The 57,671-nt window shown below is 70.4% G+C and carries 41 protein-coding genes and 1 pseudogene (1 of these 42 running past the window's edge); 21 read left to right on the top strand and 21 right to left on the bottom strand.

Going from position 1 to position 57,671, the window contains the following annotated elements; genetic code table 11:
• The 6 genes from ACWEIJ_RS41830 to ACWEIJ_RS41805 all read right to left on the bottom strand — a co-directional run.
• Window positions 1-4,784, bottom strand: partial view of an RHS repeat-associated core domain-containing protein gene (locus tag ACWEIJ_RS41830; protein ID WP_449842850.1) — the 5' portion only. Its footprint begins 1,891 nt before the window's first position; 4,784 of the gene's 6,675 nt are visible here — the first part of the coding sequence; it begins with the start codon at window positions 4,782-4,784; the stop codon falls past the left edge of the window.
• Between the two features lie 33 nt (window positions 4,785-4,817).
• Complete coding sequence (locus ACWEIJ_RS41825; protein WP_449842849.1) at window positions 4,818-9,731, bottom strand: LamG-like jellyroll fold domain-containing protein; 4,914 nt, start codon at window positions 9,729-9,731, stop codon at window positions 4,818-4,820.
• Between the two features lie 211 nt (window positions 9,732-9,942).
• Entirely contained in the window at window positions 9,943-10,680 is a 738-nt protein-coding gene (locus ACWEIJ_RS41820; protein ID WP_449842848.1) for a zinc ribbon domain-containing protein, read from the bottom strand.
• Complete coding sequence (locus tag ACWEIJ_RS41815; protein WP_449842847.1) at window positions 10,677-11,504, bottom strand: Nif3-like dinuclear metal center hexameric protein; 828 nt, start codon at window positions 11,502-11,504, stop codon at window positions 10,677-10,679. The genes ACWEIJ_RS41820 and ACWEIJ_RS41815 overlap by 4 nt, the downstream gene beginning before the upstream one ends.
• Window positions 11,501-12,496 (bottom strand): Rv2231c family pyridoxal phosphate-dependent protein CobC, encoded by a 996-nt coding sequence (gene cobC, locus ACWEIJ_RS41810; protein ID WP_449842846.1) that lies wholly within the window; start codon window positions 12,494-12,496, stop codon window positions 11,501-11,503. Before cobC ends, ACWEIJ_RS41815 begins: the two co-directional genes overlap by 4 nt.
• 37 nt (window positions 12,497-12,533) lie before the next feature.
• Complete coding sequence (locus ACWEIJ_RS41805) at window positions 12,534-12,740, bottom strand: hypothetical protein (RefSeq protein ID WP_030472678.1); 207 nt, start codon at window positions 12,738-12,740, stop codon at window positions 12,534-12,536.
• Between the two features lie 64 nt (window positions 12,741-12,804).
• Here ACWEIJ_RS41805 and ACWEIJ_RS41800 point away from each other — a divergent pair, with 64 nt between their 5' ends.
• The 4 genes from ACWEIJ_RS41800 to ACWEIJ_RS41785 are packed head-to-tail and all read left to right on the top strand — an operon-like array spanning window position 12,805 to window position 15,344.
• Window positions 12,805-13,257 (top strand): low molecular weight protein-tyrosine-phosphatase, encoded by a 453-nt coding sequence (locus ACWEIJ_RS41800; protein WP_355445665.1) that lies wholly within the window; start codon window positions 12,805-12,807, stop codon window positions 13,255-13,257.
• Window positions 13,236-13,967 carry a fructosamine kinase family protein gene (locus tag ACWEIJ_RS41795; RefSeq protein ID WP_449842845.1) on the top strand — a complete coding sequence of 244 codons (732 nt, stop codon included), beginning with the start codon at window positions 13,236-13,238 and terminating at the stop codon, window positions 13,965-13,967. The genes ACWEIJ_RS41800 and ACWEIJ_RS41795 overlap by 22 nt, the downstream gene beginning before the upstream one ends.
• Before the next feature lie 5 nt (window positions 13,968-13,972).
• A complete protein-coding gene (locus ACWEIJ_RS41790; protein ID WP_449842844.1) occupies window positions 13,973-14,521 on the top strand; it encodes a DUF1349 domain-containing protein in 549 nt (182 codons plus the stop codon).
• Window positions 14,522-14,525: 4 nt separating this feature from the next.
• Complete coding sequence (locus ACWEIJ_RS41785; protein ID WP_449842843.1) at window positions 14,526-15,344, top strand: SURF1 family cytochrome oxidase biogenesis protein; 819 nt, start codon at window positions 14,526-14,528, stop codon at window positions 15,342-15,344.
• Here the strand turns inward: ACWEIJ_RS41785 and ACWEIJ_RS41780 are convergent.
• A complete protein-coding gene (locus ACWEIJ_RS41780; RefSeq protein WP_449842842.1) occupies window positions 15,252-16,184 on the bottom strand; it encodes a cobalamin biosynthesis protein in 933 nt (310 codons plus the stop codon). The genes ACWEIJ_RS41785 and ACWEIJ_RS41780 overlap by 93 nt on opposite strands.
• Before the next feature lie 72 nt (window positions 16,185-16,256).
• Between ACWEIJ_RS41780 and ACWEIJ_RS41775 the strand changes: the two genes are divergently transcribed.
• The 3 genes from ACWEIJ_RS41775 to ACWEIJ_RS41765 are packed head-to-tail and all read left to right on the top strand — an operon-like array spanning window position 16,257 to window position 22,950.
• Window positions 16,257-17,729, top strand: coding sequence for a DUF2397 domain-containing protein (locus ACWEIJ_RS41775; RefSeq protein WP_449842841.1), 1,473 nt, complete (start codon window positions 16,257-16,259; stop codon window positions 17,727-17,729).
• Window positions 17,726-18,916, top strand: coding sequence for a TIGR02678 family protein (locus ACWEIJ_RS41770; RefSeq protein ID WP_449842840.1), 1,191 nt, complete (start codon window positions 17,726-17,728; stop codon window positions 18,914-18,916). The genes ACWEIJ_RS41775 and ACWEIJ_RS41770 overlap by 4 nt, the downstream gene beginning before the upstream one ends.
• On the top strand, window positions 18,913-22,950 hold the full coding sequence (locus tag ACWEIJ_RS41765; RefSeq protein ID WP_449842839.1) for a TIGR02680 family protein: 4,038 nt from the start codon (window positions 18,913-18,915) through the stop codon (window positions 22,948-22,950). The genes ACWEIJ_RS41770 and ACWEIJ_RS41765 overlap by 4 nt, the downstream gene beginning before the upstream one ends.
• A 42-nt stretch (window positions 22,951-22,992) precedes the next feature.
• Here ACWEIJ_RS41765 and ACWEIJ_RS41760 read toward each other — a convergent pair whose 3' ends face one another.
• On the bottom strand, window positions 22,993-23,886 hold the full coding sequence (locus ACWEIJ_RS41760; protein ID WP_449842838.1) for a hypothetical protein: 894 nt from the start codon (window positions 23,884-23,886) through the stop codon (window positions 22,993-22,995).
• A 76-nt stretch (window positions 23,887-23,962) separates the two neighbouring features.
• Between ACWEIJ_RS41760 and ACWEIJ_RS41755 the strand changes: the two genes are divergently transcribed.
• Window positions 23,963-24,982 carry a DUF2399 domain-containing protein gene (locus ACWEIJ_RS41755; RefSeq protein WP_449842837.1) on the top strand — a complete coding sequence of 340 codons (1,020 nt, stop codon included), beginning with the start codon at window positions 23,963-23,965 and terminating at the stop codon, window positions 24,980-24,982.
• Here ACWEIJ_RS41755 and ACWEIJ_RS41750 read toward each other — a convergent pair.
• Window positions 24,971-25,438 carry a MarR family winged helix-turn-helix transcriptional regulator gene (locus tag ACWEIJ_RS41750; protein ID WP_449842836.1) on the bottom strand — a complete coding sequence of 156 codons (468 nt, stop codon included), beginning with the start codon at window positions 25,436-25,438 and terminating at the stop codon, window positions 24,971-24,973. The two genes, ACWEIJ_RS41755 and ACWEIJ_RS41750, sit on opposite strands and share 12 nt — an antisense overlap.
• 56 nt (window positions 25,439-25,494) lie before the next feature.
• On the opposite strand from ACWEIJ_RS41750, the gene ACWEIJ_RS41745 reads away from it, so the two are divergent.
• Both ACWEIJ_RS41745 and ACWEIJ_RS41740 read left to right on the top strand, forming a co-directional pair.
• Entirely contained in the window at window positions 25,495-26,700 is a 1,206-nt protein-coding gene (locus tag ACWEIJ_RS41745; RefSeq protein ID WP_449842835.1) for an FAD-dependent monooxygenase, read from the top strand.
• Complete coding sequence (locus tag ACWEIJ_RS41740; protein ID WP_449842834.1) at window positions 26,697-27,440, top strand: NmrA family NAD(P)-binding protein; 744 nt, start codon at window positions 26,697-26,699, stop codon at window positions 27,438-27,440. Before ACWEIJ_RS41745 ends, ACWEIJ_RS41740 begins: the two co-directional genes overlap by 4 nt.
• Here the strand turns inward: ACWEIJ_RS41740 and nudC are convergent.
• From nudC to ACWEIJ_RS41720, 4 genes are read right to left on the bottom strand one after another with little or no spacing between them, the layout of a single operon-like run.
• Window positions 27,427-28,380, bottom strand: coding sequence for an NAD(+) diphosphatase (gene nudC / locus ACWEIJ_RS41735; RefSeq protein ID WP_449842833.1), 954 nt, complete (start codon window positions 28,378-28,380; stop codon window positions 27,427-27,429). The genes ACWEIJ_RS41740 and nudC overlap by 14 nt on opposite strands.
• Window positions 28,377-29,780, bottom strand: a complete 1,404-nt coding sequence (locus ACWEIJ_RS41730) for a M16 family metallopeptidase (RefSeq protein WP_449842832.1) — start codon at window positions 29,778-29,780, stop codon at window positions 28,377-28,379. The genes nudC and ACWEIJ_RS41730 overlap by 4 nt, the downstream gene beginning before the upstream one ends.
• A complete protein-coding gene (locus ACWEIJ_RS41725) occupies window positions 29,777-31,060 on the bottom strand; it encodes a M16 family metallopeptidase (RefSeq protein WP_449842831.1) in 1,284 nt (427 codons plus the stop codon). Before ACWEIJ_RS41725 ends, ACWEIJ_RS41730 begins: the two co-directional genes overlap by 4 nt.
• A 19-nt stretch (window positions 31,061-31,079) precedes the next feature.
• The gene (locus ACWEIJ_RS41720; RefSeq protein WP_449842830.1) at window positions 31,080-32,705 is read right to left on the bottom strand and encodes a DUF2207 domain-containing protein; all 1,626 of its coding nucleotides are present in this window, start codon (window positions 32,703-32,705) and stop codon (window positions 31,080-31,082) included.
• A 498-nt stretch (window positions 32,706-33,203) separates the two neighbouring features.
• Between ACWEIJ_RS41720 and ACWEIJ_RS41715 the strand changes: the two genes are divergently transcribed.
• The 3 genes from ACWEIJ_RS41715 (at window position 33,204) to ACWEIJ_RS41705 (ending at window position 36,515) form a co-directional block, all read left to right on the top strand.
• Window positions 33,204-34,238, top strand: a complete 1,035-nt coding sequence (locus ACWEIJ_RS41715) for a neutral zinc metallopeptidase (RefSeq protein ID WP_449842829.1) — start codon at window positions 33,204-33,206, stop codon at window positions 34,236-34,238.
• Between the two features lie 127 nt (window positions 34,239-34,365).
• The gene (locus ACWEIJ_RS41710; protein WP_449842828.1) at window positions 34,366-35,604 is read left to right on the top strand and encodes a neutral zinc metallopeptidase; all 1,239 of its coding nucleotides are present in this window, start codon (window positions 34,366-34,368) and stop codon (window positions 35,602-35,604) included.
• Between the two features lie 17 nt (window positions 35,605-35,621).
• Window positions 35,622-36,515, top strand: coding sequence for a neutral zinc metallopeptidase (locus tag ACWEIJ_RS41705; RefSeq protein ID WP_449842827.1), 894 nt, complete (start codon window positions 35,622-35,624; stop codon window positions 36,513-36,515).
• 7 nt (window positions 36,516-36,522) lie between these two features.
• On the opposite strand, the gene ACWEIJ_RS41700 is transcribed toward ACWEIJ_RS41705, so the two are convergent.
• Window positions 36,523-37,791, bottom strand: a complete 1,269-nt coding sequence (locus ACWEIJ_RS41700) for a sensor histidine kinase (protein ID WP_449842826.1) — start codon at window positions 37,789-37,791, stop codon at window positions 36,523-36,525.
• Window positions 37,788-38,456, bottom strand: coding sequence for a response regulator transcription factor (locus tag ACWEIJ_RS41695; protein WP_449842825.1), 669 nt, complete (start codon window positions 38,454-38,456; stop codon window positions 37,788-37,790). Before ACWEIJ_RS41695 ends, ACWEIJ_RS41700 begins: the two co-directional genes overlap by 4 nt.
• A gap of 80 nt (window positions 38,457-38,536) precedes the next feature.
• Between ACWEIJ_RS41695 and ACWEIJ_RS41690 the strand changes: the two genes are divergently transcribed.
• The 3 genes from ACWEIJ_RS41690 (at window position 38,537) to ACWEIJ_RS41680 (ending at window position 40,304) form a co-directional block, all read left to right on the top strand.
• A complete protein-coding gene (locus ACWEIJ_RS41690) occupies window positions 38,537-39,097 on the top strand; it encodes a hypothetical protein (RefSeq protein WP_449842824.1) in 561 nt (186 codons plus the stop codon).
• A 43-nt stretch (window positions 39,098-39,140) separates the two neighbouring features.
• A complete protein-coding gene (locus ACWEIJ_RS41685; RefSeq protein ID WP_449842823.1) occupies window positions 39,141-39,587 on the top strand; it encodes a hypothetical protein in 447 nt (148 codons plus the stop codon).
• Window positions 39,588-39,800: 213 nt separating this feature from the next.
• A complete protein-coding gene (locus ACWEIJ_RS41680) occupies window positions 39,801-40,304 on the top strand; it encodes an RICIN domain-containing protein (protein WP_449842822.1) in 504 nt (167 codons plus the stop codon).
• 50 nt (window positions 40,305-40,354) lie between these two features.
• On the opposite strand, the gene ACWEIJ_RS41675 is transcribed toward ACWEIJ_RS41680, so the two are convergent.
• Entirely contained in the window at window positions 40,355-41,395 is a 1,041-nt protein-coding gene (locus ACWEIJ_RS41675; RefSeq protein ID WP_449842821.1) for a potassium channel family protein, read from the bottom strand.
• On the bottom strand, window positions 41,392-42,801 hold the full coding sequence (locus tag ACWEIJ_RS41670) for a M20/M25/M40 family metallo-hydrolase (RefSeq protein WP_449842820.1): 1,410 nt from the start codon (window positions 42,799-42,801) through the stop codon (window positions 41,392-41,394). Before ACWEIJ_RS41670 ends, ACWEIJ_RS41675 begins: the two co-directional genes overlap by 4 nt.
• Before the next feature lie 62 nt (window positions 42,802-42,863).
• On the opposite strand from ACWEIJ_RS41670, the pseudogene ACWEIJ_RS41665 reads away from it, so the two are divergent.
• Together ACWEIJ_RS41665 and ACWEIJ_RS41660 are read left to right on the top strand one after the other, a co-directional pair.
• Window positions 42,864-43,243: pseudogene (locus ACWEIJ_RS41665) on the top strand (DoxX family protein).
• 75 nt (window positions 43,244-43,318) lie between these two features.
• On the top strand, window positions 43,319-43,858 hold the full coding sequence (locus ACWEIJ_RS41660) for a hypothetical protein (RefSeq protein ID WP_449842819.1): 540 nt from the start codon (window positions 43,319-43,321) through the stop codon (window positions 43,856-43,858).
• On the opposite strand, the gene ACWEIJ_RS41655 is transcribed toward ACWEIJ_RS41660, so the two are convergent.
• Window positions 43,842-47,204, bottom strand: coding sequence for an ATP-dependent helicase (locus ACWEIJ_RS41655; RefSeq protein WP_449842818.1), 3,363 nt, complete (start codon window positions 47,202-47,204; stop codon window positions 43,842-43,844). The genes ACWEIJ_RS41660 and ACWEIJ_RS41655 overlap by 17 nt on opposite strands.
• Window positions 47,205-47,643: 439 nt before the next feature.
• A complete protein-coding gene (locus tag ACWEIJ_RS41650) occupies window positions 47,644-50,781 on the bottom strand; it encodes an ATP-dependent helicase (protein ID WP_449842817.1) in 3,138 nt (1,045 codons plus the stop codon).
• 175 nt (window positions 50,782-50,956) lie between these two features.
• Here ACWEIJ_RS41650 and ACWEIJ_RS41645 point away from each other — a divergent pair, with 175 nt between their 5' ends.
• Window positions 50,957-51,904, top strand: a complete 948-nt coding sequence (locus tag ACWEIJ_RS41645) for a chitinase (RefSeq protein ID WP_449842816.1) — start codon at window positions 50,957-50,959, stop codon at window positions 51,902-51,904.
• A 42-nt stretch (window positions 51,905-51,946) separates the two neighbouring features.
• Here the strand turns inward: ACWEIJ_RS41645 and ACWEIJ_RS41640 are convergent, their stop codons facing one another.
• Both ACWEIJ_RS41640 and ACWEIJ_RS41635 read right to left on the bottom strand, forming a co-directional pair.
• The gene (locus tag ACWEIJ_RS41640) at window positions 51,947-53,944 is read right to left on the bottom strand and encodes a putative bifunctional diguanylate cyclase/phosphodiesterase (protein ID WP_449842815.1); all 1,998 of its coding nucleotides are present in this window, start codon (window positions 53,942-53,944) and stop codon (window positions 51,947-51,949) included.
• 221 nt (window positions 53,945-54,165) lie between these two features.
• Entirely contained in the window at window positions 54,166-54,978 is an 813-nt protein-coding gene (locus tag ACWEIJ_RS41635; RefSeq protein ID WP_449842814.1) for an SAM-dependent methyltransferase, read from the bottom strand.
• A gap of 162 nt (window positions 54,979-55,140) precedes the next feature.
• Between ACWEIJ_RS41635 and ACWEIJ_RS41630 the strand changes: the two genes are divergently transcribed.
• Together ACWEIJ_RS41630 and ACWEIJ_RS41625 are read left to right on the top strand one after the other, a co-directional pair.
• Window positions 55,141-56,451, top strand: coding sequence for a cytochrome P450 (locus ACWEIJ_RS41630; protein WP_449842813.1), 1,311 nt, complete (start codon window positions 55,141-55,143; stop codon window positions 56,449-56,451).
• Between the two features lie 17 nt (window positions 56,452-56,468).
• The gene (locus ACWEIJ_RS41625) at window positions 56,469-57,464 is read left to right on the top strand and encodes an alpha/beta hydrolase (protein WP_449842812.1); all 996 of its coding nucleotides are present in this window, start codon (window positions 56,469-56,471) and stop codon (window positions 57,462-57,464) included.
• The last annotated feature ends 207 nt before the right edge of the window (window positions 57,465-57,671 follow it).

The following is a 57,671-nucleotide window of genomic DNA, read 5'->3' as shown; positions in this document are numbered from 1 at the left end:
CGGGTCAGCATGTTGCCCGACTCGTCGTAGGTGTACGAGGTGCTCCGGACGCCCGCGGTGTCGGTGGTCGACGTGCCCGCCAGGCTGTGCTTGCCGGGCGTCGGGGTGTAGTCCGTCGTGCGGTCGCCCGCGCTGGTGCCGTGCTCGACGAGCTTCGTGCGGTCGCCGGCGGTGTTGTAGGTGAACGACTGCCAGTACTTCGACGGTCCGCCCAGACCCGCGACGGTCGGTGCGGGGGCGCAGTCACCGGACGCCGGCGTCCACGCCTCGGTCAACCGGCGCAGGTGGTCGACCTGGAAGCACTGCGTGTCCGCGCTGACGGAGTCCGCGACGCGGGTGACGTTGCCGAACGGGTCGTAGCTGTACGACACGTTCGCGACGTCGGTCGGCGCCGTCTGCCTCGTCGTCCAGATCTGGTTGAGACGACGCGTGAACTGGTCGTAGTTGCGCGTGACGTCCACGGTGCTGCCACCGCTGTTGCGCAGCCGGTAGGAAGCCAGCTCACCGAACGACGTGTACGCGGTGGCGGTGACCAGGTCGGTCTGCGCCTTGGTGCCGTAACCACTGCGCTGCGTGGTCTGCTGCCCCAACGCGTCGTACCCGTTCTCGATGGTTTCGCGCTGCAGGTCGCCCACCGCGGGAACGCGCGTCGTGAACAGGGAACCGTCGGAGTTGTAGGTGTAGACGTAGGAGTAAGTGCCGGCCAGGCCGGTTTCCCCCTCGGGCACCGTGAAGTCGGTCCCCGTCGGCTGGTAGTCACCGGTGAAGCCGATGTTCTCCTTGACGTACTGACCGAGCTCGCCGTACCGCACGGACTTCACCAGCTGGCCGTTGACCCTGGTGCCGTCGGCGAGCACGTCGTAGAACCACTCGGCACGCAACGGGCCGGTCGCGCTCCCGTCCCGCATGCTCGTCTTGCGGCTCAACGCGTCGTAGGTGTAGGCGAGCGTCTTGCCGCGACCGTCCGTTGTGGACAGAAGCTGCCCGGCGTCGTCGTAGGTGGACGTGCTGACGCCCTTGTCCGGGTCCACGGCGCGGACCTGCCTGCCCATCAGGTCGTAGCCGTACTCCCACACCTTGCCGGTCGGGTCGACGACCTTGGTCAGGGCGCCGTCGCGGTCGTAGGTGTACTTCGTCGCGTCGAAGCCGTTCGGGCTTCCCGCGGCGAAACCGGAGCGGTACTGACGCACCTCGGAGGTGCGGCCGAGGACGTCCACCAGGGTCGAGGACACGATGCCACCGGCGGGCGGGGTCACGTCGGTCCGGTCACCCGCGTGGTAGGTGGTGGTCCGGGAGATCTCCTCGCCGCCGGGGCTGGCCACCGGCATGTTCTTCTTGAGGATCTCCGCGATCTGCCGCCCCGCCCCGTCGTAGGTGGTGACGGTCGCCGACGGGATGGTGTCCGTCGGCGTGAACAGCTCGGTGCTCAGGCCGGTGGTTGCGAGGTAGGCGTTGTTCGACCGCACGGCTCGGCCGGCCGAGTCGTAGTACGCGTCGGTCACGACCGCGTTCGTCGTGGTGCCGGACGAGTCGAGCTTCTGCGTCTGGCGCGGCCGCAGCAGACCGTCGAACAGCTGGTGCGAGGTGTTGTACTGGCCGTCCTTGTTGATCGACTTCGTGGTGACGACGACCGGCCCGTTCGTCCGCTCCAGGTAGGAGAACGTCTTGTCGGCCGGCTGCACGCTCTTGTCGTGGCCCGGCAACCAGACCGCCGTGGTCCGGCCCAGGCCGTCGTAGGTGATGTCGGTGCGCCGCCCGTTCGAGTCCACAACGGACAGAGGCAGGTCCCACGCGGGTTGCTTGGTGGTCGTGGTGACCCAGCCCAGCGAGTTCGTGGCGGCGACCTGGGTGACGGGACCGCCCGCGGACGGGGTGTACGCGGTGGTCGTCGTGCCCTTCAGGTCGGTCAGCTTCGTGACGCGACCGTAGGCGTCGAACTCGGCCGTCTTCTCGGTCAGGTAGTCGGGAGTCCCGTTGACGTACGACCTGAGGCCCTCGGTCTTCGTGATGTCGCCCTTGGTCGGTGCGACACCGAGTGCCTGGTTGTCGTAGTAGGTCTTCCCGTCCGCGTCGACGTCGGCGTCCCGCAGACCGCTACCCGCCTGCGCCTTGGCGCAGTCCACCTGGAACACCCGCTCCCGCGACACCGTGGTGACCAGCCAGGTGGACGTGTTGCGCGCGTAGTCGAGCAGGGTGCACTTCTCGTCGCCGGTGACCGCGTCGTCGCCTCGGTCCTCGGACTTCAACGGCTGACCGTAGGTCTGGTCGAACTCGGTCGTCGAACTGGTGGTGCGGTAGCCGCGGCCACCGTCCAGCGCGATGCGGGTGTGCTTGCCGGCCACGTCCACATAACGGGCGTACGTGGTGATGCCGTTGATCGTGCGGGTCGCGGTCGGTTCGGAACGCCACGGTTCGTTGACGGTGGCCGACACCTCGGCGCCACCCGGACCGTTGTAGGTGATCTCCTCGCGAGGCATGCCGGCGTAGACGTCCTCGTCGAACGTGGCGGGGACGTTGCCCACGGCGATGGCGGGAACAGGGACGTTGCGGGTTCCCGACGGGAGCTTGTCGCCGTGCATGCCGCGGAAGTAACGGGTCTCGGTCAGCGTCTGCTCACCGGGATCGCCCTTCATCGCCCTGACCGCGGCGTACCCGCGCCACACCGACCAGGTCTTGTCCTCGGCCTTGATGAAGCCGTCGTCGTCGGAGTAGTGCCAGGCGGGGTCGCCGACGTACTCGTACTGGGTGAGCACCCGCACCGACCCACCGGTGAGGTCGGTCTCCGTGACGCTCTTGACGACGTACTTGTGGAAGTAGTCCCAGATCGGCGTCGTGTTGCCCTCCGGTGTCCAGTGCACCGGGTAGCAACGCAGGTTGTTGTCCTGCAACGCGTTCGGGTTCGGCATCCGGGAGCCGGCCACGCAGTCCGGGTCCGAGTACGTGACGTCGACTCGGCCACCGGTCTCGGTGTGGATGGTCTTGAGCCGCCACCACTTCATCGCGGCGTACTGGTCGGAATGGGTGTCGACGCGGTTGCTCAGCTGGATGCCGGTGAACCTGATGTCCGGGATGGTCGTGGTCTGACCGACCAGGCCCTGGTGGGCGACCTTGTCCAGCCAGAGGCCGGCACGCGTGCCGTCACCGGGGTCGGGGAACGAGTGGCTCAGCGTCCACTTCTCCACCGCGTTGCCACCGACCTTGGTGGTCACCGACGCGAGACGCTTGGTCGTCCAGAACGTCGGGGAGCCGGTGCGGCACGGACTCTTGTCGCACGCCTGGTCCCACGGCACGTCCGGCCACTTCACGGCGTCCTTCGTGCCGCAGTCGGCGAGACAGCGGTCGGCCGACTCGAAGACCACCTGCATCGGAGCGGTCTCGGTGCGGTCGTTGCGGGTGCCGTAGTCGATCTGCTTGAGGACCGACGCGCGGTCGTAGTCGGCGAGGTCCGTCTCGGTGTTGTTGCGGGCGTACTTGTTGGTTTCCTTGTCGTAGCTGTACGTCATGGTGTTGCCGTGCAGGTCCACGACGTATTCGAGGTTCCAGCGGTACGGCTGTGAGCAGAAGGAGTCCTTGAACGCGTTGGCAGCACACGGTTCGCCCGCGTGGTTGCCCGCGACCGGCACGTTCAGCGTCGACTGCCTGCTGCGGCCGAACCAGTGCTGAGTGCCGTCGGTGGTCGTGACCACCCAGTGCTCACCGTTGCGGGCGCCGTTGTCGATGCCGGTGCGGAACTCGACGCGGGTGCCGTCGTCGTTGCGCAGCCGCCAGCGGTTGTCCGCTTCCTTGATCAGCTCGCCGGCGTGCCCCTCCATCGACAGCGCGGCGTTCTCGTTGCGCCAGCACAGGTCTCCGGTCTTGGTGGTGTTCCGCGCACCGTTGGCCATGTCGTCAGCACAGGAGATGTAGCGGCGCTCGATGAAGTTCGCACCGAGCTCGAAACCCTCACCGATCCACGACGGCTGGTTGTTCGACGCGGCCATCCGGCCGTCCACGCTGCCCGACGAGTAGGCCAGCGCCAGCTTGGGCGCCGGGCCACCGAGCGACGGCGGCATCCGAAGCGAGTAGTTCCAGGTGAACTCACCGGTGTTGCTACCGGATGACCAGGTGGCCGACGGCGAGAGGCTCGTGGCCGAGTACGTGCCCGAGCCGCTGGACGTACCCGCGGACAACGCCATCAGGGCGCCGCTGGACGGCGTCGCCTCGGTCGCGGTCACCTTGCCCGTGGCCGTGTTGTTGGTCGACGGCACCGGCTTGCTGTGGCACTCCGGCTTCTCCGGGGTCTTCAACGCGCACTCGGGCAGCTCGACGAGCCGCAGCCGCGAGGCCCAGTCACCGCCGTAGGCCCAGCGGAACGACGAGTAGTCGACGTCGAGCTTGGCCGCGCCACCGGTCACCCGGAACAACACGCCTTCCACTCCGGCGGCCCTGGTCCGGTCGCGGTCGAACGTCTCGACCCTGACCTTGGGTCTGGCCTTCGCGGTCTCGGTGTCCGCCGCCGCGACCGCCAACGGGGTACCGGCGACCTTCGCGGGTGTGCCGGCGATGGCGTCGACCTCGGCGACGCCGGCCTTGGGCCACACCGGAGCGCTGCCCTTGAAGGGGCTTCCGGTGCGGACGTCCTCGTTCTTGCTCAGCTCGGTCAGCGAACCCGCGACGACGCGTTCCTTCTGCGGGGCCGGTGGCTTGTACGGGGCCGCCAGAGCAGGGGTGGCGGCCAGGACGGTGGACATGAGCGACGCGGCCAGGACGACGGCCAGTCCGCGTCTGGGCAGGGCTGTGGGCATGGCACAACTCCAGAAGTGTGTGAAGAGGACTGGTCAGCCGAAGAAGACGCGGGCGGGCTCGTACCAGCCGGCGCCGACCTGCTTGTTCTCCGCGTACGGGAACGCGTCCAGGCCCCGGTAGTTCGTCCAGGACCAGACCGAGCCGTCCGGGCGCACCATCACGATCTCGGCCTTGCCGTCACCGGTGATGTCGGCGAACCAGGTGCGGTCGGAGGTCCAGCCGGAACCGATCTCCTGCGGGGTGTCGTAGGTGCCGTAGCCGAGGCCGCTGAGGTTGCGGTAGGCGAAGACGGTCTGGCGTTCGTCGGCGTTCACCGTGATGAACTCCGCCTTGCCGTCGCCGTTGATGTCCGCGAACCGGATGGCCTCCGGCGCCGCCGTCGTGACCTTGACGATCACCGGGGTGGTCGAGAACGCCGTGGACTGGCCGCGGTCGTTCATTCCGAAGAGGTTGCGGTAGACGCGGACCCTGCCGTCGGTGTCGAGGGAGATGCGGTCCGCGCGGCCGTCGCCGTCGACGTCGGCGAACTTGATCCGCTTGGTCTCGCCAGGGGCCGAGCCGATCACGATCGGGTCGATGAACGGGAAGCCGTTCATGCCGTTGACGTTCCGGAACGCCTTGATCGTGCCGTCCGTCGTCACGCCGATGATCTCGGACTTGCCGTCGCCGTCGATGTCCGCGAACCACGTGCGGTCCGGCGTCCAGCCCGAGCCGATGCTCTGCGCGTTGTACGGGTAGCCGCCGGCGTCGTTGCGGAACGCGCGGACGGTGCCGTCGGCGTCCACCGAGATGATCTCGGCCAGGGCGTCACCGGAGACCGACGAACCGGTGCGGGGCGTCGCCGGGAGGGCGGCCGGAGCCAGGGCTCCCTGGAACGTCTTCAGCTCGTCCACGTAGCCGTTGAAGAACTCGCCCGCGCTGCTGCGGCCCACCGACAACACGCCCGTGGAGTTCCAGCCCACCACACCGGTGACGGTGCTCTTCAGCGTGTCCGGGCTGTTCTGATAGCCGACGGTCAGCTTCAACGTGCGCGCACTGGCGTCGTACACCGCCACCAGGTGCGTCCACGTGTTCACGACCGCGTCCGCCTTGGCCCGCCACCACGTCGACGGGTTCGACGACGCGTTCGGCATCTCCGCCGACCACTGCGCACCGTCGTACTTCAACGCGAACGGGTCCACAGTGGACGGACCACGCTGCACCACGACGGTCCTGGCCGTGCCGGTGTCGTTGAGCTTCGCCCACACGTCGACCGAGAACGACTGCGCGGTGTTCAGCACGGACTCGTTCGTGCTCGCCGAGCCGCTGGTGCCGTTGAGCGCCAGACCACCAGCGCCCGCCACGCCCTGGCCCCACGACGCGCCACCGGCCAGGTTCAGCTTGAAGTCACGGGCGTACGGCGAGGAGTCGAACGCGACGGAACCGCTGTTCTCGTTGAACTTCCACTCACCGACACCGCTGGCCTGCGCCGCGTCGGCCATGGACAGGGACTCCTGCGGAGTGATCGTGCGGTTCCACGCACGGACCTCCGCCAGCTGACCCTGCCAGGCCTGACCGATCCGCAGCTGCCCAGTGGCGCTGAAACCGTTGTCCACCACAGCGATCGTGCGCTGCAACGCACCGTCCACGTACAACCGGACCTCACGGTCAAGGCTGTCGTACGTGCCGGTCAGATGCGTCCACACGTCCTTGGCCGCGGCCGCGTCGGACACCGCGGTCTTCTGCACGGTGTTCGCGGCATCGCTCTCCGCCAGCGAGAAGTTCCACTTGTGCGACGCGGAGTCGTAGCCGAGCTTGAACGCCGAAGCCACCGAACCCTGCTGGCTCACGACCGTGCGGCTCGCGGTGTCATCGGTGAGACGAACCCACGCCGACACCGAGAAACCCTTGCTCGTGTCGACGACCTTGGCCGTCGTCGCGGTGTTCGAGCCGGTGAAACCCACCGACGTCTGCCCACCGACTGTGCGGCCCGCGGCAGCCGGGTCGACACCGCTCACCGCGAGGTCGTGACCGTTGCCCGTGGCGTCCACCGCGGGATCGTCACCGTTGAACCAGGACGCCTCGTTGACCTTGGCGCCCGCGACCGTGAACTGGAACGACTTGCGGGTGAAGTTGCCCGCCTTGTCGTAGGCCTCCACGAACAACGTCTTCGGGCCCGACGACGGCGGCGTCCAGCGGACCGGAGTGCCGGCCGCCACCTCCGCCGAGGGTGAATCCGTGAAGCCCCACTTGAACTTCACGACGTCGGTCGACGTGCTGGCGAACGTGAAGGTGTCCGCGATGCCGACCGAACCGCAGCCTTCCGCCGGGCAACCCGAGGTCTTGTAAACGGAAGAGCCGAACGTCGGCGCGTCGGGCGCGGTCCTGTCGATGGTGAACTCGCACCAACTGGAAGCCGATCCCCACACGCGGCCGTCGGAGGCAGTCATGCGGTACTCGTAGCTGCCGGTGGTCATGCCGCGGCCCGCGATGGTCGTCTTCTCCGGACCGGGCTGCGTGCCGACCACGCCGGGGTAGAAGAACCAGTCGGTGGAGAACGGCACCTGCGCGACCATGTCCACGGAACCGTCGCCGTTCAGGTCGGCCACGGTGCGCGGGGTCGAGCCCTGCCAGCCCGTGCCGATCACGTAACGACCGGGGTCACCGGTGTAGGGCGCACGAGTACCGCTGCCGGGGTACAGGTACATCGTCCCGTCGGCTTCCCAGTACGCGAAGATGTCCGGCTTGCCGTCACCGGTGCGGTCGGCGACGCCCGCGTAGGTGAACCCGTTCCAGCCCCAGCCCAGCGACACCCGGTCCGCCTGCGGCGCCTGGCGCTTGCCGTCACCGGGGTACAGCCACAGCACGCCGTCGGGGTCCCTGGCGATCGTGTCCTTGTTGCCGTCGCGGTCGTAGTCGGCGATGCCGGCGAAGGCGTAACCCTGCCAGCCCCAGCCGATCAGCACCCGGCTCTGGGCCGAGGGGGCGCGCTTGCCCTCTCCGGGGTAGAGGTACAGGTCACCCGTGGCGTCCCACCGGGCGATGATGTCGAGGTTGCCGTCGTTGTCCCAGTCCGCGACACCGGCGATGGTGAAGCCGTTCCAGCCCAGGCCGATGTCCACGCGGTCACCGGACCTCCTGCCCTCCGGAGTGTCCACAGTGGGCAGCAGGTACAGGTAGCCGTCGAGGTCGCGGATCAGCAGGTCGGTCTTGCCGTCGTTGTCCCAGTCACCGGTGCCGACGAGGTTGTCGGACCACTCCACGACACCGTTGGGCAGGGTGTCCGGCTTGAGCACCGTGTACTGGGCGGTGGTGCCGTTTCCCCACGGCGAGTTGTCGACGTGGGCGATGGTCGCGCGGGAACCGTCGGGACGGATGCGCCGCCACTCGAAGCGGGCGGTCATCGTGTCGCCGCCGTCGGGGTCGCTGACCCGGCCGCGGATCGTCGGCGTCGCGGTGGGCACCAGCGGGCGGGCGGCGCCGGTCGCGCAACCCTTGCCGTCGACGGTGATCTGGTCCGGCGTGTTCGGGATCGAGTTGTAGTCGATGGCGAGGACCGCGCTGCCCGCGTTGAAGCGCTTCCAGTTGTTGACGCTGCCCTCACCGACGTGCATGACGACCGTGACGTTGTTCCAGCCGTTGTTCGCGGCGTGGTTGACCACTCCGGTGAAGTTGAACTCGACGTCACCCGGCCCGGCGCAGTTGTGCGTCGCGCCGACCTTGCGGTTGGCCGCGCTCGACCACGCCCAGTTGTCGTCCCACCAGCCCGGCTGGTTGTTCCACGTCGTGGAGCCGCTGAACTCGTTGGCGACCCGCACGGTGGCGTTCGAACCACCGTTGTTGCAGGTGAAGGCCCACCGCTGCTCGATGCGGAACGACGCGCCGGTGACCTGCTTGCCCTTGACCCCCGAGATGTCCATCCGGAAGTACGAGCGGACGGTGTAGGTCGAGCTCAGGCAGGCGCCGGTGGACGAGACGCTGTCGCAGATGAGACCGGTTCCGGCACCGCCCTTGTCACCCGCGTCGGACAGGTAGTCCTGGCCCTGGTTGTTGCGGCCCTGCCAGAACACCGAGCCGGGGTCCTTGCTGGACACCAGCGTCCACGCGTTGTCCAGCAACCTGCCGGACCAGGACGGGTCGATCATGACCGGGTACTGGGCCTCGTTGAGCAGCGCGGCGTCCGGGGTGACGGTCAGCTCGCCGTTGGCGGCGGTCACCGGCATGGTCGCCGTGCGCTTCTTCTTGGCCTCCACCGCCGACTTCGAGAGCACGCCGACGTGCGCGACCGCCTCCTGGCCGGAGTCCCACATGGTCGGTGCCGGCGAGCTGAAGACGACCTTGCCGGCCGTGTCCTTGGCCTCCAGGCCACCGGCGGCCGCGTGCGCCGTGACGCCCTTCGTCGCGAACCCGAACGTGACCTTGGCGAGCTTGGGGTTCTTCGCGGCCTCGCGGTTCTTCACGACCAGGACCTCGGAGAAGCCCTGCGGCGACGCGGTCAGCCTCAGGTCGACGCCCGGCAGCACCTCGGGGTACGTGGCGTCCGCGCCGGACAGCACCGGCTTGGGCAACGGCCCGAACGGCCAGGTGATCGCGAGCTCGCGGTCACCGTCGCGCAGCTTCGCGGCCGGACCGGTGCCGCCCGAGGAGAACTCGACCGGCAGCACGGCCGCGGCCGGCGTGACCGTCTGGCCGGTGGCGCGCAGGGTCGTGTCGACGCGGGCCCACGAGCCGTCGGCCCTGCGGGCGAAGCGCGGCTCGACCGACTCCTCGGTCGTGTAGCCGCCCTGCGGCTTGGCGAAGGTCTGCGCGGTCTCCGACCGCAGCGACATGATCTCCACGCGCTGTCCACAGCGCTTGGCCAGCTCGGTGGCGGCCTGCGGAGTCTGTTGCGACTCAACGCATTCAGGTGCCGCCGCGGCGATTGGAACGTGCACGCCCGGCAGCAGCACGGCCGCCGAGATCAGCAATGTGCGCAGCGCAAAGCCGCGCGCTCTCGAAGCGCGAATCAAAGTGAGGCCCCCAGGCATCCGCGCATGTCCCCCGACAACACGCGTTACGTGTCAAGCTCCGCGGAAGCATGCACGGCGAATGCAGGGATGGCAAGAGGCGCCGCCACGTGACCTGATCCACAAGATCACGCGACGGCGCCTCGTTCGCCGTCAAATGAGGGGTCGGAGGTCAGAGCCCCGACTCGGCGGTGCGGACCAGGATGGCGCCGCACTCCTCACAGCGCACGACCTCGTCGGCCGCCGCTTCCTTCACCTTCGACACCGCGCTGCGGTCGAGCTCGATCCGGCACGCGCCGCAGCGGCGGGACTGGATGAGGGCCGCGCCGATGCCCCGCTGCTCGCGCTGGCGGTCGTAGAGCTTCAGCAGGTCGTCCGGGAAGCCCTTGGCCATCGTCGAACGGTCGGCGGTGCGCCTGGTCTCGACGGCTTCGAGGTCGGCGAGCGCGGCATCACGGCGGCCGGTGGCGGCCTCCAGCGTCGAGCGGGCCTTGTCGAGCTCCACGCGGGCGAAGGAGGCGTCGGCCTCCACGGCCTCGCGGCGTTCCATCAGCTCCAGCAGGTCGTCTTCGAGGACGCCCTGGCGGCGCTGGAGGGTGGCGAGCTCGTGTTCGAGGTCGGTGAGCTGCTTGGCGCCGACGGAGCCGGACTGCATCAGCTTGCGGTCGCGTTCCTCGCGGGCGCGGACCTGGTCGATCTCGGTCTCCTGGCGCTTCACGTCGCGGTCCAGGTCGCCGAGCGTCGTCTCGACCGCCACCAGCGCGTCCTGCTTCGCGCGCACCAGCTGCTCGACCTCGGCGATCTCCGCGATCTCCGGCAGCGTGCGGCGACGGTGGGTGACACGCGCCAGTTCGGCATCGACCTCGGCCAGGTCGAGCAGCCTGCGCTGCACTGCGGGATCGGCTTTCACGCATGTCCTCCTGCTGCTGAGCTCGCCGCCCCGACGGTCCACGGATCGGTCCGGCGGGTGGAGACGAGTACCTCGACCCTACCGCCGAAGGCCTCCCGCAGGATCTCGGCCGCCTGCTCGCACCACGGCCACTCACTGGCCCAGTGCGCCACGTCGACCAACGCCGGTCCGCCGGACTCGACGTGCTCGCTCGCGGGGTGGTGGCGGAGGTCCGCCGTGACGTAGGCGTCGACGCCCGCCCGAGCCGCGGTCGCGAGGAAGCCGTCCCCCGCGCCCCCGCACACCGCGACCCGCTTGATCAGGCGTTCCGGGTCGCCGGCCGCGCGGACGCCCTGAACGGTGGCGGGCAGCGCGTCGGCCACGCGCTGGGCGAAGACGCGCAGCGGTTCGGCCTCCGGCAGCTCGCCGATTCGACCCGTGCCGGTGTCGCCCGACGGCTCCGCCGGTTCGAGCGGGCCGGTGACCGCGAGCCCGATGGCCTTCGCCAGCGCGTCCGAGACGCCCGGCAACGCGCTGTCGGCGTTGGTGTGCGCGCAATACAAGGCGGCGCCGTTCCGGATCAGCTTGTGCACCAACGCCCCCTTGGGGTCGTCGGCCGGAACACCGTTGACCCCGCGCAGGAGCAGCGGGTGGTGGGCGAGCAGGAGCTGCGCGCCCGCCGCGACGGTTTCGTCCACTGTGGACGAGGTCGGGTCCACGCAGACCAGCACGCGGGTGACCTCCTCGGCCGGGTCACCGCACACCAGGCCGACCGCGTCCCACTGCTCGGCGGTCTTCGGCGGATACGCGGACTCCAGCACCGCGATCACGTCGGCGAGCTTCACGCCAGTTCCTCCATCACTACCCGCAACGCGTCCACGAACACCGCGAACTCCTCCGGCGGCCGGATCGCCACGCGCAGGTACGTGTCGTCGAGACCGGGGAACGTGTCGCAGCGCCGTGCCGCGATCCCCTTGTCCCGCAACGCCAGCCGTGTGCCCTCAGGCACCCTGAGCAGCACGAACGGCGCTTTCGGCGCAACGACGACCAGGTCTTGGAGCTGCTCCAAGGCGTACGCGGCGTGCTCCTGCGCCTCACGGGCGAACCGCGCGGACGCTTCGAGCGCCTCCGGCTCGCAGCACGCCGTGATCGCCTCCAGCGTCAGGCTGCCGACGGCCCAGTGCGGACGGCCGTGCGCCAGCCTGGCCAGCGTCTCCGGGTCGCCGAGGAGGTAGCCCGCGCGCAGTCCCGCGAGGCCCCAGGTCTTGGTGAGGCTGCGCAGCACCAGCACGTCGGGGTCGTGCGCGAGCGACTCCGGTTCGCCGGGCACGGCGTCCATGAACGCCTCGTCGACGACGAGCCTGCCGGGCAGGCGCTTGAGGGCGGCCCGCGAGTGCAGCACCGACGTCGGGTTCGTCGGGTTGCCGACGACGGTCAGGTCAGCGTCCACAGAGGTCTCGGACAGCGTGAAGCCGCCGTCGAGCAGCACGTGCTCGACCGGGATTCCGGCGTCGCGGAACGCCACCTCCGGCTCGGTGAAGCCGGGGTGCACGATCGCCACGCGGCGCGGTGAGAGCTTCGGCAGCAGCGCGAAGCCCTCCGCGGCACCGTTGAGCAGCAGAACCTCGTCAGGCGAGCGCCCGTGACGGCGTGCGACGGCCTCACGTGCGCGCTCTTCTGCCTGCTTGGAGGGGTAACGGCCGAGGTCGTCGAGCGCCTGGGCCAGCCGGTCGCGCAGCCAACGCGGTGGGCGCGGCACCCGCACGTTGACGGCGAAGTCGGCGAGGCCGGGTGCGGCGTCGACGTCACCGTGGTGGCGCAGGTCTGGGCTGGTCATCGCCCGAGATTCTAGGCGACCAGCTCAGACCGGCGCGTCACTGCATGTAGCGGCGGAGCTCGGTGAGGTGGCTGATCAGCTCGTCCAGCTGGAAGGCGTCGAGCTGCGCGGACTCACCGGGCGGGGTGCGGAAGCAGACGCGACCCTTCTCGTTGAGGTACACCTCGAACGCACGACGGCGCCCGAGGGCGTCGGTGCACCCGATGATCTCCCGTTGCGGGGGCACGTCGGTACCGGTCTGCATGGGCGGCCTCCATGTCGTTTGTCCGTACATCTTGTGACAGCGGTTGAGCGTTACCGTGTGGCGCGTGAAGGTCGCCTTTGTCTGCACCGGCAACATCTGCCGGTCCCCCATGGCAGCGCTCGTGTTCCGAGAATGGCTGTCCCGCGAAGGATTGTCGTCTTTCGTCACCGTGTCCAGCGCCGGCACCGGTGGGTGGCACGTCGGTGACCCGGCCGACCCGCGGGCGTTGAAGACGTTGGCGGACAACGGATACCCCACCGACCACGTGGCCGCGCAGGTGGGCGCGGAGCACCTGGACGCCGATCTGCTGATCGCACTTGACTCCGGACACGCGCGCTCGTTGCGCCGAATGGCAGACCCTGATCGCGTCCGATTGCTGCGCTCGTTCGACCCGGACGCCGACGGCGTGGACGTGCCCGACCCCTATTACGGCGACGACTCCGGGTTCTCCGAGGTCCTGGCCATGATCGAGGCCGCGATGCCGGGGCTGGTCGCATGGGTCCGCGAGCAGCTCTGAGGACGAAACGCCAGTCACCTCGGGCCACCACCGCCGAAGCGGCCGGCCTGCGGTGGCTGCGCGTTCCCGGCGGCCCGCCGGTTCCGTCCGTGCACTCCTGCGACGACGGCGTGCTGGTGATCGACGAGATCCCGCACGGCACGCCGAATCTTCAGGCGGCCGTGACCTTCGGCCGCCGTCTGGCGACCCTCCACCTCGCCGGCGCCCCGGCGTTCGGCGCGCCACCGCCCGGCGGCCCGCGCGAGGCCACGATCGGCATGGCCCCGATGCGCAACGAGCCCGCACCGTCGTGGCCGGAGTGGTTCGCGTCACAACGCATCGAGCCCTACGCGGCGCAGGCGGGCATCGACATGAGCACCGTGTGCTCGCGGATCGCCGAGCTCGCGGGGCCGCCGGAACCACCCGCGCGGCTGCACGGCGACCTGTGGAGCGGCAACGTGCTGTGGGGCGCCGACGACCAGGTGTGGCTGATCGACCCCGCGGCGCACGGCGGGCACCGGGAGAGCGACCTCGCGATGCTACAGCTCTTCGGCTGCCCGTTCCTCGACCACGTCCTGGGCGCCTATCAGGAGGTGGCGCCGCTGGCCGACGGCTGGCAGGCGCGCGTGCCGTTGCACCAGCTGTTCCCGCTGCTCGTGCACGCCGTCCTCTTCGGCGGCGGCTACCGCTCGCAAGCCGTGGCGGCGGCACGGGCCGCTTTGCGAGGATGATCGGCATGGACCTCACCGGGTGGACGTGGCTCAACGAGCCGCGGAAGTGGTCGACCGATCCCCTGACCGTGCACGCCGACCCGTCGTCGGACTTCTGGCGCCTCACCGGCAACGGCGTGATCCGCGACAACGGCCACCTCTACGGGGTGACGCTGGCCGGCGACTTCACCATCACGGCGACCTTCAGCGGCGAGTACGCGGCGCAGTACGACCACGCCGGCGTCGGGCTGCTGGTCGACGACGAGAACTGGATCAAGGCCGGGGTCGAGGTGTTCGACGGGAAGGTGCGGGCCAGCACGGTGGTGACGCGCGGGTTCTCGGACTGGAACCTGGCGGTCGTGCCGCCGTTCGAGCGGTTCACGATCTCGGCCGAGCGCCGGGGCGACGCGGTGTGGGTGCGGTACGGGGTGGGGGACGAGGTGCCGGCGACGGTGCTGCGCAAGGCGTACTTCCCGCCAGGGGTCGAGGCCAAGGTCGGGGTCATGGCGGCGAGCCCGGAGGGTGAGGGGTTCGCGACCCAGTTCCACGAGGTCCAGCTCACGCATCTACCGTGAGGACGTGCGGTTCAAGTTCCTCCTCAAGCCGGGCTGGCTGGCGCTGACCCTGGCCGTGTGGGTGTTCGCGGGTGCCTGCATCTACTTCCTGTCCCCGTGGCAGTTCGGCCGCAACGACGAGCGCCAGGCGCAGAACGCCGCCATCACCAAGTCGCTGAAGAGCGACCCGGTGCCGTTCGGCGCGCAGCACGACGAGTGGCAGAAGGTCGAGCTCAAGGGCCGCTACCTGCCGGAACTGGAAGCGCTCGCGCGGCTGCGGACCGTGCTCGGCGAGGCCGCGTTCGAGGTCATCACGCCGTTCGAGACCACCACGGGCAAGACGGTCCTCATCGACCGCGGGTACGTGCGGCCGGTCAACGGCATCAAGCCGCCGAGCTTCGACCAGCCGCCCACCGGTGAGGTCACCGTCATCGGGCTGGCCAGGCCGAACGAGTCGAACGAGACGCCCGCGTTCGAGCAGGACGGCAGACGGCAGATCTACTCGATCAACAACAAGGCCGTCGGGCCGAACATCGAGCCCGGCTACTTCCAGCTGATCGAGAACCAGCCGGGCGGGCTCGACACGCTGCCGTTGCCGCGGCTCGAGTCCGGGCCGTTCTTCTCCTACGCGCTGCAGTGGATCGCGTTCGGGGTCATGGCGGTCGGTGGCTGGCTGTACTTCACGATCCGCGAGGCACGGCCGGGTGGCGTGCTCTACGAAGGCCGCACGAAGAAGAAGTCGATCGCCGAGCTACTTGCGGAAGAAGGCGATGACGGCGCTGACGAACGCGGCGCCGAAGCCGACGACGCGGGACAGCTCCACGGCACGCGTCACGTGACCTGAGTCCGGGTTGCGGCCGTGGCCCAGGACCGGGCGCTCCTCGACGCCGTGCGCGTAGACGGTGCGGCCGCCGAGCCGGATCTCCAGCGCGCCGGCGAAGGCGGCCTCGACCTGGCCCGCGTTGGGCGACGGGTGCGCTGAGGCGTCCCGGCGCCAGGTCTCCAGTGCCTGCGAGGCCGAGCCGCCCACGACCGGAGCACCGCCTACCGTCAGCAGCGCCGCCAACCGCGACGGCAGCAGGTTCAACAGGTCGTCCAGCCGGGCGGACGCCCAGCCGAAGCGCAGGTAGCGCGGGGACTTGTGGCCGACCATCGCGTCCAGCGTGTTGGCGGCGCGGTAGCCGAGCAGGCCGGGCACGCCGAAGGCCGCGCCCCAGAGCAGCGGTGCCACGACGGCGTCCGAGGTGTTCTCGGCCACGGATTCCACGGTCGCGCGCGCCAGGCCCAGGGTGTCCAGGCGGGACGCGTCACGGCCGCAGAGATGAGGCAGGCGGGCGCGGGCCGCCTCGACGTCGCCGGAGTCGAGCTCGCGGCCCATCGAGGTGCCCTCCTCGGCCAGCGAGCTGCCGCCCAGCACCGCCCAGGTGGCGAGGCCGGTGGTCAGGGCCTGCGCCAGCCAGTGGCGGCGGGCGGCGCGTTCCGCGGCCACGCCGAGCGCCACCGTTCCGCCCACCAGGACGGCCGAGTACACGGCGCCGGCGGCCTGCGAGTCGGCGTAGACGCGCTTCTCCAACGCGGAAGCAGCGGAACCGAATGCCGCTACCGGGTGAAATCGGCGTGGATCACCGAGGACCGCGTCCGCCGCCACGCCCAGCAACAACCCCAACGCGCGCCCCGCGCCCACGGCATCCTCCCCAGCTCGTCGAAGGCACGGTAGCGCCGCATCACAACACCGCGCGCATTAGGGTGGCCGGTCGTGGAGCACAAGCGGCTGAAGCTGTACGCCTATCTGGACGCGCGCGATCACCAGCGCACGTACCTGGCGATCATGCGGCTGTTCACCTCCACGCTGCTGGCCGACCTGTCCGCGGGCGAGGTCGCCGGAGCGCTGGCGGGTCAGGAGCGGGAAGGCCGCGTCGAACCCGGCGAGAGCCGCATCGAGAACGTCATCAACCGCCTCAAGCAGCTGGTGGAGTGGGGCAACCTGGTCCAGGGCCGGCGCGAGGTCGTGGCGGCCAGCATCGCCGAGTTCCAGCACGGCAGCGTCCGGTACCAGGTCTCGAAGCTCGCCGTCCGCGTCCAACGCGACGTCGACGAGCTGCTCAGGGTCCCCGAGGGTGCCCGCGAGGTGTCGAGAGAACTCCTCCCCGCCATCGAACGCGGCCTCAACGAGCTGGGCGGCAGCCTGTCCGTCGCCCTGCTCAACGAGGGCGAGCGGACCAAGGAGCTCCTGGCCGAACGCGTCACCACCCTGTTCCTGCAGCACGCCGAGCTCGCCGCGACCGTGCGCGACTTCTACGCCTACCTCGGCCAGGTCGTCACGCGGAACCACCTGGCGCCGGACGAGATCGCGGGCTTCCGCAACCTGCTGGTCGAGTACATCCAGCGGGTCGTCGAGGACGTGCTGAAGTACACGCCGCCGATCGCCGAAGCCCTGGCCGGCCTCACGAAGGCGCGGTCGGAGCTGTTGCGCCTGCTCAGCACCGACCTGGGTGCGAGCGTCGAACGCGCCCGCGGCCGCACGCCGGAGGACTGGCAGGAGCTGACGGACTGGTTCGTCGACCGCCCCGGCCGCCCGAGCCAGGTCACGGCGCTGCGGGAGGCCACGGCCCGCGCGATCGGCAGCCTGCTGGCCAGCGTGAAGCGGGCCACGTCCGGAGGAGGCCTGCTCCCCGGCAGGCGCGCCGAACTGCTGAAGCTCGCGAGCTGGTTCGACAACGCGACCAGAGAAGAAGCCCACGGGATCTACGCGTCGGCGTTCGGGCTGTACTCCGCCCGCCACCTCTCCCCCGCGCCCGAACACGACTCGGACAACGAGCGCACGCCGTGGCGCGACGGCCCGGTCTGCGACGTCACCGTGTCCGTGCGGACGAGGGGCGACCGGGGAGCGCGCGGCCGTCCGTCGCGGATCCTCGACGACCCGATGACCGAGCAGTCGCTGCTCGCGGAGGCCCGTGAGGCGGACGAGATCCGCGCGAGGCACGTCGCGGAGCTGACCAAGGCCGCGGGGAACCTGGAGAACACCACGCTCACGCACGGCGCGTTGGAGGTCTTCTGCGAGCTGCTGACGCTCGCGATGGCTCAACGCGACTCCCCGCGGGACAGCGGTTCGGCGAGCGACCCCGTGCGCGGCCTCAAACTGGAAATCGCCCACGGCACCACGACGCAGATCCGTTCCGCCGCCGGGACGCTCACCCTGCACGACGCGACGGTGGCACTGAAGCGATGAACCACTTGGACAACCTCTCCGACATCGACGCCGCCAACGTGGTGCGGTGCGCCCGGACGCTGCTGCGCAGGCCGCTGCTGCGGCAGGACGGCCCGGACGGCGAGCTGCTCAGCCTCGTCTACCGGCACCGCGCTGTCCTGCAGGACCTGTTCGCCGGCCTGCTCGGCTACCGGCTCGTCGTGGAACGCCGGTTCGCGCGGCTCTACAAGTCCGGTCCCGGCCACGACGACACCCGCGGCGTGCTCAGCATGTCGCCGCGCGGCTACGCCTACCTGGCGCTGACCCTCGCCGTGCTCACCGGCATCGGCCGCCAGACGCTGCTGTCCCGGCTCGTGGCCGACATCCGTTCCGCCGCGGTCGAAGCGGGCATCGACGCACCGGACGACGTCACCGAACGACGTGCGCTCACGGCAGCGTTGCGCCACCTCGTCTCGCTGGGCGTGTTGCAGGAGACCGAGGGTTCGGTCGCGCAGGACATGATCCCGCAGGAAGCCCTGATCACGATCGACACGGACCTGCTGGGCCAGCTCGTCACGGGTCCGGTCGGGGAGGCGCAGAGCCCCGCGCACCTGATCGAGCTCGCCGCCCGGCCCGGCCCGCGCGGCGTCGAGCACGCGGTGCGGCGCAAGCTCGTCGAGACGCCGCTGGTGCTCTACGCGGACCTGCCGGACGAGCAGGCCGAGTGGCTGCGCCGCAACCAGCGCAAGGAAACCGCGTTGCTGGAGCAGGCGTTCGGCCTCCACACCGAGTGCCGGGTCGAGGGCGTGCTCGCCGCCGACCCCGAGGACTTCCTGACCGACCTGTCGTTCCCCGGCGTCTCCACGGTCGCGCGCATCGCGCTCCTGGCGTTGCCCGACCTGGTCGACGACGACTCGGAAGATCCGCCCGCACGGCACGTGGTGACCGCGGCACGGATCCGCGAGGTCTGCGCCCGGCTCGTGGAGGACTACCCTGCGGCGTGGTCGAAGCAGTTCACCGACGACCTCGACCGGCTGGTCGCCGAGGTGACGGAACTGCTGCGCCGCATGGGACTGGCCGTGCCGTGCGAAGAAGGCTGGTCGATCAGCGCGGCCGCGCACCGCTGGCTGCCGTCCCCGGACGGCGACCCCGAGCGAGAACAACCGGAACCCGTTGTGGTGCCTGAAGTACCGAGCTGGTCCCTGTTCGATGAGGAGAACGTGTCATGAGCAGGTGGCGGCTGCACCGCGGCGGCGTGGTCAACATCTGGCAGTACACCGAGCAGACGTTCGACTTCTCCGGCGGCCGCGCGATCTTCCAGGGCACCAACGGTTCCGGCAAGTCCCGCACGCTGGAGCTGCTGCTGCCGCTGTGCCTGGACGGCGACCTGCGCCAGCTCGGCTCGAAGGGCTTCGACACGGTCAGCATCCGGCGCCTCATGCTGGACGACTACGACGGCGGCCCCAACCGCATCGGCTACGCCTGGGTCGAGCTGATCCGCGAAGCCGCCGACCACTCCGGCAACGAGTACCTCACGTGCGGACTCGGCGTGAAGGCGTCGAAGACCTCGCAGGCGATCACGGACTCGTGGCGGTTCGTCACGCCGATGCGCGTCGGCACGGAACTGCAGCTGGCGGGTCCTGAGCGCGTCCCGCACGGTCCTGCCCAGCTGCGGGACCTGATCGGCGCGGACTGCATGTTCGAGGAACCGGCGTTCCGCGCGAAGATCGCCGATGCCGTCTACGGCGTGCCGGCCGCCCGCTACGGCGACCTGCTGCACCTCCAGCGGACGCTGCGCAACCCGGACGTCGGCCTGAAGGTGCTGGAAGGGCAGCTGGAGCAGATCCTGTCCGACGCGTTGCCGCCGCTGGACCAGGCGATGGTCGAGCAGCTCGCGACGTCGTTCGACGACCTGGAGTCGATCCGCGAGAACATCGTGCGACTGTCCTCAGCGGACAGTGCGCTGGGCACGTTCCTCAAGACCTACAGCGACTACGCGTTCGGCGGGCTGCGGTCCGCGGCCGAACGGCTGGACGCGGCCGAGAGGTCGGTGGCGAAGCTGCAGCGCGAGCAGTCGAAGCTCACGCAGGAGCTGGACGTCACGCGGATGGAACGCGCGGCGTCCGAGCAGGCACTTGTCGACATGGAGACCGGCGAGCAGCAGGCCGAGGAGACCATCGCGGCGCTGAAGGAACTGCCCGCGTTCCGCGACCTCCAGGACCTCAAGACGCGCGAGAACCTCGTTGCGGAGAAGCGTTCTTCGGCCGTGGCCGCGCTCGAAACGGCTCACCGCCAGCGCGCCCAGGAGGACGCCGCGGTCGACAACGTGCTGCGGCTCCTGCGGCGGCTGGCCGAGGACCTGAGTGCCGCCGACGCGTTGAGCGACCCGTTGCGCGAGAACCTCAGGCTCGCGGGCATGGACCCCGACCTCGCACCGGACGTGCCGCAGGTCCCGCCCGCCGAGGCCACCGTGACCACGGACTCGGTGCGCGCCAAGCCGGATCCCGAGGCCGGGCCGCTGCCGATCGAACGCCGGGTGCCGCCCGCCGCCGCGACGGAGGACGTGCTGGCCGCGCTCACGTCGGTCGTCGACCAGACCTCGGGCATCGCTTCCCTGGCGCGCCAACGGAGTGCGCTCGCGCTGTCGCTGCACGAGCAGGCGATAGGGCTGGACTCGCAGCAGCGCGAGGTGGAGTCGTTGCGGCAGAAGGCCCGCGACGCCCAGCACGGCGCGACCGAGGCGACCGCGCTGCGCAACCAGGAGATGCAGGAGCTGGCCGAGGTCGTGCAGACCTGGCTGGAGCAGGTCGAGGCCTGGACGTCGAGCGGCCCGCTGCTCGACGAACGCCCCGCCGAGGCCCTGGTCCTGCCGCAGACCGCCGATCCCGCGGCCGCGAAGGCGTTGAGCACGACCGCACGCGAGTGGGCGGGGCCTCTCGTGCAGGCGGCCCGCGACGCCGCGCACGCGTTCACGCAGCAGCGCGCCGAGCTGCGCGCTCGCCTGGACACCCTCGACGAGGAACTGGTCGGCCTGCGTTCGGGCAACGAGCGGGTTCCCGTGCCCGGTCAGTACACGTCGGCGAGCCGCGACACCGCCAAGGGCGCTCCGTTCTACCGGCTGGTGGACTTCGCCCCCTCGCTGACCGACCCGGAACGCGCGGGGCTGGAGGCGGCGTTGCAGGCGAGCGGCCTGCTCGACGCCTGGGTGACGGCGCACGGCGGTGAGCTCGACGACGTCCTGGCCGTCCCGCGGGACGCCGTCGAAGGCCGATCGCTCGCCGAGTTCCTGGTGCCGGCGGTGGAGGGTTCGCCGGTGCCGGAGTCGCTCGTCGCCGACCTGTTGCGCGCGGTGTCGCTGGACGACATGACCACGACGGGCGACTGGCGCACGGGCGTGCTGACCGGCCGCTGGGTCAAGCCCGAGGCCGAGTTCATCGGTGCGGGCGCGCGAGAGGCCGCTCGCGGCCGTCGAATCGCGGCCCTGGAAGAGGAACTGGCCGAGCTGCGCGCGCAGCTCGGCACCGCTGAGGACGAACTGGCGCGCGCCCATGAGCACGTCGCCACGTGGGAGGCGCACGTCGCGGCGTTCCCCGGCGACGGGGAGCTGATCGCGAAGCACAGCCGCGTCCAGGCGGCGGAGGAGTCCGCGGCACGGGCGCAGCAGCGCACGTTCGAGCTGCGGGACGCCCTGGAGAACGCGAACGCACGGCTGGAAGCGGCACGAAGCGAGCTGACCCGCCAGGCAGGCGACGCCGGACTGCCCTCGGACACCGAAGCGCTCCGGCAGGCCCAGGCGGCCGCGAGCGAGGCCCAGCGGACCGCGGACCTGCTCGGCGACGCGGTGCGCAGGCGTTGCCAGGGCACGATCTCCGACCTCACCGACGCCTCGCACCGCTACCACGAGGCCGTCGCCGATCGGCAGACCGCCGAGGCCGACGCCGACACCCGGTGCGTCGACCACGCGGCCCAGGCCGGGACGCTCGCCGAGCTGACCGAGGCGGTCGGCGGCGAGGCCAGGGAGATCAGCGAGCAGCTCACGCAACTGGAGAAGTCGCGCAAGAAGATGCGCGAGGACCTCAAGGGCGTCCGCGAGAGCATCACGACCGCACGGGAGCAGGCGGCGAAGCTGGAAGCGTTGCTGGAGAACAACTCCACGCAGGTCGCCGAAGCTTCCGAGGGGCTGGAACGGGCGAGGGCCAACTTCTCGGCCACCGTGCGTGCGCCGGGTCTGATCGCAGCCGCGTTCCCGAACTACGACGGCACCACCGACGAGGCTTCCGTTCGCGCGCTGATCTCCGAGCACGGCGACCGGCGCGGCGGCACGGAGGCGACCGTGATCGCCAAGCTCCAGGCCCTCCAGACCTCTCTGGCGGGCAGCCACGACATCGCCGCCGAGCAGCACGCGGGCCTGCTGACCGTGACGGTCACCGGCGAGGAGGGCGCGAAGCCGGTCGCCGTCGCCGCCCGCCAGGTCACCACGAAGCTGGCCGAGCAGCGCGGGTTCCTCGACGAGCAGTACCAGGGCATCTTCGCCGACTACCTGATCCGCGACCTCGCCGAGTGGCTGCGCGGCCAGATCACCGTCGCCGAGGACCTCACCAAGCGCATGAACGAGGTGCTCGGCCAGGCGCGGTCCAGCCAGGGCGTGCACGTCAAGCTGGCCTGGAAGTCGTCGAGCGCGCTGGACGACTCGACCAGGCAAGCGCTTGCGCTCGTCCGGCTGCCGTTCGGCGAGCGCACGCCCGAGCAGGACGCGACGCTGCGCCGCGTCTTCACCGAGCGGATCGAGAACGAGCGCGACACGCACTCCGGCGGTTACGCGGAGATCCTGTCGCGTGCGCTCGACTACCGGACGTGGCACCAGTTCACGGTGACCGTCGCCGACACCGGCCCCGACGGCAACCCGCGCGAACGGCGGCTGCGCCAGCTGTCGTCCGGCGAGACCCGGCTGATCTCGTACGTGACGCTGTTCGCGGCGGCGGCGAGCTTCTACGACGCGGTGAGCGACGAGTTCGACCCGCTGCGCCTGGTGCTGCTGGACGAGGCGTTCGAACGGCTCGACGACCCGACCATCGCGCGCATGCTGGGGCTGCTGGTCGATCTCGACATGGACTGGGTGATCACCTGGCCGAGCGGCTGGGGCGTGTCCGACAAGATCCCGCGCATGCACATCTACGACGTGCTGCGGCCCAAGAACGGCCGCGGTGTCGCGTGCACGCAGACGACGTGGGACGGCGCGGTGCTGGACCGGATCGACCCCTAGCGCCCGGTCCCGCACCCTCGCGGGCGCGGGACCGGCAGCGGGTCAGCCGAGGATGAGGTCCGCCAGGTGCACAGCGCGCGTGAGCCTGGTGATCCGCTCGGCCGAGACGTCCCAGGTGGTGCCCACCGGCTCCAGCGTCAGCACGACCATGATCTTGCGGTCGTCGTGCCCGTAGGTGCCGGTGGTGTGCATCGCCGGACGCGTCAGGTCGACATCGGCGGCCGAACGCGCGCTCTGGCCCATCGGACCGTCCTTGCCGACACCGGGGTAGGTCGGCGGCCTCGGCGACTCGACACAGGGCTTCGGCGGTGTGTCACCGAACCGCGACCACCCCTGTTTGTAGGCCACCTCGTGGTGCACGACGCTCGGCAGGCCGAACGACTGGTCGAAGCCGTCGGTCGCGCACTTCGTCGCCTTGTGCAGGTTGCCCATGATGAAATCGCGGAACTTCGGGTGCGCCTGGTCGAGCACGTAACGGTAGATCTTGACGACGTCGGCCGCGCTGAGCGCGGTGTAACCCCAGAACCCGACGTTGACCGGCGGTGCGGTGTCCTGAAGCCCCAGCTTGACGACCATGCGTTCGACGATCTTCTCCCAGCCCTCCTGGACCCAGAGCTCCGAAGCCGCGTTGTCGTCGCTCGACCTCAGCATCGGCTCCAGCCGTGCCAGGTCGGCCGGAGGGATCTCGGCGTCGGGGCCGCGCTTCTCCAGGTAGTCGAGCGCGATGAGGATCTTGACCACCGACGCCGAGCGGAACTGCGCGTGCTCGTCCCAGGCGATCGTGGTGCGTCCGGTCTTGCGGTCGAACACGGCGAACGCCGCCTTGGCATCCGGGGCGATCTCGGCCTGAGGATCGGCGTTCGCGGGCATCGGCGCCAGGAAGGTCGCCGTGACGGCTGCGGTGACGCCTGCGGCGAGCAGGCGAAATTTCTTCATGCTCTGTAGACGCCAGCCGTGCCGCCCAGGATGCCTGCGACGACGCTTCAGCATGCCAAGGCCTATGTTTGACCTCGTGATCGAGTACGACCGTCCCGAACTGACCGAGTTCTGGCGCCTCGCGCGCGAGACGATGGAGGGCGGCGGACGTTCGGCGTTCAGCTTCCGCGTCGAGGACGCCGGTACCGCCGCGGCACTCGGCGAACTGCTGCGCAAACCGATCGCGCATCCGGCTCGCCGGCAGATCTCGCTGGCGCGCCTGGACGAGCACCTCCGCGCGCACGGCAGCACCCTGCCCGAGGTGCTGGAGTCGGTGCACGGCAGGCCGGTCGGCCTGTCGACGAGCGAAGAGGCCTCGACCGCGGACGCCGTGCTGAAGTTCGCGCTGCGCGAGCACGGGCTGCTGAACGCGCCCTGGGCCGCCGAGTGGATCGAGCACGTCCGCAGGTACGGCAAGATCCCGCAGCCGGCGTTGCCGATGATCGCGAACCAGGCCGCGGCGATCCTCGCCCGGCTGCGTCCGGAGCCCCGGCGGTGGACGACGCGCTACGCGTTGGCGGGCAACGACCTCGACGACGGACGGCCGCTGACCCGCATCGTGCAGAAGGCGTTGCAGCTCGCCGGCACCGACTGGGAACGCTCCGGCGTGCTGCCCGACGCCTACCGCGACCCGGTGCTCACCTCGCAGGGCTACCTGACGCTCAACGACACCCTCGAAGCGCGGGAGATCACCGTCGTCCGCAGCCCGCGGCTGCTGGAGTCCGGCGTGCCCGGCCCGTTGATGGTGCTCCCGAACGGCCTGACGCCGCAGGCCAAACACCACCTCGACGGCAGAACGGTCCGCTGCCACAACGACTTCACGCCCGACGGCATCCGCGCGGCCAACGAGATCCTGGCCTACACGGGCGGGACGCCGTGGCGGATGTCGGCCGCCGACTACCGCGAGGCGGTGGCCACGCTGATCGCGCGCGGCGTGGAGCTGCCCACCCTCAACACCCGCCCGGAAGAAGCGAGCTGGGACCCCGATCTGGTCGAGACCATGGCCACCACCGGCCTGATGGTCACCGAGGAGCACGTGCTGCCGTCACTCCTCTGACGGCGCGAACCTCTTCACGTCCCATCGGCCGTGCCCCTCCATCAGCTTGCGCCCGATCCGGCGCAGGTCGGCGAGGTCGCGCTCGTTCAGCAACCCGGTGAACTCCTCGGCGACCGCCGCCCGGTACACGCGTGCGGTGACGCCCTGGCACGCCGCCTCGCCCTCGCGCGTCAGCACGGCGTACACCAGCCGCCGGTTGTCCGGTGGCTGTTCGCGCGTGACCCAGCCGCGCTTGACCAGCCGTTCGATCAGCCGCGTGACGCCGGACGGGCTCACGTCCAGCAGCTCGACGAGCTCGGACATCTGCAACCGCCCGCCGGCCCGGAACAGCTGGTAGAGCGCCACGTGCTCCAGCAGCGAGCACCCGGCCTCGGACTCCATCCGCCGCCCCATCGCGGCCTTCACCGCGTCCACGCCCTGCTGCACGTACAGCCACGAGAAGATCGGCTCGGTCATCACCCCATCCTAAATCACGTTTGACTTCGAGACGTTTTCACGCTCAAATGTTGAGTATGAAAGCTTCCGCAGACGTCACGGTGGTCGGCGCAGGCCCTGTCGGCCTCCTGCTCGCCACCGAACTCGCCCTCCAGGGCGTCCGCACCACCGTGCTCGAACGCCTCACCACCCAGGCCGACACCATCAAGGCCCAGATGATCAGCGGCCGCACGTACCAGATGCTCGCCATGCGCGGCCTCGGTCCGGCCATCGACGCCGCGAGCGAGGCCGAGTCCGCCGGTCTCGCCTGGCGCCCCACCGGCTCCACCGGCCACTTCGCCGGACTGTTCAAACTGGACGGTCTGCCGCTGGTCATGCTGTCCCAGCAGGCCCTCGAACGGATCCTCGAAGCCCGCGCCCTCGAACTGGGCGTCGAGATCCGCCGCGGGGTCGAGGTCACCTCGCTCGACCTCGGCTCCGACCACGTCGTCGGCTGCGACGGCGGCCGCAGCGCCGTCCGCAAGCTCGCCGGGTTCGACTTCCCCGGCACCGACCCCTCCCTCACCGGCTACCAGGCCGTCGTCGACCTGGACGGCGACCTCCCGCGGGGCTGGCAGCGCACCCCGACCGGCGTGTACGCCTCCGGCCCGCTCAAGGGCCGGATCATGCTGATGGAGTTCGACGGCCCGCCCGCGACCCGTGACGTGACCCGCGAGTCCCTCGAAGCCGCCCTGCGCAGGGTGAGCGGCCGCGACGTCCGCATCACCGCCGTGCACACCTCGACGGTCTGGACCGACAACACCCGCCAGGCCACCACCTACCGCCGCGGCAACGTCCTGCTGGCCGGCGACGCGGCCCACGTCCACTCGCCGTTCGGCGGCCAGGGCCTCAACCTCGGCCTGCAGGACGCCCTCAACCTCGGCTGGAAGCTCGCCACCGGCGACTCCGCCCTGATCGACACCTACACCGCGGAACGCCACCCGGTCGCGGAACGCGTGCTGCGCAACACCATGGCCCAGGTCGCCCTCACCCGCCCCGACCCGCACTCCCGCGAACTGCACGCGCTCGTCGACGGCCTGCTCGACCTCCCCGAGGTCAGGACCCGCATCTCCGCGATGATCCAGGGCACCGACATCCGCTACGCCGCGGACTGCGACCACCCGCTGGCCGGCACGTTCGTCCCCGGTCTCGACCTGTCCGACGGCAAGGGCACCAGCATCGCGCTGGACGGCCTCGAAGCCACCGTCCGCCCGGACGGCTACATCTCCAGGATCGCCGCGTGAAGATCGCCGTGACCGGAGCGACCGGCACCCAGGGCGGTGCCGTCGCCCGGCTGCTCACCGAACGCGGCCACGACGTCCGCCGCGTCACCCGAAATCCCACGCACCCCGACGACGTCCACGGCGACTTCGACGACCCGGCCTCGCTGGCCGCGGCGTTCGCGGACGTCGACGGCGTCTTCCTGATGACCCCGTTCGGCAGCCAAGGCGAGGTGGCGCAGGGCAAAGCCGCCGTCGACGCCGCCCGGCACGTCCGGCACGTGGTCTTCACCTCGGCCACCAACGCCGACCGCAGCACCGGCATCCCGCACTTCGACACGAAGGCGGAGATCGAACGCCACCTGGCGGCAAGCCATCCACAGTGGACGGTCCTCGGCCCGGCGGCGTTCATGGGCGCCACCGGTCCGGTGGTCCTGCCGATCCCGCCGGAGCTGAAGCTGCACCTCGTCGCACCGGAGGACATCGCGGCGATGGCCGTGCTGGCGTTCGAGCAGCCGGAGCGGTTCCGCCACCGCCGCATCGACATCGCGAGCGACCGGCTCACCGGTCCGGAGATGGCCGCGATCCGCGGCACGGAGTTCGTCGAGGTGCCGATGTCCCGGGCCGAGGCCTACTCACCGGACCTGGCGGCGATGTTCCGGTACTTCGCCGAGGTCGGGCTGGAGCTGGAGCTCGGGGAGCTCCACGCGGAGTTCCCCGAGATCGGCTGGCACGGCTACGCGGACTGGGTCAGGAAGGCTTAGCCCCGGACCAGCTCTGCAGCATCCGGTACGCGATCGACGCGCCACCGGCGAGCCCGAGCCCCGGCACGCTGCCGGGCTCCTCCAGCGCCTTGCGCACATCGGCCCTCGTCGCCCACCTGGCCTCGGCGATCTCGCCGTCGGCCGGCCGCAACGGTTCCGCGGGATCCGCCACGGCCTCGAAGCCGATCATCAGCGAGCGCGGGAACGGCCACGGCTGCGAGCCGAGGTACCGGATGTCCCGCACGGTCACGCCGACCTCCTCGGCGATCTCGCGCTCCACACAGGACTCCAGCGACTCGCCGGCCTCCACGAACCCGGCGAGCACGGAGAACCGGCCTTCCGGCCACTCCGGTCCGCGGGCCAGCAGCACCTGGTCCGCACCGTCGTGGACCAGGCAGATCACCGCGGCGTCGGTGCGGGGGTACTCCTCGCGTTCACAGCCGGAGCAGACGCTGACCCAGCCCGACTTCTCCAGCACGGTCCGCGCGCCGCACTTGGCGCAGTACTTGCCGAGCCGGTGCCACTGGAACAGCGCCGCCGCGGTCGTGAAGAGCCCCGCGGACCTGTCGTCCAGCGTCGCGCCGGACTGCCGCAGGTCGAGCCACTGCGGTTCGTCGGTCAGCTCCGGCGCGACCCAGGAACGACCGACCGGGACCCGCTCGTCCTCCTCGACCGGCATCAGCACGGCGAACCAGGCCACGCCGTCCTGCTCACCCAGCAGGACGGCGTTCACGGGCGGCTGATCTCCGAACTCCACGGCCGGCCGGTCGACCAGGCGCGTGCCCCGGTCGGCCACGAGCGTCCGGCCGCGCGTGTCGACGACGATCATCCGGGCCTTGGGCCAGAGCGCGGCGAGCTTCTCCTCGTCGCCGCGCAACGGCTCGGTCCGGTCGATCTCGGTCCGCGAGAGCGCCGGCAGTGCGACCAGATCGAAGCTCACCGGAACGAGACCCCACCCAAATCGATCCCACCCAGCGCGGCCAGCTTCGGCTTCAACGTCTCGGCGTCACCGACCAGCACGCCGGTGAAGTTGCCGGGGGCGAAGAACTCCAGCGCCGCCGCCGCGACCTGCTCCGGCGTGACCGCCTGCAGCCGCTGCGGGTGCGACACGAGCCAGTCGACCCCGAGGCCGAGCGCGACGAGGTTCACCAGGAACGAGGCCAGGCCGGACTGCGACGAGGTCGTGGTGAGCAAGGTGCCGATCGCGTAGCTGCGGGCGACGTCCACTTCGGACTCCGACGGCGGCACGAGGCCGAGCCGCGCGAGCTCGTAGCGGGTCTCCAGCAGCGCCGCCGCCGTCACGTCGGACGCCGTGTCCGCGTCGACGAGCAGCGTGGCGCCGTGGACGGTGAACTCGGGGTGCGAACGGGCGCTGTAGGTGTAGCCCTTGTCCTCGCGGATGTTCTCGACCAGCCGCGACGAGAAGAACCCGCCGTAGACCAGGTTCGCGATCTGCAGCGCCGGGTAGCGCTCGTCGGTGCGCGGGATCGCCTGCGCGGCAAGACGGATCTGCGACTGCACGGCACCGGCGCGGTGCACCAGCAGCACGTCGCCACCCTTGACCTCGGGCAACGGCGGCAGCTGCACGGCCTCGCCCTCGCCCTGCCACGCGTCGAGCGCCTCGCCGATCTGCGCGACGGCCTCCGCCGGTTCGACGTCGCCGACGACCACGAGGACCGAGCCGCGCGGCAGCAGCGCCTTGCGGTGCAACGCCAGCACGTCGTCACGGGTGACGGCGGCGACCTCCTCAGCCTCCGGCATCTCCTTGGCGTACGGGTGGTCGCCGTAGAGCAGCTTCTGCAACGCCTCGCGCGCGATCACGCTCGGCTGGGAGCGGGCGAGCGCGATGCGTTCGACCAGGCGGGCCTGCTCGCGCTCCAGCTCCTCCGCCGGGTACGACGCGGACGTCAGCACGTCGCGCAGCACGTCCAGCACGGTGCCGAGACCGCTGGCCAGCGCGTTGCCGGTGAAGCTCAGGCGCTCCGGGTCGACCACGGCGTCGAGCTCGCCGCCGACGAGCGCCAGTTCGGTGTCGATCTGCACGCGGGAGCGGGTCGCGGTGCCGGTCAGCACGGTGTTCGCGAGCACCTCGGCCTGCGCCGAGTGGTGCGAGCCGGTGCTGGAGGAGGCCGGGTCCGCGAAGGGGACGCGCAGCCGCACCTCGACCATCGGCACGGTGGCGCGGCGGATCGCGATGACGCGCAGGCCGTTGGGCAGCACGGTGTCCACAGTGGACAGCTCGGCGGCCGCCTTCTGCACACCCAGCGCGGGCAGCGGGCGCGGACCGACCTCGGTGCGCCCGATCTCCTCGGCCGATCGGTGGGTCTTGGCGGCGGTCACTGAGCTCCTCCGGTGGGCTTGACGAGAAGAAGTGCGCGGGCGTCGGGACGCAGCGCCTTGGCCGCGGCGGACACCTCGTCCACGGTCACCGACGCGATCCGCTGGGGCAGTTCGTAGATCAGCTCGGCGCGGCCGAACAGCAGCTCCGCGGAACCGAGGCCCAGCGTGCGGTTGGTGAGCCGGTCGTGCTCCTTGTGCATGGTCGACGCCCAGCGGGCCGTGACCTTGGCGAGCTCCTCGGCCGACGGCGGCTCCTGCGCGAGCTTCTGCAGCTCCTCGTCGATGGCCGCGACGACCTGGTCCGCGGGGACGTCGGCGCGGTGGATCGCGGTGATGCTGAACGTGTCCGGGTCGCGGGCCTCCAGCGGCCCGAACAGGCCGCAGCCGGCGTTCAGGTCGATCACGATGCCCTCGCGGTGCACCAGGCGCTGCTGCAGGCGCGAGCTGTCGCCGTCGGTGAGCACGCCCGCCAGCACCAGGTACGCGAGGTAGCCGTCGACGTCGGTGACGGGGTCCGGCACGCGGTAGCCGATCGCGATCGCGGGCAGCGGGGCCAGCGCGTCGGCGTGCTCGTGACGCACCTCGCCCTGCGGCGCGGGCTCGGCGAACGAGGGCCGCTCCGGCTTCGGCCGCGCGGGCACGTCGCCGAAGTGCTTCTCCACCAACGCCTTCGTGGTCTCGATGTCGAGGTCGCCGGCGACGGTCAGCACGGCGTTGGACGGCGAGTAGTAGGTGTCGAAGAACTCCGCGCAGTCGTCGACCGTGGCGCTCTCCAGGTCGACGAAGTCGCCGTAGCCGTTGTGCGCGTTGGCGAACGTCTTGAACAGCACCGGCGGCAGGAGGATCCACGGGAACCCGCCGTACGGGCGGTTCAGCACGTTGAGCCTGATCTCCTCCTTCACCACGTCGATCTGGTTGCGGAGGTTCTCCTCGGTGATCTTCGGCGCGCGCATGCGGTCGGCTTCGAGGAACAGCGCCCGCTCCAGCGCCGCGCTCGGCAGCACCTGGTAGTAGTCGGTGTAGTCCGGGTGCGTCGACCCGTTGAACGTGCCGCCCGACGACTGCACATGCCGGAAGTGGGCCAGCTTCTCCAGGCTTTCGCTGCCCTGGAACATCAGATGCTCGAACAGGTGCGCGAAGCCGGTGCGTCCTTCCGGCTCGGAGCGGAAGCCGACGTCGTAGTGCACGCTGACGCCGACGACCGGTGCGCTGGCGTCGGGGGCGAGCACCACCCGCAGGCCGTTGGGCAACGTGAACCTGTGCAGTTCGGGTGAGGCCATGTGCGCCAGCCTACGGGTTCTACGTCCGGAGCGATCGCAGGTGGCCCGCCTGGGCGAGGACTCCGTCGAGCGCCCCGAGGAACGCCGGGAAGCTCCGGCGGAAGTCCGTGCCGGTTCCCGAGTTCCCGTACCAGTAGAGGTCCTGCTGACCGAACTTGGTGAGCCAGCCCTCGGTCTCGCCGAGCACCACCGCGTACGGCAGCGACCGGGAGAACACCAGCTCGCGGTCGGCCTCGGGGATGTCGTCCTGCGTCACGCCGTGCAGGTACCCGCGCAGCCCCCGGACGTGCTCCAGCAGCTCGCTGCCGCGCCTCGTGCGGGCGGGCATCGACCGCGCACCGAACGCGAGCGCGACACCACCGACCGCGACCGCGAGCCCGAACAGCGCGTTGCCGATCGTCAGCGCCAGCACGACCGTGGCGGCGACGCCCAGCACCGCGATCGCGATGCCGACCCACCAGAACAGGCTGCGCTCGGCGTCGGGGCGGCGCACGAACCAGCGCTTCTCGACGACGTCCGCGTACAGCTCGTCGCGGACCCCGGCGAGGTCGATCCGCCGGCTGCGCAGCTCGGCCACCGACACGGCGGCGACGCCCTGCGGCAGAAGGGCTTCGTAGACGGCCTTCTCGTACCCGGACAGCGAGGCGTCGGCCGGGTTGCGGCGCACGATCTGCCAGTCGTGACCGTCCACCTCGGTGATCCACAGGTAGTTGCGGACCGCGAGGTCGATCACCGTGGCGGTCACGTCGACCACGTCCACGTGCTCGTCGACGACCGTGCCGACCTGGCCGGGCAGCACGCCGTCGGGTGAGGCGAACGCGACCCGGTCGTTCTGGTCGCGCACCAGGACGCTCACCGCGCCCACCTCGCTCGCGAGCGCCGCCGCGTCCCGGCCGCGCAGGTACCACAGCAGCGCGACGCCGCCGAGCAGCAGCACCAGCAGCCCGCCGAGCGCGATCCCGCTGACCGGTGTCAACGCGAACGCGGCGGCCAGCCCGGACTGCTCGACCACCACGGCGTTCGGCGGCACTACCCCCGCGGACAGTCCGATCGCGACGTCGACCCGTTCCCCGACGCCGAGCTTGATCTCCTGCGCCCGCACACCCTTGCCGTCCGCGAGGTCCGCGCTCGTGCACGGCTGCGACGACCCGACCGGTCCGGCGAGGCAGTTGACCGACGTCGGCGAGTCGGGCGCGGAGAACGTGACGGCGACCTTGTCGAGCTCGGTGTCCCAGCCGCCCGCGACCTGCCAGCGCACCTCCAGCGCGTCACCGACCGGCGCGACCGCACCGACGACGGTGTAGGTCAGCGTGGCCTGGCCGCCCTCGAACGTCGTGGTGAACTTGTCGTCATCGACGCTCGCACTGCCCTTGCCCTCGACCCGCGCGTCGACGACCTGGTACTTGCGCTCCAGGTCGTTGCCCACCGCGAGTCGCAAGGGGACGGTCCGCTTCACGGTCTTGCCGTCCGGCACGTGCACGGTCTCGGTGACGGACAGCTTCGCGTCGCGCTCCAGCTTCATCCGGACCTCGGTGCTGACGGTCCCGGGAAGCGGCTGCGCGAGCGCGCCAACAGCCGTCCCAGAGGTCATGACTGCGGTCAGCGCGGCCGCGACGAAGATCGCCGCTCCCCAGTTCTTCAACACGGCTGCGGACAATAGCGGAGTCCTCATATGCTCCGGCGGACTTTCGAACAGACGCCATCTGGGGGATTTTCGGCGATGACGCAACCACCGCCACCGGGCAACTGGCCGCCGCCACGCCCGGTAGGCCCACCACCCGTGCCCGCGCCACCGCCGTACGGCCCGCCGATGCCTCCGCGCCCTGCTCAGGGCCCACCACCCGACATGCGCCCGGCACCCGTCGGGCCGCCGCCGATGAGCTCGCCGCCCATGGGCCGGCCACCTGTGGGCTCTCCACCGATGAGTCCGCCGCCCGCAGGCCCACCGCCGATGAGTCCGCCGCCCGCAGGCCCGCCACCGGTGGGTCCGCCGCCCGCGGGCTCGTCTCCAATGGGGCCGCCTCCGTCGCCGTACGGTCCGCCGCCCGGCGGTGCTCCGCTGCCCCCACCGCGTCCGGTGATGCCTCAGCCGCCGTACGGTCCGCCACCCGGCCGCGCTCCCCTGCCCCCACCATGCCCGGTGATGCCACCGCCCCAGCCCACCTGGGGCCGGCAGCCGGCCTTCGCGCCGTACCCGCAGATGCCGCTGCAACGCAAGAGCAGCAACGGCCCCATCCTCGCCCTGGTCCTCGGCGGCGTCGTGATCCTCGGCCTGGGCGCGGTAGGCGTCTTCGCGGCCAGCTTCAACAGCAAGGTGAAGGACGCGGGCTACCAGAACTACACGACCTACAGCCCGACCTACACCTACACGACAACAACGACGGCCACGACGACCACCACAACCGCGTCCACCCGCACCTCGTCGACGCGGACGTCGAGCACGCCGACGACCCCCGCTGGCCCGAAGGCGGTCTACAAGCTCGCCGACCACCCGATCTTCAGCACCGGGGTCGGCGCCAACGACTTCGCGTCGTGCCCGCTGCCGAACATGGAGTACAACCCGGCGGGCGAGGAACGGTTCCTCTCGGCCGCGTTGCCGTGCATCGAAAAGGCGTGGCAGCCCGCGATGAAGGCGGCCAACCTGCCGTACCAGCCGGTCGAGCTGCACGTGTTCACCGGGACCGTGCAGACGCCGTGCGGCTCGCGGCGCAACGACGTGACGGCGATGTACTGCCAGGGCGTCATCTACTGGCCGGGCAACTACTACGCCAACGAGGGCGGTTCGACGGTCCGGCACCCAGGCGTGTACCTCGGCCAGGTCAGCCACGAGTACGGCCACCACATCCAGTGGCTGGCCGGCTTCCTGCGGGCGGCCGGCGACGCCCAGTACGACGCGGGCGGCTTCGACACCCGGAAGGGTCTCGAACTCAACCGCAGGAAGGAACTCCAGGCCACCTGCTTCGGCGGTATGACGCTGGCCCCGTTCTCGCACAAGAACGTCGTGCCGATGGACGTCGTGAACACCGGTCTGTCGGACGCGAGCCAACGCGGTGACTACAACCGCACGCCAGACCACGGCAATGCGAACAACAACGCGCGTTGGGTCATGCAAGGCCACAAGCAGAACGACATCAAGGCCTGCAACACGTGGGCCGCGAGTTCGGCCGAGGTGTCGTGAACCGATCCCCCGGCCCGCGCGTCTCACTGACGTGGACGGGACGCGTTAGCCCGGTCGGGGGACGCGTGATCTCGCTCCGCCTATGCTCGTACCCGACCCTGGCTCACCAATGGGGGGATCTCAGGCGATGACGCAACCACCGCCACCGGGCAACTGGCCGCCGCCACGCCCGGTCGGCCCTCCGCCGATGCCCGCACCGCTGGGCCAGCGTCCGCCCCAAGGTCCGCCACCACCCCCGTACGGCATGCCGCCGCAGGCCCCGCCGCGTCCCCAGTACCCCCAGTACGGCCCTCCGCCGCCTCCACCGGGCCAGGTCATGCCGCCCCCGCAACCGTTGTGGGGCCCACCGCCCGGTGGCTACCAGCCCGGCTACGCGCCGTACCCGCAGATGCCGCCGCGCAAGAAGAGCAACGGCCCGATCATCGCGCTGATCCTCGGCGGCGTCGTCATCCTCGGCCTCGGCGCGGTCGGCGTTTTCGCGGCCACCCTGAACAGCAAGGTGAAGGACGCGGGCTACCAGAACTACACGACCTACAGCCCGACCTACACCTACACGACCACCACCGAGACTCCGACGTCCACCACGGCCCCGTCGCGTTCCTCGGCCTCCAGCGCGCCGTCGGCCCCGGCGACCCAGGCGGGCCCGAAGGCCGTCTACGCCCTGGCCGACCACCCGTTCCTGAAGCCGAACTTCGGCGCGAACTCGATCAGCGGCTGCCCGCTGCCCGCCATGGACTACTCGCCGGAGGGCCAAGACCGCTTCCTGCGCGCCGCACTCCCGTGCATCGAGAGCATGTGGAAGCCGGCGCTGGCGGCCGCCAACCTCCCCTACCAGCCGGTCGAGCTGCACATCGTCACCGAGACCATGCAGTACCCGTGCGGCACCGTCCGCCCGGACCAGACCGCGCGCTACTGCCAGGGCGGCATCTACTGGACCGCCAACGCCTACGCCGCGGAGCGCAACCCGAACAACCCGAACCACCCCGGCAAGTACCTGGGCCAGCTCTCCCACGAGTACGGCCACCACATCCAATGGCTCACCGGGATGCTCAAAGCGTCGGACCGCGCGCAGTACGACGCCGGAGGGTGGGATACTCCGAAGGGCCTCGACCTGAACCGCCGGATGGAGCTGCAGGCCACCTGCTTCGGCGGTATGACCCTGGCGTCCTTCTCGCACGGCGCAGTACCGATGGACGTGATCCGAGTAGGCCTGACCGACGCGGGCAACCGCGGCGACTACGACATCTATCCGACCAAGGACCACGGCACACCCGAGAACAACGCGAACTGGGTGGACCGCGGCTACCGCTCGAACAAGGCGTCCGAGTGCAACACCTGGGCAGCGGACGCAGGCTCAGTCTCCTAGCCCCGAAAGGTGCCGACGTGACCCAACCAGCCAGGAACAGCCCGGTCGTCCTCGGGGCAGTCTTCGTGCTGGTGGTCGCCTTCGTCCTCGGAATCGGTCAACTGAGCCGCCCCAGAGTCCTGAACGGGCACGCCCTGGCGGGCTCCCGCCCGGCCACGTCCCCGCCGACCGAACCCTCGACCCCGGTGCGTCCCCGCGCGGTCTACCGCCTGGCGGACCACCCGTTCCTCACGACGCCGGCGTCGCTGACCCCGATCACCTGCACCCTGCCCCCGTTCGGCATCTCGGACCGGCAGCTGGCCGCCTACTACGCCGCGGGCCTCGAGTGCCTCGACACGGCCTGGGGCCCACTCCTGACGTCGGTGAACCTGCCCTTCGAGAAGCCCTCCCTGGACGCCGCCCCGATCCTCAAGGACGGCCCGTGCGGCGCGGCGCCGGAATCCGACCACGCGGTCGCCTACTACTGCGGCCGCAACCGCACGATCTACATGCCCACCTCGCGCCTGCGCGACAACGGCGGCGGCGACGCCCCGGCCACCCACCTGGCCACGCTGGCCCACGAGTACGGCCACCACGTCCAGGCCATGACCGGCCTGCTCCGCGCCGCCGACCTGAAGATCACCGACGCGGGCGACAAGACGCCGGCCGGCCTGGAGATGTCGCGCCGCATCGAACTGCAGGCCAACTGCTTCGCGGGCATGTTCCTCACCAGCGCGGCGGGCAAGGGCTCCATCTCCGCCCTGCTGGCCCGCCAGGCCGAGGAGGACTTCCAGTACGCGGTCGAGGAGAAGCCCGAGAACAACGCCCACGGCTCAGCCACGAACCAGGCCCAGTGGGCGGTCGCGGGCTTCAAGTCGAACTCGACCACGGCCTGCAACACGTTCGCGGCACCGGCGAAAGCGGTCGCCTGACCGCCGTTCAGGCTCCGGCCGCGGGGCCGACCACGGGCAGCGAAACCCGGAAGACCGCCCCGCCCTCAGAAGGCAGGCAGACCAGGTCGCCGCCATGAGCCCGCACCACCCCGCGAGCGATGGCCAGTCCCAGCCCGGACCCGCCCGACCGCCGGTCCCGGGCGTCGTCCAGCCGGACCAACCGATCGAAGATCCGCTCCCGTTCCGCGTCGGGCACCCCTGGCCCGTTGTCGGAAACGGTGAGCCCGCCCGCATCCACCGAGATCCGGACGGTCCCGGCGGGCCCGGTGGCCTGCCGGGCGTTGTCGACCAGGTTGGCCAGCACCTGGGCCAGCCGCTGCCCGTCCCCGATCACGGTGACCGGCACCCCGTCGGCGGCGATGTCGAAGTCAGGCGCGACGTAGCGGGTCCGGGCCACCTCGGCCTCGGCCAGTCCCATGAGGTCCACGGGTTCCCGCTGCATCTCGTACCCGGCGTCCAGCTGGGCCAGCGCCAGCAGGTCGTCGACCAGCCGTCCGGCCCGCCGCGCCTCCCGGACCAGCAGGAACGACATCTGGTCCCGGTCAGGCGAGTCCACCGGCGCCTGCACCAGAGCCTCGGCCACCGCCTGCACGCCGGTGATGGGCGTGCGCAGCTCATGAGCGGCATCGGCGACGAACCGCCGAGTCCGCTGCTCCGACCCCTCCAGCGAATCCAGCATCCCGTCGAACGCCGCGGCGGTCCGCCCGAGCTCGGTGTCCGTGCGAGAGGGGTTCAACCGCCCACCTCGGTGCCCAGCGGCAATGGCCTGAGCCAACGACGTCATGGCGTCCAACGGCGCCAACGCCCGCCGCACCACGACGATCATCAACAGCCCGGTGACGACGATCGCCCCGAGCCCCAGCATCAGCAGGATCTTCCGCAACCGGACCTGAGCCTGTGAGATGGCCTCGGTGTCCGCGTAGAACGTGACCCTGTTGGCACCGACGTTGCGGACCTTCCGCTGGTACGGCCCCTCTTCGGGCGCGGTACCGACCGTGGTCCCGTTCGGCAGCTCGATCGTCACGTGCACGTTCCGCTTGGTCAGCTGACGCACGACCTCCCGCGGCGGGGTGCCGTGCATCAACGCCTGCACCGCTCGCGTCTCGGCGTCCCTGAGCGTCCCGTCGACGTCCCGGTTGGACAGTCCCTCGAACGTCCTGTCGACGGAGATGACCAGCGCGACCAGCACCAGGAACAGCACCAGCAGCACCGAAACGGCGACCCGGCGCCGCAGCGAGACCGTGCGGAGGTTCATTCCTCGGCCCGCAACACGTACCCGAGGCCGCGCACGGTGTGCACCAACCGAGGCCCGTGCTCCTCCAGCTTCCGCCGCACCGCGCTGATGTGGACCTCGACCAGGTTGGGGTCGTAGTCCTCGTACCCCCACACCGCGGTCAGGATCTGCGTCTTGGACACCACCCGCCCGCGCTGGGCGGCCAGGTACACCAGCAGCCGCAGCTCGGTGGCGGTCAGCTCGATGGCCTGGTCGGCGCGCATGACGACGCCGGCGTCGGCGTCCACCACCAGGTCGCCGACCTGCACGGTGGACGGCGTCCGGCCGAGCCTGCGCAGCACGGCCGACACCCGTGCCACCAGCTCTGCCAGCACGAACGGTTTGCCGACGTAGTCGTCAGCGCCACCGGACAGGCCGCGCAACCGGTCGGGAACGGCGTCCCGCGCGGTCAGCATGACCACACCGGCGCCGGAAGACCGCCGAATCACCTCGAGCAGCTGGAAGCCGTCCCGGCCGGGCAGCATCACGTCGAGCACGACCAGGTCGGGCCGGAAGCGGCCCAGGTCGTTCTCCAGCTGGCGCCCGTCCAGCCGGTGCTGCACTTCGAACCCGGACTCGCGCAACGCGGACGACACCGCGGCGCCGATCGCCTCGGCGTCCTCGATCACCAACACCCTGGCGGACACCTCCTCATTCTGCTGATCATCCGGCGTTCGGGCGACTCGCCTTCAGCTCACGCTCAGATTGCGCGCGCATCCTCGACCCCATGTCGAAGAAATCTGCGTGGGCCGGCGCCATCGTCGCGGCCGCCGGACTCACCGTCGGCGGCATCGCGGTCGCGACGGCGGCCGACAACTCCTCCGGCCCGCCCGCGGCGTTCGCGGAGCGCCACCCCGGCAAGCCCGGCCACCCCGGCAAGGCGAACCCCAAGGGCGGCACGCTCGTCGTCGGGCGGGTGAAGTCGGTCGAGTCCGGCAAGCTCAACATCATCAAGGACGACGGCAGCGAAGTGTCGTTGACCACTGACGGCTCGACGAAGCTGCGCGGCGGTGACCTCAACGGGCTCAAGGCCGAGCAGCGCGTGACCGTGCGCGTGAAGGACGGCAAGGCGCTGAACGTGGCGCTGGCCAAGGCGCACGAGCAGGGCACGATCAAGGACGTCAACGGCAACAACGCCACGTTGGTGCAGGTCGACGGCCTGCAGACGCCGCTGGACCTGTCGAGCGTCAACGAGAAGCCGAAGAACGGCGACCTCGTGGCCGTGACCGGAACGGTGTCCGACGGCAAGACCGTCAAGGTCGAGCAGCTGCGCCAGCTGCCGAAGTAAACCTGGGCTCCACGCGGACCGCCGCGTCTGCGAACATCGCAGTGTGGCGGTTCCGCGAAGCCCGAACAGATGGGTGTTCATCCTGCTGGTCGTCGGACTGGTCGGGATCGGGGTCGCGGTCGCGCTGCTGGCGCCCGCCAAGGTGCTGGGCGCCGAAGCACCCCCGAGACCCGTGACCGCGACCGTCGTCGAGACCGGTTCGTGCGGCCAGGGCACGGACAAGGTCGAGTGGGACGCGAACGGTGAGAAGAAGCAGGCCATGCTGGACGGCTGCGGCCACCGCAAGGGCGAGACCCTCGAAGTCGTGAACACCGGCGAGGACATGGTGTCCTCCGCCTCCTCGGTACCCACCGGACCGCCGGTCGGACGCCGCCTCACCGCACTGCTGCTGTGCCTCGCAGCGCTGGCGGGCGGCTTCTACGCATTCCTCTTCCGCTATGCGCCACTGCGCGCACCCGCGGTGCTGCCAGTTCCCCGCGGCGCGGAATAATCTTCGCGAGCAACCGCCTCCTCCGTTCAGCCCCTTTCGCGCAATAGGGTTCAGCAATATCGTGAGTCTCGGACCGGGCGTGGGGGACATCGCAGGTCCGCACTGGGGACAAGGGTAATTCGAAAAGCAGCCGATGCTGCCGTTACACCTTTACTCAGCATGGGGGATTCTTTTATGCGTGCAAGAAATAGAATCGCGACCGCATTTCTCGGAATGGCGCTCGCGCTGCTCGGCGCCGTTGCACCGGCCAACGCCCGACCGGCGACCGCATTGCCGGGGAAGGCTGCTCCGGTGCAGCTGGACATGACGGCCTCGGCCATCTACTGGATGCAGAACGGGAACAGCGGAAAATGTGCGCTGTCCCAGGGTGGTGCCGACGGCCAGCCCGTCGTCCAGTTCCAGTGCCTCAACTACAACGACCAGAAGTGGGGCTTCGTCGACAAGGGCGGAGCGCGGTATCAGCTCGTCAACGCGAACAGCGGCAAGTGCCTGCTCGTCCGCGGCTCCGACAACGAGGCGCCCGCCGTCCAGTTCCAGTGCCTGGACTACGCAGACCAGTACTGGCAGCTCTACACCTACAGCAGCGGCTGGTACTGGTTGCAGAACGTCAACAGCCGCAAGTGCCTGATCGTTCGCGGGAACAGCGACGGCACCCAGCTGGTGCAGTCCGAATGCGCGGCCTACGTGGACCAGGCGTGGGGTTTCACCGCCGGCTGATCCGATGAGCAACGGGTGCCCGCCTCGGCCTCACCGGGGCGGGCACTCCCTCACTCGCCGGCAGGAGTCACCTTCTTGACGTAGAGCAGCCGGTCACCCGGCTCGATCGCGTCCGCCTCCGGGGCGTCGACGCGGTACAGCTTCCCGTCCCGCACCACGCCGAGCACGATGTCCGACAGGTGCCGCGGCGACCCGCCGACCTCGCCCGACTCGACGTCGCGCTCGGCGATCGCCAGCCCGGCGTCCGGGGTGAGCAGGTCCTCCACCATCGCGACCACTGACGGCGTCGCCGTGGCCATACCGAGCAGGCGGCCCGCCGTCTCCGACGAGACGACCACGGAGTCGGCGCCGGACTGCCGCAGCAGGTGCTCGTTCTCCCGTTCCCGCACCGACGCGACGATCTGCGCCTTCGGGGCGAGTTCGCGGGCGGTCAGCGTCACCAGCACCGCCGTGTCGTCCCGGTTGGGGGCGACGACGATCGCGCGCGCTCGGGCCGCACCGGCGACCCTCAGCACGTCGTTGCGCGTACCGGAGCCGTGCACGGTGACGAGCCCGATGGCGGAGGCCGCGTCGAGCGACTCCTGCACGGTGTCCACGACGACGATCGAGCCGGGCTCGACACCGTCGCCGAGCAGCGCCGCGACCGCCGAGCGCCCCTTGGTGCCGTAACCCACGACCACGACGTGGTCCCGCACGACCCGCCTCCACTTCTGAATGCGCAACGCCTGACGGGAGCGCTCGGTGAGAACTTCGAGTGTCGTGCCGACCAGCACGATCAGGAACAGGACGCGCAACGGCGTGATGACCAGGACGTTGACCAGCCGCGCGGACGACGACGCGGGCGTGATGTCGCCGTAGCCGGTCGTCGAGAGAGACACCGTCGCGTAGTAGAAGGAGTCGAGCAGCGAAACGCCGTCTCCGTTGACGTCGCGGTAGCCGTCCCGGTCGAGGTAGACGATCAGGACGGCGAGCAGCAGCGCCGCCGTCGCGCCGATCACGCGTTTCACGATGGCGCGGACGGGACTCTGCGCCTGGTCCGGCATCCGGACCACGCCGACGAGCGAGTGCGACGCTTCGTCAGTCAGGCTCATCGCGACAACCTCTCGGGCAGCATCCGCCACAGGTGAGCCGCCGCTTCCGCGCCTTTGAGGAGCAGTGGCACTACAACGCGTTCGTTGGGCGCGTGCACGCGATCATCCGGCAAAGTCGCGCCGAGGTACACGAGGGGCACCCCGAGCCACGCCTGCAGCACCGCGGCCGGCCCCGAGCCACCGGCGCGCGCGAACCGCACGGGCTGGTCGAACGCCAGCTCCATCGCCTCCTTCACGGTCGCGTTGGCCGGGTCGTCCGGGCTGATCGCGTACGGCGGCACGCCCTCGCCGCGGAAGCTGATCTCCACACGGATGCCCGCCGGGGTGTGCCTGGCGACGAACTCCCTGAGCGCGTCGGCGACCTTCTCCGGCAGCTGGTCGGGCACGAGCCGGAAGCTGAGCTTCGCCGTCGCGGTCGCGGGAATGATCGTCTTCAGACCGGGCCCGGTGTAGCCGCTGCTCAGGCCGTTGATCTCGGCGGTCGGCCGGACCCAGATCCGCTCCAGCGTCGTGTAGCCGGGTTCACCGGCGACGGCCTGCGCGCCACCACCGTTGTGCGCCAACCACTTCTGCTCGTCGAACGGCAGCTCGGCGTAGTCCTCGCGCTCGGAGCCGGACGGCTCGCGCACGTCGTCGTAGAAGCCCGGCAACGTGATCCGGCCGTTCTCGTCGTGCAGCGCGGCGATCAGCCTCGCGAGCGCGGTCGCGGGGTTCGGGATCGCGCCGCCGGCCCGTCCCGAATGGACGTCGTCGGTGCCGCCGAAGAACGTGATCTCGCCGCCGAGAACACCGCGCTGGCCGGTGTTCACCGTCGGCGCGTCGCGGTCGTGCAACGCGGTGTCGGTGAACACCACGAGATCGCAGGCGAGATCCTCCGCGTGCGCTTCGAGCAGCTTTCGCAGGTGCGGAGAACCTGATTCCTCCTCGCCTTCGACGAAGAGCTTCAGCGTGACGCTCGGCGCGTTCTGTCCGGTTGCCGCCAGATGTGCCTTCAACGCCAGCAGGTGCATCGCGACCTGGCCCTTGTCGTCGCTCGCGCCCCGGCCGTACAGCTCGTCGCCGCTGGTCACGGGCTCGAACGGCGGGCGGTGCCAGCGTTCGACGGGATCGACCGGCTGGACGTCGTGGTGCCCGTAGACGAGCACGGTCGGCGCGGCCGGATCCTCGGCCGGCCAGCAGGCGTAGACGGCGGGAAGGGCCGGTCCGTGGTCCCAGATCTCGATCTCCGGCCAGCCGTCCTCGCGCAGCTGCCCGGCCAGCCATTCGGCGGATCTCTGCACGTCAACGCGGTGTTCGGGATCGACGCCGATCGACGGGATCTTGATCCACTCGCGGAGCCCGGCGACGAAGGAGTCGCTCAGCGCGGCCACCGCGGCGCGTTCGGGATGATGAGAATCACCTGCCACGCCCGTGGAGAATAGGCCAGGGCCGTCTCGCCTACGCGGCGTAGGCATGACAGGGTGACCGCATGGAACCGAACCGTTCCCGAGCGAGGTCCGCGCTGGCGCTCGCCGCACTGCTCGGCCTGGCGGGAGCGACCCACTTCACAGGCCGAAGTACTACGACGCGATCGTCCCGCGCGCACTGCCCGGCACCCCGCGGCAGTGGACCTACGCGTCGGGCGCGGCGGAACTGGCCCTGGCCACGGCGGTGGCGGCGCCGCGCACGCGCCGGCTGGGAGGTCTCGCGGCCGCCGCGTTCTTCGTGGCGGTGTTCCCGGCGAACGTGAAGATGGCTCTCGATTTCGGTTCCAAGTCGCCAAAAGCACGTGCACTGGCGTATGGTCGCCTGCCGCTACAGATTCCACTCGTCGCTTGGGCCTGGAAAGTGGCCAAAGCGGCCCCATGACCACCCTGGGTAATCCTTAACCAAGTATCCCGCATCGCTGTCATTTTCCGCGCGAGGAACCCTAGGATGCGCCCTGTGCAGACGCTTCTTCAGCGCGCCGCGACCGCGCTCGGCTGGGACGGAGTCGTCGTTCCCGACGTCGCCGTGCTGGGCCAGCAGGTGTCCGCGGTGGTGCGTTTGCTGCCCGAGGTCCACGACTGGAGAACCCAGAACGGCTGGCCGCCTCGCGCCGACCCGTCCTGGTTCCGCTCCTGGTTCGAGCCCGCCGCGCACGACCGCCTGCCCGTCGCCGCCGTCGAACTCGTCGGCGTGCTGGTCAGCGAGTCCACGACGGACCGCGCCCTGCAGTCGTGCGGCACCCTGCTGACGCTGGCACCCTGCGCGGTGATGCTCCCGCGCTCCGACGAGTCGCAGGCCTGGTCGTACATCGAGCTCGACTACTACGGCATCGGTGTCGTGGTCGCGGACGAGTCCTCAGCGGACCTGATGGTGCCGCCGGAGGACAGGTCGTCCGAGTTCGGTCCGTCGCTCTTCGGACGGTGGCTGCTCGAGGTGCTGTACGAGCGCGTGCTGAAGGCGGCGCACGCTCCCGCCAGCACTAGCCCACAGACCTGATCAGGTCCTTCAACCCCTGCTCGTCCAGCAGATCCGCCGGGCGCAGCGTGTGGTCGTGCCGCACGTAGTGGAACGCGGCCCTGACCCGTTCCAGCGGCTCCCCCATCAACGCCGCCCAGGCCAGCCGGTACGCCGCGAGCTGGACCGACAACGCCGGCAACGCCTCGGAGTCCGGCACCGCGCCCGTCTTCCAGTCCACCACGGTCCAGCCGTCCGGGTCCTGGTAGACCGCGTCCATCCGCCCGCGCACCGAAATCCCGTCGAACTCCGCCTCGAACGGCACCTCGACGTCGTGCGGGGTCCGGTTCGCCCAGTCGCTGCGCAGGAACGCCTCCTTCAGGCGTTCGAGATCGGCGTCCGGTGCCGCGTCGGCGTCCCCCGCGCCGGGCAGCTCGTCGATGTCGAGCAACCTGGTGGCGCCGAAGCGGTTCTCCAGCCACGTGTGGAACGCCGTGCCGCGACGTGCCAGCGGGTTCGGAGGGAACGGCAGCGGCCGCCGCAGCCGCCGGGCCAGCAGGTCGGGGTCCTTCGCGAGCTCGACGAGCTGGCTGACCGACAGGTGGTCGGGCAGCTCGACCTGCTCGCGCCGGTTCATCGACGCCGCCCGTTCGGCGAGCAGCACGTCGACGTCCTTCGCCCAGCCCTCCGGGTCATCCTCCTCCGGCATCTCCGGGTCGTCCGGCACGACGTCGTCGGGCAGCGGTTCCGGCTCCGGCGGGAAGTCCTCGTCCGGCGGCTCGTCGGGCGGCGGGTAGTCCTCGTCCTCCGCTGCCGCGGTCGCTTCCTGTTCTTCCTCGAAGATCAACGGCAACGGCTCGGGCGGTGCGTTGCGCAGGGCGTCCAGCGCCGCCAGCACCATCTGCGCACCCTCGACGACGGCGTCGCGCCGCTTGCCCAGCGGGTCGGCGGGCCACAGCCGCGTCTTCACGTCCTCGGCGAGCGGGTTCGGGGTGTCGGGGATCGGCTCGTCGGCCCACGCGCTGATGTCGCCCGGCGGGTCGTCGCGCTGCAGCACCTCGTGCATCTCCTGCAGGAACACCGACGGTCCCTTGGGCTTGTCGCCCGCCTCGGACCACCAGTGCCCGGACATCAGCAGGCTGTGCTCGGCCCGCGTGACGCCGACGTAGAACAGCCGGCGTTCCTCGACCAGCCTGCGGTCCTCGAACTCCTCCGCGTGGATCGTGAGCGCCTCGTCGACCTCCTTGCGGTTGAAGCCCGCCGACAACTTCAGCACGGGGAGGTCCTGCGCGTCACCCCGCAGGTCCGCCGGCAGCTCGGTGACGGACTTCAGCCAGCACGACGACTTCTTGCGGCCGGGGAAGACGTCCTTCACCAGGTGCGGCAGCGCCACGATCCGCCACTCCAGCCCCTTCGCGGAGTGCACGGTGAGGATCTGCACGCGGTCCTCGGACACCTCGACCTCGCCGGGCTCCAGCCCGTCCTCGGCGTGCTCGGCCGCGTACAGGTAGTCCAGCAACGACGGCAGCGTCGCCGACGGGCTGGCCGCCGCGAAGTCCGTGACGACGTCGGAGAACGCGTCGAGGTGCGCGCGCCCGACCATGCCCGGCCGCGACATGGACTCGATGTCGAGCAGCAGCGTCCGTTCGACGTCCGCCACCAGCTCCGGCAACGGCTGGTCCAGCCTGCGCCGCAACGCCGCCAGCTCACCGCCGAGCCGGCGGATCCGCCGGTACCCGTCCGGCGAGTACGCGTCCGGGTCACCGGGATCGTCCAGCGCGTCCGCCAGCCCGGCCTGCTCGGCGTGCTCACCCGGCAGCGCGTCCGCCAGCACCAGCAGCGGATCATCCACAACGGACTGTCTGCTTTGGACTCCGGCCAGCTCCCGCGCCCTGCTCCACAACGCCGCCAGATCCCGTGCCGCGAGCCGCCACCGCGACCCGGTCAGCAACCGCGCCGCCGCCGTGCCCGCCAGCGGGTCGACCAGCACCCGCAGTGCCGAAACGAGATCCCGCACCTCGGGCTCGTCCAGCAGCCCGCCCAGCCCGACGACCTCGACCGGCAACCCCCGCTCCCGCAACGCCGCCGCGATGGCCGCCATGTCGGACCGCCGCCGCACGAGGACGGCCGCGGTCGGCGGCACACCTTCCGCATCGAGGTGCGCTTCCCATTGCGCGGCAAGGTTGTCCGCCATCCAGTCGAGCTCCTGGCGGATGTCCTCGTGCAACGCGAGCCGCACGTCCCCCGGCCCCGCACCCGGCCGCGCCTTGAGCTCCTCGACGTCCAGCCCCGCCTCCCGCAGCGGCAACGACACCGCGTTGGCCAGCTCCAGCACCTCGGGCGGGTTCCGGAAACTGGTCAGCAGCCCGAACTTCCTCGTCGGCGGGAAGTCGTCCGCGAACCGGGGCAGGTTCGCCGCACTGGCCCCGCGCCAGCCGTAGATGGCCTGCGCCGGGTCGCCCACCGACGTGACCGGCATCGGCTTGCCCTCCCCGAACAAGCTCCTGAGCAGCACGCGCTGCGCGTGCCCGGTGTCCTGGTACTCGTCGAGCAACACCGCGCCGTACCGTTCCCGCTCGCCCTCCGCGACCTCCTTGAACGCGGCGAGCTGCGCGGCCAGCGACATCTGGTCCGCGAAGTCGAGCGCCGCCTCCTTCCGCTTGCGCTGCTGGTACGCCTCCAGCAGCGGCAGGAGCGCGACGCGCAGCCGTTGCGCCTTGATGACGTCCTGCAGCTTCTCCGGCAGCGCATCCCGCTGCCGCGGTGCCTTCGGCGCGTTCTCGATGAGCTTCGTGAGCTTGTCCGCGTGCTGCTGCAACGCCTCCGGCGTGACGAGGTGCTCCCCCAGCTCGCCCGCGAGCGCCAGCAGGTACCCGGTGATCGTCGCCGGCACCTTGTCGGTGTCGAGATCCTTCGCCCACGTCGACACCACCCGGTGCGCGAGCTGCCAGCTCGCCGTCTCGGTGAGCAGCCGGACACCGGGCTCCACCGGCAGCCTGAGACCGTGCTCGGTCACCAACCGGCCCGCGTAGGCGTGGTAGGTGAGCACCACGGGTTCGCCGGTCAGCACCGCCATCTTGCGCTCGCCGCTGGGGTCGAGCTCGTCGAGCAGGCTGGACCCGGCGAGCCTGCGCAGGCGTGCGCGCACCCGGTCCGCCAGCTGCCGGGCGGCCTTGCGGGTGAAGGTGAGGCCCAGCACGCGGTCGGGCAGCACGATGCCGTTCGCCACCAGCCACACGACCCTGGCGGCCATGGTCTCGGTCTTGCCCGCACCCGCGCCGGCGATGACCAGCGCCGGTTGGGTGGGGGCGGCGATGACCTCGGCCTGCTCGGGGGTCGGCTTGTTGAGGCCGAGGGCTTCGGCGATCTCGAAGGGGCTGACGGTCATCGGCCGACCAACCCGGATGTGACGCGTTGCCGCACCACGTGTTCGGCGCACTTGGCGTCGGTGCGGTGGCCGAGCACGACACGTCGCCCACCGACGACCCCGAGCCGCACGCCGCACTGGCCTGCCACACGCGCGGAATCCACGCGACGGCCAGGCACGACACGTCGCCCACCGACGACCCCGAGCCGTGCGTCGCGCGGGGCGACGGTCCGGTCACAGGTCCTGAGCAACGTCACCAATACATCTTCCTACCTGGGCCGCGCGCATCCGCAGCACCCGGCCTCGTGTGTTCGCCGACCGTTCGGTGACGCGAAACGCGCAGGTCAGCAGCCTGACTGCCGTCGCAACGCGGTGCCAGGCCTCGCCGCACTCACCAAACCCGGCCGCCACGCCACCGCGGCCACCAGGCCCAGCCGTCCGCCGGGCTCGCACCTGCCACCTACTCGCTCACCTGGCGCCCGGACGGGTGCACCGGGCACGTCGTGCGCGCCGGGCACCGGTCGCAGTCCGCGTTCTCCCGCGCCGTGTAGTTCGGCCCCAGCACGGACTCCGCCGCGCCCTGCACCACCTCCAGCCACGCGCGGACGCCCTGTTCGTCCAGCGGGGCCTGGGTGCGTTCGACGGCGCCGGTCTTCTTGTCCTCCTTGGCGACGTACAGCAGGCGGGCGCCGCCGGGCTCGGTGCCGAGGCCGATGTGGGTGAAGCCGCCCAGGGACGTCGCGAGCTGGTAGACGGCGAGCTGCGGGTGTTCCTGCGAGGCTTCGCGGGAGACCGGGCTCTTGCCGGTCTTGATGTCGATGACGACCGGGCGGCCGTCCTCGTCGTGTTCGAGGCGGTCCACTCGGCCGCGGACCTGCAGCCACGGGCCGCCGTCGCGTTTCGGGACCTCGACGACCATCTCCTCCTCGACGGCGACCTGGGTGAGCTGGCTGCGGCTCATGGTCAGCCAGGCCAGGAACGTGTCGAGCATGCGTTCCACGCGCAGGCGTTCGCGGCGGGAGAACCACGGGGCGCCGGCGTCCACGGCCGCCCAGGCCTCGTCCAGTTTCACGCGCAGCTGGGCCGAGTCGGCGCCGGACGCGGCGGCCTGGGCCAGGGCGTGGACCAGGGTGCCGGTGACCGAGGCCAGCTCGGCCGGGTCCTGGCCGCCGTGGCGTTCGACGACCCAGCGCAGCGGGCACTTCGTGATCACCTCGATGGTCGACGGCGTCACGCTGACCTTCTGCTCTTCCGTCCACAGTGGAGCGTCGATGGAGACGTCCGCCAGGCCGTACCAGGACTCCGGGTGCGCGCCGGGCACCCCGGCCTCGGCGAGGCGGGCGAGCTGTGCGGCCGCCCGCGCACGACGATCCGGGGACTCCGTGTCCGAGCAGACGACTCGGCGCAGTTCGCCGACCAGTTCGCCCAGCACCAGGCCGCGCTGGGGGCGGTGCAGCTTTCGCTCCTCCTCCGCGGTCGACTCGATCTCGTCCAGGAAGCGCGACGGCTGTTCATCCTCCCCGCGCACGGCGCTGATCAGCAGTTTCGAGCGGGCGCGGGAGGCGGCGACCAGCAGCAGGCGGCGTTCCTCCGCCAGGATCGGCGCCACGGCCGACACCGACGGTTCCAGACCGGCCAGGACGTCCACCATGCGTTCGACGCCCAGGACCGTGCCGCGCAGCCGCAGGTCGGGCCAGCTGCCCTCCTGGACGCCCGGCACGGCGACGACCTCCCACTCGCGGCCGGCCGCGGAGTGCGCGGTCAGGACGGACACCGCCTCGCCCGTCGGCGCGGAGGCGGCCAGGGTGTCGCCGACGATCCGCTGGGACTCCAGGTAGTCCGCGAAACCGGCCACGCCCGAGCCCGGCAGGCGGTCGACGTACTTCGCGGCCGCCTCGAACAGCGCCACGATCGCGTCCAGGTCGCGGTCCGCCTGCATGCCGGGCATGCCGCGGCGGGCCGACTGCGCCACCCAGCGGTCCTGCAGGCCCGAGGCGGTCCACAGGTCCCACAGCACGACCTCCACCGACTTGCCGTCCGCGATCGCCTTGCGCGCCAACGACAACAGGTGCGCGATCCGCCGCGCGGGCAGCGACTCGGCGTCCTCCAGCGCGGCCAGGCGGTCGGCCGTCTCCACCACCTCGACCAGCAGCTCACCCGAAGGACGGTCGCCTCCCGCGGCCATCTCCAGCCGGCGCAGACCGCGGCGCAACCGCCGCAGCGCCAACGGATCCGCGCCGCCGTACGCCGACGACAGCAGCATCGCCGCCGTGTCCTCGTCCAGCGAGCCCGGCACCGCCGCGGCACGCACCAGGGCCAGCAGCGGACGCACGGCGGGCTGCTGCGCCAACGGCAGCTCGTCGGACGCCACCGCCACCGGCACACCGGCGGCCAGCAGCGCCCGTTGCAGCACCGGCAGGGACAACGTCGCCGACCGCACGACGACGGCCATCTGCGACCACGGCACCTCGTCGGCCAGGTGGGAGCGGCGCAGCTGGTCCGCCACCCACGTCGCCTCCTGCGCGGCCGACGCGAGCAGCCGCACCTGCACGGACCCCTCACCGTCCACCGGCAGCACCTTGCGCGTGGGCGAGGCACCGGGCAGCCGAGCGGCCAGGCGCGCCACCGCGTCGCGGATCTCCGGCATCATCCGGTGCGACTGGGTCAGCACGACCGTCTCGCCCGGCACGTCCCGCAGGATCTCCGGGTCGGCGCCGCGGAACGTGAAGATCGCCTGGTCCGGATCACCGGCCAGCACGAACCGCGCGGCACCCGAGCCCAGCGACCTGATCAGCGAGTACTGCATCGGGTCGAGGTGCTGCGCGTCGTCGACCAGCAGGTACCGCACGCGCCGCCGTTCCGCGAACAGCAGGTCCTCGTCGTTGACGAACGCGGCGTAGGCCGACGACACCAGCTCGGCCGCGTCGTAGGCGGGGGCGTACGCGGTCGCGGAGTCCATCCCGGACAGCAGGTTCACCGACTCGTACTGCTGCCCGAACACACCGGCGGCCACCCACTCGTCCCGCCCGTGCTCCTCGCCGAGTTCGATCAGGTCCTCCGGCCCCAGGCCGCGCTCGGCCGCCCGCAGCAGCAGGTCCCGCAGCTCGTGCGCGAAGCCGGGCAGCTCCAGCGCGGGCCGCAACCGCTCGGGCCACCGCAGCGCACCCAGCTCGACGTCACCGGCGAGCAGCTCGCGCACCATCGCGTCCTGGTCGGGACCGGACAGCAACCGCGGCGGCGGCTCGCCCAGCAGCACCGCCTGGTTGCGCAGGACCGCGAACGCGTAGGAGTGGACGGTCCGCACGAGCGGCTCGCGGATCGTCGACAACCGCCCGGTCAGCAGCCGCGTGATGTGCGCGCGCAACGCCACGGACGCGCGCCGGTTCGCCGTCAGCACCAGCACGTTCTCCGGCGAGGCCCCCTCCTCCAGCACGACGTGCGCGGCCAGCTCGGCCAGCAGCGTCGTCTTGCCGGTCCCGGGACCGCCGAGCACCCGCAGGAAGCCGGGCTGCGTGAACACCCGCTGGGCAGCGGCGTCCCACCGGGGACGCGGGCGCGTCTCCGGCTTCCGGCGGACCAGCTGGGGTGGAAGTGCCACGCCTCGATTTCACCACGCTGCACCGACAAGATCAGTCACGCCCGCCGGACGGAGCACCGGCGGATTTCGTCTACCTTCTTGACAGAGAGAGGTGGTCTAGTCCATTTTTAAGCACGTTGTGAGCCCCCTCACTGCCAGCTCCGCCGCCCTGGACCGAGCAGTCTTGGAGGACTGAATGAAGCGGTTCCTCGTCGGCGCTGTCGCTGCCGCGTGCACGGCGATGCTTCTTCCGGCGCAAGCCCAGGCCGCCGTGAACCCCGTGCTCGCCGCGCCCTACCTGTACCAGTGGGGCAGCGTCCCCAGCGCGACCAGCGTGATGTCGCAGACCGGCATCAAGTCGTTCACCCTCGCGTTCATCCTCAGCGACGGCGGCTGCAACCCCAAGTGGGACGGCACCCGCTCGCTGACGGGCAGCGACAAGACCCTGATCAGCAACATCCGCGCGGCCGGCGGTGAGGCCGTCCCGTCGATCGGCGGCTGGTCGGGCAACAAGCTGGGCCAGAAGTGCTCCAGCGCCAGCGCTCTCGCGGGCGCCTACCAGAAGGTGATCGACGCCTACGGACTCAAGGCGATCGACATCGACATCGAGGCGCAGGAGTTCGAGAACAACACCGTGCAGGACCGCGTGCTCGGCGCCCTGAAGATCGTCAAGCAGAACAACGCCGGCCTCAAGGTCGTCATCACCATGCCGACCGAGGCCACCGGCCCGAACAGCTGGGGCAAGCGCCTGGTCACCCGATCGAAGGAACTCGGCGCGCCGATCGACACGTTCGCGGTCATGCCGTTCGACTTCGGCAGCGGCGGTGACATGGCCGCCAAGACCAAGAGCGCGGTCGACGGCCTGAAGAACCACATCAAGTCCACGTTCGGCCTCTCCGACGACGCGGCCTACCGGCGCAGCGGCCTCTCCTCGATGAACGGCAAGACCGACACGGGCGAGACCGTCACCCCGGCCAACTTCCGCGACATCATCAGCTGGGCGAACTCGAAGCACCTGTCCCGCGTCTCGTTCTGGGCGGTCAACCGGGACAAGGGCAACTGCGGCGCGATGAGCGACTCGTGCTCCGGCATCAGCCAGGGCACCTACGAGTTCACCAAGGCCCTGACGGCCTTCACCGGCTAGCGGTCTCCTCCGGTGACCGGACGTGACCCCGACCCCGTCCGGTCACCGGGGCTCCACTCGCTTCAGGAAGTCCCCCGGTGTCAACGGCGTGCCGAAGTGGGCGCCGGTCGCGAAGTCCGCGCCCGCCGCACGCCACCACTGCGCCTGCTCCCCGCTGACGATCCCGTCGACGGCCACCGTCACGCCGGACTCGCGCACCAGCGGGATCAACGCCGTCACGTACGGCGATCGGCGCTCGACCAGGGCAGGCGCCACCCGCACGGACTTCACCGGCAGGTCCGACACCGTCGCGGGATCGAGCGGTCCGAGGCCGAAGTCGTCGAGCCCCACGTGGACGCCCAGACCGGCGAGCACGGACAGGTTGTCGGCCGCGTCCGTCAGCAGCAGCACGTCGGCGGGCATGCTGACCGCCAGCCGATGGGCCTCCAGCCCCGTCTCCTCCAGCACCCGCACCACGCGCGAGACCAGGTCCGCGTCGGACGACTGGTGCGCGGTGAGCCGCACGACCAGCGACCGGTCGAGCTGCCCGCGCTGCCGCCACCACGCCGACTGCCCGCCCGCGACCCGCAGCAGCCACTCGCCGAGCGGCAGGATCAACCCGGTCGCCTCGGCGAGTTCCGCGCACCGGTCGTGGTCCAGCGCCTCGGCATCCGGCCGCTCCCAGTGCAACGCCGCTTCCACCGCGCTGACGTCACCGTCGGCCAACCGAACGATCGGCCGGTACCGCACGGTGATCTCGCCGTTCTCCCACGCGCCGGGCATCGTCACGGCCACCGCGTGGTCACGGCGGTCGAGGGCGTCCTGGCCGGGGTGGAACACCTCCCACTGACCGCGCCTGCGCACCTTCGCCTTGCGCAGGGCCGTGTCGGCCGCGCGCAGCAGGTCGACCGGTTCGGCGTCCGCGGCAGGACGGTGCACCACGCCCGCGCTCATCGACACGGCCAGCCCGTGACCGTCCACATAGGTCGGTTCGAGCAGGTCGTCGTTGATGGCCTTCATGATCGCGCCGACGTCCGGGGTGGTGGCCGTGTTCTCCACGAGGACACCGAACTCGTCGCCGTCGAACCGCGCGATCATGGCCTTCTCCTGCGCCATCACCGCCTGCAGCCGCTGCGCCACGTGCTGCAGCAACCGCTCCGCGACCCGGCCGCCGAAGCTGTTGGACACCATGCCGAACGCGTCGACGTCGAGGTGGAAGACCGTCACGCCGTACGCGGAATCGGCCTTGCGCAGCGCGGTTTCCAGCTGCGTGGTGAAGAACTGCCGGTTCGGCAGCCCGGTCAGCACGTCGTGCAGCGCCTGCCGCTTGAGCTCGCTCTGCAGCAGCTCCAGCTCGGTGCCGTCCTCCACCACCACGACGAAGTGGCTGGGCTCGTCGTCCGCACCGCGCAGCAACGACGCCGTCAGCGACAACCGCGCCGCGTCACCGTCCTTGCGCAGCATCCGCTGCGACTGCCTGATCCGCTCCGCGGTGCCGTTGACCAGGTCGTCGAGCGCCTGGCTGAGCATCTCGTCGAAGCCGGGCACGATGAGGTCGAGCAGCGCCACCCCGGTGAGCTCGTCCGGGGTGTGCCCGAGGATGTCACCGACCGCGGCGTTCACCTTGAGCAACCGTCCGTCGAGACCGACGATCAGCACGCCGTTGCTGGACGACGTGACGACCTCGTTGAACCGGGCCTCGCTCTCCTTGAGGTTCCAGTTGGCGTCGCGCACGGCCTTCAGCAACGACCTCTGCAGGCTTTCCTGCTGCGCCAGCACGGACTCGGTGTTGGCGGCGGTGAAGCCGGACCCGAGTGCGCCGATGAGGCGCGAGATGCGTTCCGCGTAGCGCTCGACCGGCCGGAACTCCGGCAGCGCGTGCAGGCCCTTGCTGAGCACCTCCGCGGTCAGTCCCAGCCCGATGTGCCCCAGATACCCCAGTTTCGACAGGTCAGCGCCGAGCTGCTCGGCAGCGGGCGTGTCGAACGCCTCTTCGTGCACCAGCGCGCACAGAACGTCCAGCCGGGTGCTCAGTTCGGCTTCGAGTGCGTCTTGGCCCATCGGAATCGAGACCGTGCTGAGCAGCCGATATGCCCATTTCCGCGCAAGTGTCAGCCGCGCCCTGGCGGTGTCCTGAGGCGAAGGCGTGACGTCTGGTATTCGACTCGGGTGCGACATTCCGGGTTGCCTCGCAATGGGCTCAGATGCACGGCATCTTACCCACGCACTGTCGGTCTCTTCTCGACCGACAGTGTGAATCAGTGTCGCTCGATCGAGATTTCCTATGGCTTGCGTCCGATCCCAGCGTACGCAAGTCGGTTGATCGCCGGATCACTGGAGATGTCCCCGGGCCCGGAGGTCCGCCATTCGGCGAATGTGACCAGTCCCGGTTCGACCAGCTCGAAATCACCGAAGAACGCGGCGATCTCGTCCCGGCTGCGCTCCACGACCTGGTCACCGCCCGCCTTGTTCATCCGTTCGGCCGCGATCTTGACGCCCTCGTAGTCGTGGTCGTCGGCGAAGTGCGTGATGGCCAGGTAGCTGCCGCTGGACAACGCCTCGCGGTAGTGCTTGAGCAGCCCCCACGGATCCGCCTCCGTCGGCACCCAGTGCAGCATGAGCAGCATCAACAGCCCGATCGGCTGATCGAAGTCCAGCAGCTGCACCTCGGGGCTGTTCAGGATGCTGTCCGGGTCCCGCAGGTCGGCCTGCAGCACGCGGACGCGGTCGTTGCCCGCGAGGATGAGCTCGCTGTGCGCCACGGCCACCGGATCGCGGTCGACGTACACGACCCGGCACTCGGGGGCCTCCTCCTGCGCGACCTCGTGCACGTTGGCCACGGTGGGGATGCCCGAGCCGATGTCCAGGAACTGGCGCACCCCCTGCTCGACCATGAACCGCACCGCGCGGCCGAGGAACGCCCTGTTGACCCTGGCCGCACTGCGCGCGTGCGGCATCACGGCCTCCATCTTGTCGCCCATCTGGCGATCCACCGCGAAGTTGTGCGCGCCCCCGAGCATGTAGTCGTACAGCCTCGCCGCGCTCGGTACGGAGATGTCAACGCTCTGTGGAACCCAGTTCCGTTCGTCGACCATGGCGACCACCTCTTCAGGTTGCGGACGCACAAGCTTAAGCAGGCATGAAGCGGACACAGCTAGCCCGCGGGCGTGAACGCACGCCACCCGTTCGGGCACTGTCACTCTCCGCCGAATGACTCCTATGGTTGACCCTCTCTTTCCACGTCGCGAGGAGCGATGATGTCCGTCCCGGTGGCACCCGGCAGGCTGCCATTTCTCGGGCACACTCTGCCGTTGTTGCGGAAAAGATTCGAGTTCACCGCGAATTTACGAGGTCAGGGCGATCTCGTCGAAATCTACCTCGGCCCGATGCGGTCCCTGTTCGTGGCCAGCCCGCAACTGATGCATCAGGTGCTCGTCACCGACGCGCCGAAGTTCCACAAAGGAAGGATGTTCGACAAGTTCCGCCCGTTCATCGGCAACGGGCTGGTGATGTCGAACGGTCCCTTCCACCTGCGCCAGCGCCGGATGATGCAGCCGGCGTTCCACCGCGACCGGATCGCCGGATACGCGGACGTCATGATCCAGGCGACGCGGGAGCTCGTCGAGGGCTGGCAGCCGGGTGAGGTGCGGCAGGTCGAAGAGGACATGCAGGGCCTCGCCGTCACGATCGTCGGCAAGGCGCTGTTCTCGACCGAGATCGGCGAGCGCGCGGTCGACGAGGCCCGCCGGTCGATCTTCGTGATCATCAAGAACGGCATGGTGCGCGCGCTCTCACCAGCGTTCGTCGAGAAGCTGCCCATCCCGGCCAACCGCGAGTTCGACGCCGCCATCGCCCGGATGCGCGCGATCGTGCAGGAGGTCATCGCGAGCTGGCGGACCGACGGCACCGATCACGGCGACCTGCTGTCGATGCTGATGCTGGCCAGGGACGAGGCCGGCGAGCCGATGACCGACCAGCAGGTCTTCGACGAGGTCATCACGTTGTTGTCGGCTGGCATCGAGACCACCGCGCTGGCGTTGGCGTGGATCTTCCACGAGATCGCCGCCAACCCGGAGGTCGAGCGGCGCGTGCTCGCCGAGCTCGACGAGGTGCTGGCCGGGCGCCCGGTGACGTTCGACGACGTGCCGAAGCTGACCTACGTCGGTCAGGTCGCCAACGAGGTGCTGCGCAAGTACCCGCTCTGGCTCCTCATGCGCCGCGTCGTGGAAGAGGTGGATCTGGGCGGCGTCCGGCTGGCGCCGGGCACCGAGCTGATCATCAGCCCGCACGCGATGCACCACAACCCGGAACACTTCCCCGATCCCGAACGCTTCGACCCGGACCGCTGGACACCAGAACGCGCCCGGCAACTGCCCAAGGGTGCGTTCGTCGCGTTCGGCGGCGGCATCCACCAGTGCATCGGCAACCACTTCGCCCTGACCGAGATCGTCATCGCCGTGGCGACCGTCTGCACCCGTTACCGGATGGTCCCCGACCAGCCGGTGCACACCAAGTTCACCAACGCCGCCTACCCCGTCGGCCTGCTGATGAAGGCCGTTCCCCGCTAGTTGGAGGTTGTTCCCCCATGCGTCTCCGTCGGCTCTGTGCCGTCGTCGTGCTCGCATTGCTCGGTACCGCTCCGGTCCAGGCGAACGCAGCCGAGGTCAGCTGCCAGGACGTGTACACGCCCGTGAGCTTCGGCCTCGTCCAGCAGACCATGTACGGCAAGCTGTGCGTTCCAGAAGGCGCGACTACGGTTCAGGTCCTCGTGCCCGGTGCCACGTACACCAGCGCGTACTGGGACATCCCGGTCCAGCCGGACGTCCGCTCGGTCCGGCTGGCGATGAACCACGCAGGCGTCGCCACCATGGCGGTGGACCGCATCGGCACCGGCAGGAGCAGCAAACCGCTCAGCCTGCTGGTCACCGTCCCGAGCCAGGCCGAGGCGGTGCACCAGGTGGTTCAGCGGATGCGCGCGCAGTTCCAGAAGGTGCTCATCGGCGGTCACTCGCTCGGCTCGGTGGTCACGATCGTCGAGGCGGCCACGTACCACGACGTCGACGGGGTGCTGATCACCGGCATGACCAACCAGTGGGACTACGTCAAGGCGTTGCCCGCGTTCGCCAGCTCGATCCCGGTCACGCTCGACCCGCGGCTGGGCCGGCTCGGCCTGGACCCCGGCTACCTGACGACGGTGCCGGGATCCCGCTACGCCAGCTTCCACAAGCCCGGTCCGCTGAACTCCACGGTGATCGACTACGACGAGTCCACAAAGGACGTCTTCGCGACGGCCGAGCTCGTGACGACACCGCTGATGGTGAACCTCGTCATCCCGGCCAGCCGCGCCATCACCGCGCCGGTCATGAGCGTCCAGACGACGGCGGACTACTTCTGCGGCAACCCGCCGCTCGGCTCGGACTGCTCGTCGGCCGACGCACTGGTCGCCTCCGAGAGGCCGTTCTACGCACAGGCACCGCGGATCGACGCGTTCGTCCTGACCGACTACGGGCACTGCTTCAACTTCGCACCCGACTCCGACGGCTACCACGCGGCGGTCATCGCGTGGCAGCGCAGCATCTGAGCACCTGGCCGGACGCCGAGCCCGCGAGGACAGGACTTCCGGCAACCTGCTCAGAGCCAGGGCACGAAATCGCCCGCGTCCAGGGGTGGACCGAGGTGGGCGCCGATCGCGAGGTCGGCGCCCAAACGAACCCGGCAGACCCCTGAGACCGTCCGGTCCCTTGGTCGTCTTGCTCGCGTCGACGCCGATGTCGGGAGCGCCCAGCTC

The organism is Lentzea sp. NPDC004789 (assembly GCF_053601075.1).
This window is presented reverse-complemented; position numbering and strand designations above follow the sequence as displayed.

Coding starts and splice junctions, on each gene's coding strand:
- cobC (WP_449842846.1), bottom strand. CDS start 12,496: ATGACCAGCCCAGACCTGCGCCACCACGGTGACGTCGACGCCGCACCC.
- ACWEIJ_RS41805 (WP_030472678.1), bottom strand. CDS start 12,740: ATGCAGACCGGTACCGACGTGCCCCCGCAACGGGAGATCATCGGGTGC.
- ACWEIJ_RS41795 (WP_449842845.1), top strand. CDS start 13,236: ATGGGTCCGCGAGCAGCTCTGAGGACGAAACGCCAGTCACCTCGGGCC.
- ACWEIJ_RS41790 (WP_449842844.1), top strand. CDS start 13,973: ATGGACCTCACCGGGTGGACGTGGCTCAACGAGCCGCGGAAGTGGTCG.
- ACWEIJ_RS41770 (WP_449842840.1), top strand. CDS start 17,726: ATGAACCACTTGGACAACCTCTCCGACATCGACGCCGCCAACGTGGTG.
- ACWEIJ_RS41765 (WP_449842839.1), top strand. CDS start 18,913: ATGAGCAGGTGGCGGCTGCACCGCGGCGGCGTGGTCAACATCTGGCAG.
- ACWEIJ_RS41760 (WP_449842838.1), bottom strand. CDS start 23,886: ATGAAGAAATTTCGCCTGCTCGCCGCAGGCGTCACCGCAGCCGTCACG.
- ACWEIJ_RS41750 (WP_449842836.1), bottom strand. CDS start 25,438: ATGACCGAGCCGATCTTCTCGTGGCTGTACGTGCAGCAGGGCGTGGAC.
- ACWEIJ_RS41745 (WP_449842835.1), top strand. CDS start 25,495: ATGAAAGCTTCCGCAGACGTCACGGTGGTCGGCGCAGGCCCTGTCGGC.
- ACWEIJ_RS41725 (WP_449842831.1), bottom strand. CDS start 31,060: ATGGCCTCACCCGAACTGCACAGGTTCACGTTGCCCAACGGCCTGCGG.
- ACWEIJ_RS41715 (WP_449842829.1), top strand. CDS start 33,204: ATGCCACCGCCCCAGCCCACCTGGGGCCGGCAGCCGGCCTTCGCGCCG.
- ACWEIJ_RS41710 (WP_449842828.1), top strand. CDS start 34,366: ATGACGCAACCACCGCCACCGGGCAACTGGCCGCCGCCACGCCCGGTC.
- ACWEIJ_RS41700 (WP_449842826.1), bottom strand. CDS start 37,791: ATGAACCTCCGCACGGTCTCGCTGCGGCGCCGGGTCGCCGTTTCGGTG.
- ACWEIJ_RS41690 (WP_449842824.1), top strand. CDS start 38,537: ATGTCGAAGAAATCTGCGTGGGCCGGCGCCATCGTCGCGGCCGCCGGA.
- ACWEIJ_RS41680 (WP_449842822.1), top strand. CDS start 39,801: ATGGCGCTCGCGCTGCTCGGCGCCGTTGCACCGGCCAACGCCCGACCG.
- ACWEIJ_RS41675 (WP_449842821.1), bottom strand. CDS start 41,395: ATGAGCCTGACTGACGAAGCGTCGCACTCGCTCGTCGGCGTGGTCCGG.
- ACWEIJ_RS41655 (WP_449842818.1), bottom strand. CDS start 47,204: ATGACCGTCAGCCCCTTCGAGATCGCCGAAGCCCTCGGCCTCAACAAG.
- ACWEIJ_RS41645 (WP_449842816.1), top strand. CDS start 50,957: ATGAAGCGGTTCCTCGTCGGCGCTGTCGCTGCCGCGTGCACGGCGATG.
- ACWEIJ_RS41640 (WP_449842815.1), bottom strand. CDS start 53,944: ATGGGCCAAGACGCACTCGAAGCCGAACTGAGCACCCGGCTGGACGTT.
- ACWEIJ_RS41635 (WP_449842814.1), bottom strand. CDS start 54,978: ATGGTCGACGAACGGAACTGGGTTCCACAGAGCGTTGACATCTCCGTA.
- ACWEIJ_RS41630 (WP_449842813.1), top strand. CDS start 55,141: ATGTCCGTCCCGGTGGCACCCGGCAGGCTGCCATTTCTCGGGCACACT.
- ACWEIJ_RS41625 (WP_449842812.1), top strand. CDS start 56,469: ATGCGTCTCCGTCGGCTCTGTGCCGTCGTCGTGCTCGCATTGCTCGGT.